Below are 57,671 nucleotides of genomic sequence, written 5' to 3'. Positions count from 1 at the left end.
GGACGACGAGGCGGCCCGCGTCGCGCTCCTCCGCGAGCCAGTCCAGGAGTGTGGAGAAGTCCTGTCTGGAGATGCTGTACTTGCCGCAGGCGTCACAGACATGGTGGAAGATGAGCTGTATCCATCCGCCGTCCTGCTGCGCGCTGCGGATGATAGCCTGGATCGTGGGGACGCCCTGGCTGCGGCTGAGGGAGCCGGGCGCGCGGGTGGCGGTGGGGTCGCGCGGAGGGATGGACTCCGCCCGTGGACACACGATGCACGAGGGGAACGCGAGCCCGCCCGCGCGCCTTCCGCTGTCGTAACCGCAGGAGCGCACCAGCTCGACGCTGACGCCGTCGTGAGCGCCCCAGGGGTAGGCGAAGTCGCTCACGGCGAAGCCCAGCGCGAGGAGGGCGCGGCGATCATCGCAGATCTGCCGGCGCTGCTCGCTGACCTTGAGCCCGGGCAGCCGCACGTGATTGATGGTGTGGCCGCCGATCTCATGGCCGTCGGACGCGAGCTCGCGGAGCTGCGCGACGGTCAGGTAGCCGGGGCGGTCGAGCGCACCGCTGTTCACGAAGAACGTGGCATGCATCCTGTGCTCGGCGAGGATGGAGCGCGCGGAGAGCTGATCCGCCAGCGTGTCGTCGAACTCGATGGACACGACAAGGGCGCCCGGGTGACGCCGCGTCAGGTGGACCGGGGAGAGGAGCACGGCGGCGAGGCACGCCACGATGAACGCCAGCACCGCCTGCTGTCGGCGCGTCGCGGGGCGCCGCGCACAGCCCCTGTCCGTGGGCATGATCTCCACGGAACACGTCGCCGTATCATCGACCGTGCCCGGGCCTCCGGCGCCCTTCCGGGAAGACCAGCGCGCTCTGCGCCTTCCAGGAACGCCTGGAGATGCTCCCGGGACGGCGAGCGGCTGCGACGGCGTCGGGGCATAGGCCGGTATGCCCATGCCGCAAGCCAACGGCCTCGGATATGACTGCCACGTGCATCGGGTCATGTGACGACGGACGGCGAGCCGGGACGACGAGGGCGGCGCTGTCCCGCGCTTCCGAGGACGTGACCCGAGCACCGGATGGCGGTCTTGAACCCACCGGACAGAGGTGCTGACAAATGACTTACGGACGAACGAGTTTACCGAAGCTGATTCTGGTACTGGGAGCGCTCGGCATCTCCCTCTGGGGCTGCGGCGGCGATGTCGACGGGACCACCAGCGCCGGCGGCGACGGCGGCGGCCCCACCGCGGGCGCCAGCACGAGCAGCACCTCGGGCAGCGGGAGCGTGTCGGGAAGCACGACGGGCCCGGCCAGCGGCAGCACCAGCACCGGCAGCGATGGCGCCGGTGGGAGCGGCGCCGGCGGCGACGCCAGCACGAGCAGCGCTGGTGGGGGCGCCAGCACGAGCGGCGCAGGTGAGGGCGCGAGCACGAGCGGCGCGGGTGGCGGCGCGAGCACGAGCGGCGCGGGTGGCGGCGAGGCCATCACCTGCCCGTCGCCCGCGCTGAGGGCCGGCGACACGAACAAGACGATCACGATCGGCTCCTCGAACCGCAGCTATGTCTTGCATGTCCCTGCCGCGTACGACGGCAGCAAGCCGGTGCCTCTCGTGGTGGACCTCCACCCCCTCGGCGGCTCTGGCCCGTCGGAGCGATCGGGCTCGCCGTATCCGGCGCAGACCGACCCGGAGGGGGTGATCATGGCCTTCCCGTCAGGGCTGTCCGGCCCGTCGGGCGGCGCCTGGAACGTGGGGCCCTGCTGCGTGAAGAACACCGACGACGTGGCCTTCGTCAAGGCGATGGTGGCCGAGATCCAGGAGACCGCCTGCATCGACCCCAAGCGCATCTACGCGGTCGGCTTCTCGATGGGAGGCGGGATGTCCCACTACCTCGCTTGCCACGCGGCCGACACGTTCGCCGCCGTGGCGCCCGCCGCCTTCGATCTCCTGCAGGAGAACGTCGGCGACTGCAAGCCGTCGCGCCCCATCACCGTGATCTCGTTCCGCAGCACCGGGGATCCGATCGTGCCTTACGCCGGTGGATACTCCGCGGTGGTGAGCGGCATGCCCATCACGTTCCTCGGGGCGAAATCGACCCTCGAGAAGTGGGGCCAGATCAACAAGTGCACGGGCTCGCCATCGGCCGAAGACAGCAAGGGCTGCTCGACCTTCTCGAACTGCGAGGGCGGCGTCGAAGTGGCCCTCTGCACGAAGCAGGGAGGGGGTCACGACTACGGCAACGCCTCGGTCGGCTGGCCCGTCCTGAAGCGGCACACCCTGCCGTAACCGCCTCCTGGCGCGCGCTCTGCGTGCTCGACGCGGCGCGTCCCCTCCATTCCGCTGCACGGCGTCCCCCGATCATCGCCGTCCCGCTCACACCCGCCTCCACGTTCGAGCGACTCCGCTGACATCGAGATACGCCCCGCTGTGGGATGCAATGACGCTGCGCATCCACAGCGCGGTCTGTCGGCCTGCAGCGCCATCAGAAGAATCTGCTGCTGGTGTGCAAATACCGCTTGATCGTAGCTGCGGCGTGACACGCGAACTCGCGCGTTGGCGGCCGACGCCTTGATCGTTCGACGTGACGAGTGATACTTTGGGAGCCTGCCTCCCGAGCGGCTTCGTCGTCCAGCGGGAGGCGCCAACGAGCTTCCCATGAAGGTCAGCGGAACCACAATCCTGACGCGGAAAACCTTGGTGAGCCGGAGATTCGGCTCGGAAGCGTGGCGCGGCCTCTTTCGTGACATGGCGCTGAGCCATCCGTGGTTCAGGCAGCCGATCACGGCGAGCAGCCTGGTTCCGCTGCCCGAGTTCCTCACGTTCCACGACGAGCTCGTTCGGAGATTCTATCCGGACCGCAAGGACGCCCTCTTCGAGCTCGGCGCCGAGTCGGCGCGCTGGGCGCTCGTCGATGGCCCGCTGAAGCGCTTCGTCCGAGATCCGGAGATGTCCTCGCTGGTCACGGCCATTCCGACCCTCTGGCATCGTTATTTTTCCGAGACCGACAGCCGCTCCGAAGCGGCGCTGCGGGACGCCGGCGTCGAATTTCGAGTTCGCGACCTCCCGGCCTGGCACCCGTATTTCGAGCATTTCGTGATCGGGTACACGAAGGAGATGCTGGAGCTCTATTGCGCCAACCCGATCTGGACCCATCGCCTCGCCGGGGGACGCGGGACGACGTACAACTATCTGCTCGCCACCGATCCCGTTCCGAGCGCTCCTCCGAGCGGCGAGTGCGCTCGGCCCGTCCGGTCACGAAGGGCGCTCACGGAGCGCGAGCTGGAGGTGCTGCGGCTCGTCGGGGTCGGCAAGACCAACCGCGAGATCGCCGTCGTCCTTCACATCTCCCAGAAGACCGTGCAGCATCACATCGCCCACGCCTACGACAAGCTCGGCATCTACAGCCGCGCCGGCGCGACGCTGTGGCTGGGCGAGCGGGGGCTCCTGGGCTGAGGGGCGACGCGAGCGCGCGCCGCTGGCCGGCCCGCAGAGCGACGAGCGCTCGCCGGGAGACCGCGAGCCTCACGGTCGCCTGGCATACGGCGGCGCGACGGTCCCATCGGCGATGGACGCGCTCTCCGTCAGCACTGGATTGGCTCGTGGCTCACCTCGCCGTCGGTGATCGTGAGAGGGCCGCGCAGGCCACGCTGCGGGGGCAGGTTGCGCAAGCCCTCGCTCACGTTGCGCAGCTTTCGCCCGATCCGGGCGGCCCCTGACGCCGCAGCCGGACGTGCACGCGGTGGAGACCGCGCCGCCCGACGTGTGGCCTGACTCCTGCCAAGGAGACTGTCCAAGGAGGCTGTGCCCCCGCAGCGCTGCGACCGTCGGATCGAGGTCTCATCGCACGTAGGTCGCGTCGAGTTGCCTCTCATGCTCGCCGACCGATCGGCAGGGGGATGACAGGGATCACGCGCCGCGCTCGCGCCCGGCGCAAGGCGCCCTTTCTCTCCAGGGGAGGGGCTCGCGCACGAACATCGCTTTGCCGGGAGCGGCGAGGCGACATTGGAGGAAACATCATGAACGTTCAGGCTTGGTTCAAGGGCAGTCGTATTGCATCCGTCGTCTGGCTCGCGCTCGCCGTGGCCCCGCTCGCCGCGGGCTGTCAGGTGGAGGTGGCCGACGATGCGCCCGAATCGATCGTCTCCGAGTCCAGTGAGGTGAGGGGAGGCGGCGGGGAACAGGGCGGCGTCTGCGGCGGCCTCGCCGGGATCGCGTGCGAGCGCGGCTTCTTCTGTGACTACGACATCAAGGCGCAGTGCGGCGCGGGCGATCAGACCGGCGTCTGCGCGCCCATCCCGAAGGCGTGCACCCAGCAGTACAATCCCGTTTGCGGCTGCGACGGCAAGACCTACAGCAATGCATGCTTCGCGAACGCGGCAGGCGTCTCGGTCGCGTCGCCCGGCAAGTGCGGCGCGCTCCCGTGAGCGCGCGCCGCGGGGGGCCTGATGTGCCTCGTCCCCCCGCGGTGTCGACTCGATAGCTCGCTGTCCTCCCGCGTCGATGTCGACCTACCTGGCTCTCCTCGGGGAGCGGAGGGGCCCGCACGATCGCCGCGGGAGGGCGCGCGGCGCGCCTGCGCCGCCCTCCTTTCATGTGGAAATCTTCACTGCATCATCAATGGAAAACTTTGTTTCTATTGATATGGAAAATTGCACCGCACCCCGGCCCTGCACTTCGGGCCGATCTGGCTGATCACGGCATGCCGCACGCTTCTGGCGTGAGGTTTCGTCACGCAATCGATGCATAATTGACATAAGATTGCCCCGAAACGCGAACTGAGGAGCGATCGATGACCTTAAAAATTCTTCGTTGTCTGTTGCCTTTCGCTGCGCTGGCGGCCGCGCCTCTCGTGGGCTGTGGCTCGTCCGACGACCCCGGCGCGACCGGGGCGGGCGCCGGCGCGAGCAGCAGCACCGGAGGGCAGGGCGCGGGCGGCGACGGCGCGGGCGGCGACGGCGCAGGCGGCGAGGCGGGCGGCGTCTCCGCGGAGCCGCCGGATTACGCCGCCGCGTTCCCGCAGGACCGGGTTCCCCGCATCGACATCACCATCACGCCCGAGCAGTGGCAGCAGATGGTCGACGACATGACGGACATGGCCGGCGAGTTCGGCTCGCAGGGCGGTCCATTCGTGCCGCCTCCGGAGTGGGTCACGGCCTGCGATGGTCTCGTGGCCGGCGACGCCTGCACGATCTCGCTCTTCGGATCCGACACCGCGGGGACGTGCACGGAGCTCCCCGGCGGCCTGACCTGCCAGCCGAACCCGCAGGACCCCGACGAATTCACGCCGCCGCAGGACTGGATCGACGCCTGCGAGGGGCTCGCGGCGGACGCCGGCTGCACGATCGACATCTTCGGGACCGAGACCGAGGGGACGTGCACCGACGTCAAGGGCGAGCTGGCCTGCATGCCGCCCGGCCCTGGGGGCGGCGATCCGGGGCTCATCAGCAGCGTCGAGCTGCTCCCGCGCACGCCTGTCTACGTCGAGTGCGACGTCGCCACCGAGGATCGGCAGTGGAAGCACGTCGGCATTCGCTTCAAGGGCAACTCGAGCCTGCTCCTGCCCTGGAACGCGGGCAACTGGAAGCTGCCGCTGCGTCTCAACTTCGACCGATTCGAGGATGCGTATCCCGAGACCAAGAATCAGCGCTTTTACGGGTTCGACTCGATGTCGTTCGCGAGCGGGTACCTGGATCCCTCGCTCCTGCGCGAGAAGATCGGCACCGACATCTTCGCCAAGGCGGGGATCCCCGCGCCCGCGACCGCGTTCTACCGGGTCTTCATCGATCACGGGGAAGGGCCCGTCTATTTCGGGCTGTACACCGGCATCGAGCTCCCGTCGGACGAGTCGTTCCTCGACACCCATTTCGGCGGCCACAAGGGCAACCTCTACAAGCCCGACGGCACCGGCGCGCGGTGGGAGACGTGGGACCCCGACACCATCGTCAAGGAGAACAACGAGGGCGACACCGACCTCTCGGACGCGCGGGCGCTGTTCGACGCGCTGCACGCCGACCGGACCGACGCCGCCGCCTGGCGCGCGGGGCTCGAGGCGCGCCTCGACGTCGACGGTTTTCTGCACTGGTTCGCGCTGAACGCGGTGGTCGAGGACTGGGACGTGTACGGCCGCCTGCCGCACAACTACTATCTCTACGCGGACCCGAACAAGGGCGGGCAGTTCACGTGGATCCCCTGGGATCACACCTTCGCGTTCTCGGACGCCGATGCGGGCGTGAACATCGGACTGACGGCGCTGCCCCTCTCGATGGCCGACGTGACCGAGCAATGGCCGCTCGTCCGCTACCTGCTCGACGATCCGGTCTATCTGGAGGTCTACCGCGGCTACGTGGCGCAGGCCGCCACCGAGGAGTACGAGGCGGCCGCTTCAGAGGCGTGGTTCAAGGCGGCGCACGACCTGATCGCGCCGTACGTCGTCGGGCCGGAGGGCGAGATCGAGGGGCACACGCACCTCATGACGCCCGAGGATTTCGACAACGGACTCGCCACGCTGATCGCCCACGCCAAGGGACGGACAGCGGAGGTGGCCCTCTACCTCGAGCAGTGAGGGTCGAGGCGCCACCTCGTAGTTCCTGGCGGGTGTGGCATCTCTGGTGGCGGGTGGCGACCGCGCGAAGCGCGGCTGCACGAACCGTCAGCAGGATTGGCTCGTTTGGAGCCTGGTCGGGAAGAACGAATCTCGTCTCGGCCGTCGCCGATTTCGGCTTCGAGGCGTCATCTCGAAGGGCTGCGCGGCTTTCGCCGGCGCGCCGGCCGTCTCTGCGAGGCCCCCCCGAGGCGCTTTTGAATCGCCGCCTGGGTCTCGCGAGGCAGCGTCGCGATGTACTCCACGGACAACGCGCGGAGCATCGCGTCCGGCAGGGCGAGAACCGCCTGCGCCTCGGTGAGCCCGGCGAGCCGCTGCTCGGGGGCGAGACCCGCGAGCCGCTGCTCGGGGGCGAGCCCGGCGAGCCGCTGCTCGGGGGCGAGACCCGCGAGCCGCTGCTCGGGGGCGAGCCCGGCGAGCCGCTGCTTGGGCGGCACCCGCGCGACGAGGCGCGCGAGCACCTTCTCGAAGCTCTCGACCACCCGCTTTTCGTCCTTCATGTGCCGCTTCCTCTGCCCCGGGAGTGGACGTCGAAGCTGCTCGACATGCTCCAGGAGCGCCCAGAACACCGCGATCTCCGCCGGGGAGAGCGCCGGGATCCCGCCGGGGTCGGCGACCATCCCAGGCGTCACAGTGTACAGCAGATGGTCGCCCTCGCGAGCGTTCGCCGGCACCGTCTCCACCACCCGCAGGGGGAAGATGCAGAGCCGACCCTCGTGTGTGCCCGGTCCCGTCGGCGTGAGCGCACAGTCGAGCGATCTCAGCGCCTCGACGAAGCGGGGGGTCAGCCGGGGCGCGAGCACGCGGAGGGCGATGGCGGCGGGGTCCTCAATCTCTGCAACGACGAGGTACTGCAGCGCGTAAGCGAGGAGCATGCGGGCGTCGTCGCGTTCGAGCTCGTCGGTCGGCCCCTTGAAGTGCACGAGGGTGTGCTCTGCCAGCTCGCCCACGACGCTGGTGAGCAGGCTCGGCCTGGGCGGGGCGCCGCGCCGCCGGCGCCGAAGGATGACGAGGTCGACGCGGAGCGGCTCGCGCGCGAGCTGAAACTCCGAGATGCACTGATACCAGCCCGCGGGCAGCACGTGCTCGAGGAGCGCGACGAGCACCGGGTGCCATGCCGTGTAGACGCGAACGCGACGGCGCCCCTGCGGGGAGCGCGTCCCGCGCTTCGTCGTCGTGCGTGCGGCCTTCGCCATGAGGAGCAGCGCTACCACGACCGCTGAAGACAGGCGAGTTCGTGGCATGAAGCGGTGACACCGGCGTCGCAGCGCGGTGCCCTGCGTCGTTCCCGTCCCAGATCAGGTGTCCGGGTGACGATGACGGCCCGATCGACGCTGGCGTGCACGAGCAAAACATTGGCTTGCGGGAGGAAGCGCGCCAGCGCGGATCTCCGCATCTTCTTCCCATCTCCGGGGCAGGACGCCCCGCGATGCCATCGAGAGAGGAATCCCCCATGTCGAAGCTCATCCGCGCCGCCGCCGTCGCCTCGTTCACCGCCCTCGCCGCCTGCGCCTCGGAGGCCGCGGGCCCGAGCGTGCCCGCAGAGGGCCCCGCCGGCGCGCCGGCCGCGAAGCTCGCCGCGTTCACGTCGGACGCCGCCGGCTTTGATACGCGCTCGTATTACTACGACACCGGGCGCGAGGTCGTCGTGTTCGATGCCCAGTTCACGGGAGCGTACGCCAGAAGCGCCATCGCGCAGATCCGCAGCGAGACGCAGAGCCCGATCACGTACGTCGTGGTGACGCACCCGAATCCGGACAAGTTCAACGGCGCGTCCGAGTTCCAGAAGATCGGCGCGAAGGTCGTCGCGAGCCGCGCCACCGCGGGCGCGATCGACGAGGTCCACGCCTACAAGAAGGCGTACATGGTCGGCGCGGGCATGTTCACCGAGGAGACGTACCCACCGAAGGCCGTCGTCGACGTGACGTTCGAGGGGGCGTACTCGCTCCCGCTGCAGGCCGGCGCGGTCGAGCTGCGCGAGCTCGAGCACGCCGGCGTCTCGACGACGCAGACCGTCGCGATCGTCCCCTCGGCGAGGGCGCTCGTCGTCGGCGATCTCGTGCACCACAAGGCGCACGCGTGGCTCGAGGGCGGCATCCGCAACGGCAAGCCGTCGCCGGACCTCGCCTCGTGGCGCGCGGCGCTCGACGAGCTGCTGGAGTTCGACGGGCTCACCGTCTACGGCGGTCGGGGGCAGACCGCCCCGGTGCGCGCCGCGGTGGACGAGCAGAAGGCGTACCTCACCGCGATGGAGTCCCTCGTCGAGCGCTACGTCGCCTCGCTCGGCGAGAAGAAGAGCGAGCTCTCGGGGGCCGAGGCTTCGAGCCACCACAAGAAGATTGCGGCTCTCGCGAGCGCCGAGTTCCCTGACTACGATCTCGCCTACATGATCGAGTACGGCGTCTACGGGCTCGCGAACGCGATCGCGAGCAAGTGAAGGCCTCGGCGCGGCCGCCTGAGCGCGCTGTTCGCCCGGGCGCGCCGCGCCGGTTCACCCCGTGCTCGCCTCGTTCGCCTGCGCGCGGGCCCGGTAGTCCTTCGGCCGCTCGCCCGTGAAGGCGGCGAACGCGCGGGTGAACGCCCCCAGGCTGTCGAACCCGACAGCGACCGCGGCGTCGGTGACGCGGGCGCCGCCTCCGGCCAGCAGCTCCATCGCGCGCAGCATCCGGGCGGTGCTCAGGTACTCGGTCCACGTCGTCCGCGCCTCCTCGACGAAGCGCCGCGACAGCGTGCGCGTCGAGGTGCGCGCCGCGCGAGCGGCGTCGTCGAGGGTCGGGTGCTCGCCGAGGTGCTCGCGCGCGAACCACATCGCGCGAGCGAGCTCGGGCGAGCGCGCGACAGGCAGCTTGAAGGGGAGCGGCTCGGCGACCCACTCCCGGCACAGCGCCCCGAGCGTCTTGAAGAAGAGCGACGCGGTCGCGTCGCGCCCGCCGTGGTCTGGCCCCCAGCGCATCGCGTGGAGGACCATCTCTCGCGCGAGCGGCGTCACCGCGAAGACACGGCAGTCGACGCGCTCCTCGCCTTGCGGGTCGCCGGAAGGCAGCGGCACCTGGGTGAGCCGCGGCGACAGGTACACCGTCCGCAGCGCGACGGGCCCCGCGGCGTGCGCGCGGTGCATGACGTGGGCCGCGATGAACGCCGCGCGCTGCGGCGGCAGGATCCAGTGGGCGCTGCCGACCTCGAGGTGCAGGACGCCCGCGCTAGCGTAGAGCAGCTGGTGCTTGCGGTGCGCGTGCACGTCGCCGCTGAACGGCAGCACATCGTCGGCGAGGCCGAACGCGGGCAGGTCGACCGCATCGACGTCGACCGGCGCGCGCGGCGCGGAGCGCGATGCCCCCGGCGCGGGCGAGCCGGCGAGGAGCGGGGTGGATGCCTTCGAGACGCTCCCGGGCGGAGGGGGCGTCGCGCTCACCCCGCGCGCGGGCCGCCCCTGGGCACGGCGGGTTGCACTCCTCGATCCCATGCTCGTCGAGAGGATAGGGCGAAATTCGCCGCGAGGACGCTCGGCCAGGCGGTCGCGTCCCAGCGCGGGATGCTTCGGTGGGCAGGCGCTGCGCCGGGAGGGCCAGGCGGGGGTGTGTTCATCCTGATGTTCCCGCCCCACGCGCTTCGAAGGTAGGATGGCGGAATGACGCGTGTGATCGTCGCCGGCGCCGTGGCGTGGACCGACGTGGGCGCGATCCGGCGCGAGCTGGCGAAGCTTCCGGCGGGGGCGACCGTGATCCACGGCGACTCGCCGGGCGCGGACGCCCTCGCCGGGCGCGTCGCAGCCGAGCTAGGGCTCGCCGTGGAGCCCATGGCGAAGAACAAGGCGGACTATGCGAAGTACAAGCGTGGTGCCTGGAAGGGGCTCAACAAGCGGATGCTGGCGAGCGGGGTAGTGCAGGTGCTTGTGTTTCATCCCGCGATCGAAAAGAGCCGCGGGTCGGGACACCTCGCCGAGCTGGCGAAGGCGGCTGGTGTCGAGGTGAGCGTGTTCGCGGAGTGAGGGGCACGGAGGGCGCGCCTGGCAGGAGCGCAGCTGTTGAGAGGTTATGGGACATGACGGCAGCTTGGCGACAGCACCCGAGGCTTGAGGGCCGCTTCCACGTCGACCACCCGGACGACGTGCAAGTCCTGGTTCACGATGGTGGGCCGCGGCTCACCGATCGCCGTCCGGAGCTTGTCTGGGTGCGCGTTACCGCATGCCACGGCGATGTCTTTACCGCCCGGGTCCTGAACCAACCGCACCAGTTGAAGACCGTCAACGAAGGCGCAGAGGTTCGGTTCATTGCGCCGACAGGCGGCGAGAACCTGCTGCAGGTCCGCGAGCAGTACCTGCGAGAGCGCGCAGACTGGACCATCGGCCCGTGCAGCAAGTGCGGCCTGGACGAGCTGTTCGACGCGCCTTCCGAGCTGATCGCGAGAGTCTTCCCGAATATTCCTGCTGGCGCAACGATGGACGCGTTCAGCGCCTTCTGCGGTGCATGTGGCGGTGTCCAGATGGTCCAGCACAAGGACTTCAGAGAGGACGACGGCGAGGGGCCGGACGAGCAAGCGGAACAGCAGCTTCCGGGCAAAAAGTGGTGGCAATTCTGGAAGTGAACCATCGGATGAATGGCCATCACGGGACGTCATCCAGACGTGCGAAGGGCAGGGCGTTTCATGTTTCCCGCCTCCCGCGATGACGCCAGGTCGCTGCTCGCGACCCTGGGCGCTCCGCCTCACTTGTTGCGGCACGTCGAGCTCGTCGGGGAAGCGGCCGATCTGCTTATCATCCTCTTCCGCGAGCAGGGCATTCCGATCGACGAGGACTTTGTTCGGGTTGGCGTGGTGCTCCATGACGCCGGCAAGATCGAGCACCCTCGAGAGCTCACGGGGCCGGGCAGCGAGCACGAACCCGCAGGCGAGCGGATGCTCCTCGCAGCCTCGGTCACGCCGGCGCTCGCGAGAGTGTGCTTGTCGCACGCACGCTGGCAGCAGATGGCATCTACACTGGAGGAGCTCATCATCGCCCTGGCCGACAAGCTCTGGAAGGGAGTGCGCGCGCCGGACCTGGAGGAACGAGCGCTTCTGGAGGCCACGGCGCGCGGCGGCCGTGATCGCTGGGGCCTGTTCATCCCCTTCGACTCTTGCTTCGAGAGGATCGCTGAACGAGGGCATGTGCGATTGGAATGTAGCCGACACGAGCGCTAACTCCCGGGTGGAACCGCCGGCGCATCGGGCCGGGGCTCATCGGAGCGATGGGCAGACTCGAGCAGACTCATGGGCATCTACCTGTTCCGCGTAACCTGCACAGCTTGCGCGTTCGAGGGAATGCTGCGCGAGGGCCCTTCTGGAGCCTACTACCAGCTTCCTGATGGCGACAGCGCCGTCGCGAAGACCGCGCCCGCGTGGTGCACGGAATGCGCCACGGTCGTGGACGCGGAGGTTTTGCCGTCGCTCGACGATGCCAGGCGCGAGCTGGCTGAATTTGAACGCCAAGGTCCCGCCATGCACGCGTTTCTCAACGATGCCGCCGGCTTCCGTCATCCCATGATGCTGCTGGAACACCACATCGCAGGTCTGCAGTCGACGTTGAAATGGCGAGCGCTCCGTCAGTCGCCGCCGCGCTGCCTCACGTGTACATCGCATCATGTTGATTATCTCCCATGGAGGATTGGGAGTGAGAATCAAGCCATGCAGCATCCGTCGTGCCCCGGAATGCTGAAATTTGCGACGCACGCTCATGCCGTCCCGCGCGCTCGCGGGTACTCGGTGGAGGGGTACCCGCTTGCGTTGTGACGTGGGCAGAGGAGCTTGCGATGAGGCCCGGAGGCGATCGGCGGGATGGCGCGGAGCACGCCGCTGGCCATGCACAGTCAGCGGGTCCGGTGCGTCGGAGACGCGCGCGGGTCAGCGCGCAGCCATGCCGGGAAAACCCGCCGAGTGCACGGTCCGGGTCCCTTCGATCCCCTTCAGGTCGACGTGCGAGGCGCGCGGCGGCGTCCAGCCCTCGGCGGTGAGCAGGCCGACGAGCCCGGCGTCGGCGGCGAGCGGCGCAGAGACGGTGAGCTCGCCGCCTGTTGAGACGCCGAGCAGGCGCGCCGCCGTGTTCACGGTGCGGCCGAAGTAGTCGAGGCGCTGGTTCAGGTTGACGAGCAGCGCCGGGCCGCGGTGCATGCCCGCCCGGAGCACGAGGCGCTCGCCCTCGGGCCGGCCGACGTTGTGGCCGAGCATGCCGCGCATGGCTGCGCTCAGCGCCGTCACCGCGGACCGCTCGTCCAGGAAAGTGGCCATGACCGCGTCGCCGATGGTCTTGACCACCGCGCCGCCCTGAGCTTCGACCGCGCCAATCACGATGTCGAAGTGATCGCGCACAAGGTTGTACGCGGGGGCGTCGCCGATCCGCTCGTACAGCCGCGTGGAGCCGCACAGATCGGTGAAGACGACGAGGACCGATCGGACCGTCAGCCGCTCCCGCGCCGACAGCACCATGCCGCCGAAGTAGCGCCGGTACTCCGGCACGTGGAGCAGCTCGAGCCCGCTGAGCCGCCGCGGCAGGCTGGCCGGATCGAGCTCGTCCTTCAGGACATCGTGATGAACGACGAAGCCGCACTGCGGCCAACCCACGTTGGTGAGCGCGATCGTGAGCGGGCCGGGCCGCACCGCGAGCTCCGTCACGTCATAGTGGGGCCCCGCGAGCTGCGAGATCGCGACGGCCTGCACCTCGTCCGTGGGCTCACCCTCGACGCGGAGGATGCCCTTGGCGCGGGTCAAGGGGCAGAAGTAGCGGTAGCGGCCCGGGGTGAGCACCTCGGTCGCCGCCGCGGTCTCGCCGAGCGCGGCGGTCATGCCATAGCGGGGATCGAGCGCCGACGGCGGCGGGCAAACGGGGGGGAAGCCGAGGTCCTCGATGGACCGGCCGAGCGAGAACGTCACCTCGACGCGCGCCGACATGTCGACGTCGAAGGAGTACTCGCACATCGGGCAGAACGAGACGGCGGCGGCCGTGGCGAGGTCGTCGATCGCCTGGGCCAGCATGTTGCAATGGCTGCAGTGGACGTCCCAGTGCATGTCGAAGAGGCCAGTCTGGGTGCCGTGCAGCAGGACGCGGATGACCGCGTGCGCGTCGAGCGCGGTGTCCGCCGCGACCACGTGGGGGTTGATACGGTAGCGACGGACGAGCGGCGCGTCGTGGAGCCATCGCTCGACCGCATCGATCTCGCCTGCGTTCACGGGGTGCTGCTGCCTGAGCCGCTCGAACAGGCTCTTCAGACGGTGGGTGTCCATGGCTGCTCCCCCAGCATGCGCATGTCTCGCAGGCGGCGGGAAGTGTCGCGTGCGTGCCCGGCCGCGTCGCCCGATCGCCGCGAGCCGCTGTGCTGCGGCACATCGAGCTCGTCGGGGAAGCAGCGTACCCGCTGCGCGAGGCGGCAGAGCGGCCGCCGACGATCGGACGCGGTAGCGGGCCGGGCTGGGTCGCCCGAGAGCCGCGCATAGACGGTCGGCAGCGCAGCAGCTTGCGCCATCCTTGCGCAAATCGGGCAGACTCGGCCCCAGCTGGGTGGGCGGCGCATCCGCGATGGCATAGAAAACAGGTCATGAGGCGTGGCACGCACCCTGCTTGGAGCGGTGCATCGGCTCGCAGCAAAACCGTGTGCTGCCCGCGCCCGAGGGTCAACCACCTTTGGAGAGCTGCCATGGGAATTCATCCTGCCTCGTTCCTGCGCTTCGTCGTCTCCGCGGCCAGCGCGTGCGCGCTTTCCCTCTTGGTCGCGGCCTGCATGGTCGACGCTGGCACCGAGCCCGACGAGGAGAGCGCTCCGTCGATCAGCGAACCGACGCTCTCGCCTCAGCTGGCGCCGAACTGCGACACCCAGTACACCCACTCCTGCTGCCTGGACACCTGCACCGAAGACCGTTACTACTGCCAGTCATCCTGCGCCGGTATTCCGCAGCCCGACCGCGGCCAGTGTCTCAACGACTGCCAGGGGGGGTACCAGCCCTGCTTGCACCTGTGTGATGTGATCTTCCGCATCACTCCTCTCCAGTGATGGGAGCGGCGCCACTGCGCGGGAGCAAGCGCAGCGCGAGGCGCGCTCCTGTCACGCCACCAGCGCCGCGCTCTTACCACCGGACCCAGCGGGATATCCTCTCTCGTCCCCCAGTCCTCGCGACGTCACCCGCTGTCTGGCCGCGCGTCGCTCATCGCTCGAGGGACAGGCGGGCGAGCTACCGAGTCGCCGCGCCCGGGCGCTCTCAGGGACAGGAATTGTTACACGAGTAGAATGTGGTGCTGCACGGGCCACCCCATCCACTCGGGAGGCCGGGACAGGTGTGGTACCAGTAAGAGTACTTCGCGCAGCGGCCCGGGCCGGTCACCTCGCAGTAGCGATACTGGCACACCGAGCAATCCGACGCCGCCCCTTCCGCCTCGCCGACCTCCTCCTCCGGAACGGTCTCCAGCTCGCCGTTCCGCGCTGCCGTCTCCTCATCGGGCTCGGCGGCTGCGACGCAGCCGAGACCCCAGGACGCGAACAGACCAGCCGTGATCGCAGCGAAACCAAGATACCGGTGGATGCAAGAAGACATGGTTCCTCCCGAGCTCAACCGCGCTATTGCGGCGGCCGGACGCTACACCAGCGCAAGCGCGGGTCGCGAGGGGTCCTGTGCAGGTCACCTGTTCGACGAGCGTTCTTGCGGCGCGCGACACAGGGCGTGCCTCCGCGCCTCGGGACCTCTGCTCCCTCCGGAGGCACACGCAGGACATCGGCGGGGTGAGCGCTTCGTCGCGCGCCGACCCGTCCGGCAGCCGGATCCGGCAGCGCTCACCGGGGATAGGCCGATCGTCCTCGCCCACCAGCTCGACGGCGATCCAGTCGAGCTCCGCCGCCGGTTGTTCCGCGCTCGCCAGCGCCTGCGCGCCTTCGGCTCGGATCCGCGGTCGAGTCGAGGAGGGGGAGCGGCAAGATCAGTTGTCCAATCCGAGACGGGCACGCGTACGAGCTTGACGCCGACGCTCATCCAGGTGCAGCCAGGACGTGAGGTGCGGGCATGGATGTGATCTCGGATTGTGCCCTCCTTGTGTCGAAGATCGGATGGCAGCCGCGGCATGGCAGCTTTGCGCTCACCGTGGTGTGCAAGGCGACGTTCGAGCTGCGGCCCGAGCTGTCGCCGCTCGCCGCCACGCAGGAGCCCGTGGTCGAGGCCGACGTGTACACCGGCGAGGGCGGCGCCCTCGCGCTCGCGTCGGAGCTCGTGCCATTCAAGCAGCGGCCCGAGGTGCTCGTCTCCGGGCATGCGTATGCGCCCGAGGGGCGGCCCGTACCGTCGCTCGTCGCGCGCCTCGCGGTCGGTGGTATCGACAAGGCGATCCAGGTGGTCGGCGATCGGCGCTGCGGCCCCGATGGGCGGCTCGGCGAGCCGGCGCATTTCATCCGCATGCCGCTCGCATGGGAGCGCGCGGTCGGCGGCCCGGACACGAGCAATCCAGCCGGCAGGCCATTCGGCGCTGCGGCGGGAGCTGACCGCTCGGGCCGCGAGCCGGCGCCCAACCTGTGGCCTGTCGGGCGCCGGCTCGCGTCGCAGGGCGACATCGTCCCGCCGGTGGGCTTCGGCCCGATCGCGCCGGCGTGGCCATCGCGCGCGGCCTGCCTGCACCGGCATGCCGCCTTCTGGCACCCGAGGCGGTGGCATGAATGGCCGCTTCCTGAGGACATCGACGGCGGGTACTTCAACGCTGCACCGCCCGATCAGCAATGCACCGAGCCGTTCGGCGCGGAGGTGATCTACCTCGAGAACCTGCACCCGCGCTTCGCGCACCTGTCGACGCGGCTCGCGCCTGTCACGCCGGCCGCGATCGTCGATCATGGATCCGGGCGGCAACGTCTTCAGCTGCGCTGCGACACGCTGCAACTCGACACGGATCGCGGGCTCGCGATGCTCGTGTGGCGAGCGCATGTGCTGCTCGAGCGCGCAGACTGCCCTGGCCGCGTGGTCGTGACAGGACCCGGCGCGCCGGAGGCGGTGCCCTCGAGGCTGGCCCGCGACGCGCTCCGCGTGGATGGCACGCTCGCGGTGGGCGCCGCGCTGCCCTCGTCGACCGCGCCGCCGTTCTCAGGCGTCGCGGCGCGGGCCCCGAGCTCCGTGCCGCCGCTGTCGTCGGTCCGCGCCGTATCGGCGTCTCTGACGCCCACCAGAGAGCACACGACCCAGCCGAGCTCGGGCTCAACCACGCCGTCGCTCATCGAGCACCCGCTCACGAGGACCGAGACGCCGGGGCTCGCCGAGCACCCGCTTACGAGGACCGAGACGCCGGGGCTCGTCGCGTCGTCGGCGGCGCTGCCCTTCGTCGCTGCGCAAGGGCACAGCGCGCCTCGGAGCGACGCCCCGCCCCGAGCGAGCACGTCGGGGCTCCCGTTTGTGCCGGCGTCGGAGCCGCCTCGCCCCTCCGCGCCGCCGCCGCTGTTTGTGCCGGCGTCGGAGCCGCCTCGCCCCTCCGCGCCGCCGCCGCTGCCCGGCGCGATCGCGGCGCTCTCCGCAGGACCCTCCGAGGCGCCCGCGCCCGTCACCGAGCGGCCTCCGGCCGTGGAAACCGACGCGACGGACGCGCCGGCGCCGATCGTCGAGCCCGCGTTGGAGGTCGCCTTCGAATCGTATCCGCCGGAGCGATGCGGTGCGATCGCGGCGCGCCTCGCGTGCGACACGGGCTCGACCGGCGACGTGCTCCACGCCGAGGAGCTCGACGAGGCGCGATGGCAGCGCGTCCACGCGCACTGGCTCGACCGGATCCGCGGTGAGGCCGCGCGCAGCAGGAAGGCGCTGCTCTCGATCTATGACAACGCCTACGTGAGCGCGCTCGAAGCGGAGCGCGGCCCCATTGCGCCGGACGACTACGCGCGCCTCGCCGAGGCCGCCGAGCGCAGCGAGATCGCGGGAGCGCTCGCCGAACGTGGCCTCCCGGCCGAGGCGTGGCCGCATATTCACCGCGTATGGATCCAGCGCCTGGTGAAGGACGTGCGGCTTGGAAAGCAGGTGCGGAGGGTCATCGATGCGCTGCGCGAGGCGAGCTGAGCCCCGCCTCTCGTGATCTCGACCGGGCCGCCCTGGATCCGGTGCGCACCGAACCACAATCGTCGTCGTGTTTGATCGTGCATGGAACCGGGCACGGAGCGTCGAGAGCTCGTGCCAAGTGCGTGACGCCGCTCGACAGCGACCCGCGCCGCGCCAACAATGCCGCGCGCGTCGCGCGATGGGCGCGACCGGCAGCCGAGCGCGCGGGCGATGAACAGGGTCCTGGTTCCGATCGTCGAGAGGCACGCCGATGAGGCCTCCTTCCTGTGGGAGCGACGGGAGCAGGCGTGCCGCTCGCCGCTGTTCGATCTGGACGCGCTCGCGGAGATCGACCGGAGGCTCCAGGCGAACCTGGAGGGCCTCGTCATCGCCGGCGATGTCGGCCTCGAGAAGAGCCTGGATGCAGCGTCGCGCGGCGGCGTCCCCGAGCTCTTCGTCGCCGTGCACGTCGCCGCAGAGCGGGGCAACGCGATGGCGCTGGCCCGGCTCCTCGTCGGCGCAGAGAGGCGATCGGGAGCTGAGCGCGCCTTGGTGTCGGCGCTCGCGTGGCTGTCGGACCTGCGCGCGAGCAACGTCCTTGACGAGCTGCTCGCCAACGAGTGTCCGCCGGCGTTCCAGGGCTTCGCCATCGCGGCGCACGCTGCCCGCCGACAGGATCCCGGCGCGGCGCTTCGCAGGAGCATGGGCGCTCCGGATGCCGGGCTCCGCGCGCGAGCCTTTCGCGCTGCCGGTCGGCTCGGGCGGCGCGACCTGCTCGCGGAGCTGTGCGCGGCGGCGCAGCCCGGCGAGGACGAGGCGTGGCCGTGGGCCGCGTGGGCCGCGGTGCTCCTCGGCGATACCGGCGCTTTGCCTTCGCTGTGGGAAGCCGCTGCTGCCCGGCGCGAGCCCGCGGCCTCGGCCGCGTGTGAGCTCGCCGTGCGTTGTGTCGGCGCGGCGGAAGCGGCCGCCCGCCTCGCCGAGCTCGCCGCGGCCCCGGAGAGCCTGTCCACGGCGCTCGCGGGGGCGGCCGCTCGGGGCGATGCGGCGTGCGTTCCCTGGATACTCGAGGTGATCGAGCGCGAGCCTGCGCTGTCGCGCCGCGCCTCCTGGGTGTACGCGACCATCACCGGCGCCAGGCTGGAGCCGCCGCTCGTGGTGCGTGCGCCCGACATCGAGCCTGCCGATGACGTGGTGGCCCGAGCCGTCGCGAGCCCCTGGGAGGACCTGCCCGAGCCCGATGGCGCCGCGATCCGCGCGCACTGGGAGCAGACGCGGCCCGGACATGCGCCGGGAGAGCGGCGCCTCGGCGGGCGCGCGCTCACCGCCGCGTGGGTCGAGGCGTGTCTCCGCACAGGCGCTCAGCCGTGGCGGGCCTCCGCCGCGGTGGAGCTCCTGCGGGCGTCGAGGACAGGCGGGCTGTTCCCGGTGCACGCGCCCGGATACGCGCAGGCCGCCCTGCTGAAATGAGACAGCGGCCCTGGCGTGGATGCCGAAGCGCGCCACACCGCTCGCTGTGATCGATAGGGGGGCCGGCTCCGCGCCTCAGGCAAACTCGTGGGAGCTGAAGAGGAGCTCCCAGCGGGCTCCATCGAACAGCGCGGCGCCGTGCGCGCCGGCAGTGAGCAGATGGCCGCCGTCAGGGGAGACGTCGATACGGCCCGACGCCAGGAAGACCTCCGCGGGGAGTTCCGCCGTCGTGAGCTCGTCGCCCTCGACCGTCCACAGACCGTAATCCGAGCCGCACCACAGCTTGCCTCCGAACCAGGCGCTGTCCCGGAACGGCACGCTCCGCTCGACGTCGACCAGGAGCTTCCAGGCGTCGCCGCGGCCGACCCAGATGCTGCCCGTCTGGGTGGTCACATAGACCTTGCCATCGGCGCCGCAGGCGACGGTGCACAGCCGCTGGTTCGTGGGGAACGCGCACCGGCCCCACCGCGCGCCGTCGAAGCGCCACACCTCACCGGCGTCGCCCACCACGTACATGTCCGTCTCCGAGAAGCCGGCCAGATCGTTGAACGTGTAGTTGGTCTGCGCCTCGATCCGATCGTCCTCGTGGCTGCTGCTCAGCTTCTTCGGCAGAGGCATCCCGCTGTCCAGCGGCGCCCAGGACGAGAGGCCCGCGCGAAGGTACACGCGGCGCGGCCAGCCCACCGCGTACATGGATTGCCCGACACGCGCGATCTTGCTCGTGGCGGCCAGGAGCGTCGTGGAAGGAAGCTCGCCCGGGATGTCGGCCTCCTGACCTGCGCGGGATCGATCGTAGGAAAAGACCTGCCTGCCCGTGTCGACGGCCACGAACTCGATCGCCGACGGGCCATACGCGATCTCGGTGAAGCCGAAGTCGCCTAGCTCGCTGCGGACGAACCGTTTCTGATCCAGGGGTCTGTCGGCGCGCGCGAACAGGAAGCGCGTCCGCGGCAGAGGATCCCTGTGGGGGCTGTCCGTGCTCTCGACCATCACGTAGAAGGTGCGCGCAGCGTCCATGATCGCGCAGTCATACACGGTATAACCTGCGCAGTGCCTCTCCCAGTGCTCTCGGTCCAGGATCATCCGCCTCTCCACTACATTCCGTCGTGCTCGACGCTGGGCCCGCCGCCGGCCATCCCGGAGTGAGGCACGACCTTCGCGCCCGCCAGCGGGCCGCAGTTATGGGCGCCCTGGTAATAGGCGTCAAGCTGCGCCTTGAGGCAGTCGGCGTCGCACCCATAGAGGCGGGCGACCTCGTTCACCATCAGATCGCGCGCTTCCTTGTAGCTCATCGTGCGGCTGTTCAGGTGCGGCTTCATTTTCAATTCTGTATATTTGTGGAACAGCCCGTGGCTCCCCTGCGTGTTGTTGGTGCCCTCCATGCAGATCGTCGGGGCGCCCTTCTCCGTGTAGCCCTGCCAGCACTCTTCCTTCGGCAGGTTGTCGCGCTGGATGGTCTTCCCCTTCGTCGCGGGGTCCTTGTTCCAGGCGTCGCGGTACGCCGCCGTCTTCTCGGGGTTGCGGAACATCGCGTCCGGCAGCAGGTGGTGCCCTGTCTGACCGGGGCAACATCCCTTTCCGGCCCAGGTGTCCGCCTGGCTGTCGGTCTCCTTGTAGGGGACCAGGAGACACTTGCGCGCCCGGAGGCACGGGCTCGCCGCCGCGTAGGCGCTCTGCACGTCGGCCATGACCTCGCTGGCGACCTTCTTCTGCTCCTCCGGTGACAGCTTGTCGAAGTTCTTTATCTTGTCCTTGAACCTGTCGAAGGTGCTGGTGATCTTCCGGGCACCCTCGTCCAGCGACGATGCCATCTTCTTCAGCTCGTCGAGCTCTTCCCTCATCTGAGGGATCTTCTCCGCCAGCTCGATGCCCGTGCTGACCACGTCCACCGCGGTGATGACCCACCCGACGACGGGGATCCAGCCGGTGAGGCCGCGGCGCGCGGCGAACGCGACCGCCTTCTTCACGGCGAACTCGGCGATCTCTTTCTCCAGCTTGGCGATGACCTCGCTCTGCAGGGTGGCGGTCGCCTGGCTGATGACCGAGTTGATGTCGCCGAAGTCCTTCAGCCAGCTGTCGAGGTCGACGCCGGGCTTGACGAAGAGCGGCCCACAGTGGTCGAGCACCCACGAGCCGTGGTTGCCGCCTTGTTTGTCCGCCGGGATGCCCTTGCGCTTCTTCCGCTTGTCCTCGTCGGGCTTGCAGCGCTTCTCCATGCGCTCGACGTCCTTCTTGCAGGCGCCGGGCGGCGCAGCGCGGGAGATATAATAGACCGGCGGCGTGTTGGCGGGGTTGGAATGGTTGTGCGTCACCATGTCCATGTGTCGGGTCACGGCGAGCCCCTCGACGAACACGTTGGGGGACCAGGAGACGAAGTAGCACTTGCCCTGCACGGCGCCGGAGACCGTGCCTCTCTTCATGGCCTGCGTGGCCGGCTCATCGCCGTAGCTCGTCGCGAAGTAGCTCTTGTCCTCGAGGCAGATCTCTTCCCCCTTGATGAACACCGTCTTCGAGCCGTTGGTGATATCCGGCGCCTTGCACATGTTCATGTAAGGCACCGGCACGCCGGGGAAAGGCGCGCCGGGCGAGAAGCAGACGTCGGTGGCCATCACCGACGTGCCGTCGGCGCTCCTGGAGCAGATCTCGTTGCCGTTCGCGTAGACGTGGTGGGCCATCGGATTCACCCGTTCTCATGAAGCGACGACCAGCAGCGCTCCGCGCGGCGCGGCGCTGCTGGAGAGGTGCACGAGCGTGTTCGGGCCGGCCGCCCGGCCCTTGCGAGCGTCATCGAGCGCGATCGCGAGGAGGAGCGGCGCCATGGCCGCGCCGACGTGCCCGACCCGCGTGACGGGCGTGAAGAGCCTGTGGCCAGGCGGCGATGGGCCGCGCAGCACGCGCGTCCACGCGTGGCTGGCCTCCTCGAAGAAATAGGGTTCCCCGGAGATGTCGGCGTAGCGGGCGTGAACCGCGTCCGCGGGGATGCCGGCTTCCTCCAGGGCCTGCCGGATCGCCCTGGACAGGCCGACGCCGCGGCTGCGCTGCCTGGCTTGCAGCGTCTGCGGCTCGTGCGCCATGCCGAGGCCTGCGATCGAGAGCGCCGGCGCGCGTTGGACGTCCCGCGCGTCCCGCTCGGCGCGGCGCGTGACGAGCACGCAGGCCGCGGCTTCCCCGGGAATGAAGCCCCCGGCGCTCCCGCCGGTGAGCAGCCGTTCGTCGCTCAGCGCCTCGCTGATCTCCTCGGGGTCGAGCAAGCTGTCCGCGCCTGCGACGAGGACGCCGTGGATCGACGGCGAGGCCAGCAGCTCTCGAGCGTGGGTGAGCGCCTCGATCAGGCCGGGGCTGCCGCCCTGGATCGCGCGAGCGTCGCCGTGGAGCTTCCTGCCGCAGACGCTCTCGAAGGCGGCGAGGCGACGTCGCAGCGCCTCCTCCGGAAGGGCGGGACGGCCTTCCTCGGGGCCCAGCATCACGAGGCACGTCCGCGCGACGTCGAGGCCGTCGATCTGCTGGAGACACTCGGTGGCGGCCAGCGCGAACATGTGCGCGAGCCTCCGGTCCCCGCCCAGCGTGGCGCCGTCGGCCTCGTCGGACAGCTCCAGCGCTCCGGCGGGTATGGCCGCGCCGAGGACCGGCTCGCCGAGGCGGTCGATGAACTGCGTCTCCGCGAAGCTGTCGATCGAGGCGCGGATCGCGGCGCAGGCCGCGGCCGTCGAGAGGCCGACGCTGCATACGACGCCCGAGGAGACGACGGAGATGGGCGGCTTTGCGGTCATGTCAGTCCAGCGCCTTCGTGACCGGGGCCAGGTCTTCGTCGCTGGTCTCGACCCCGCCGCAGCCGCAATCCTCCGTGCCGTAGACCCGGCTCTTCCACCAGCGCTTGCAGACGCTGCCGGCCGCGACCGTGTGGATCTCGTCGATGCTCCGAGCGAGGGGCAGGCGGGCGCGCCAGACGAGGTCGAACGTGGCGGTGTCCGCGTCGATGGCGAGCGTGTCGACGACCGGCGCGAGCACGGCGTGGCCACGGCGCCTCGACAGCGCGACCATGGGCAGATCGAGATCCGGGAGCCGGAAGCTCGCGATACCGCTGGTGGAGAGCAGGTTCAGCAGGGTGACCTCCTCACCGCCCTTCGGATAAGGCATCTGCTGATCGGCGGGCGCGCTCTGGTAATAACGCTCGTCGAAATCAGGCGGGAGCAGGGGGAAGATCTCGTCGCGCCACGCCTGATCGTACGTGCCGGCCAGCGTCAGCCTGGGCGCCCAGTTGCGCGCGATCGGACCGAGCGACATGGGCGCGTAGAGCTTCTCGGGATCCGAGATGGGGATGCCGGGGGCCTCGAGGTTGGGGGCGGGCCGACCCTCGAGCAGCTTCAGGAACTTGCCGCGCGCGTAGCCGCACCCGATCAGGTTCGCTGGATGTGCGAGGAAATCGGCGGGGTCGTCGGAGCCGATCGCCCGGTTGTCGAACGCGCCGCCGAAGGCGCGGCCGTAGGTGATCGGCATCGAGGTGAAGGGCGCTGGGTTGCTCGGCTCGTACCCGCTCAAGCGCTTGACCCAGGTCCTGTTCCCGAGCACGCGGATGGCCTTCTGGATGGGGCCGACCTTGACGCCAACGGTCGTCTCGGTGACCGGTCTGCCTTGCGGCGCGTGCGCGGAGCCCTTGACGATGACGTCGCACGCGGGCTTGAACGGGACCAGGTCGTTCTCGAGCAGGGGTGTGGACAGGCCCTCTTCTCCCTCGAACACGTCCTTGTACAGGAGGCCACGAGGGCTGTCGGAGAGCTCGGGCGTCGCTGCGGGGTGGGTGGGGATGCGGTAGGTGGCCTTCGCGACGACCACGAGCCACGGCCGCCCGCTCTTGTCGAGCGACTCCGTGGCGTTCATGTCGAGGTTGGTGGCGTTGATGACTTCCATCGGTCAAGCACCCGGGCGGGTCAGTTCATGTGGATCTTCGATCCCTTGACGTTCACGTTCGCGGCGCTCTCGACGTTCACGTCGCCCCTGGCGTTCACGTTCACGACGCCCGTCGCGCTGACCGTGATGTCTTTGCCGGAGATATTGATCATCCCTTCCTTGTCCATCGTGATGACGCTGGCGCCGCAGGTGATCGTGATCTTGTCGCCCACCGTCACCGTCTTGCTCAGCCCGACGCTCTCGCTCTGGACGAGCGCCACGTTCGTCGCCATCGCCCCGCCGACCGTGATCGCGTAGGCAGCGCCCACGGTCAGCGCCTTCGCTGCGCCCACGGTCTCGGCCGAGGCGAGCGCCACGGTCTCCGCCTTCGCCATGCCGACGCTCACGCTCATGTTCGCGCCGATCGTCTCGCGGTGGTTCGCCCCGACGGCCACTGTGCGGTTCGCGCCGATCTGCTCGCTCTGGTTGACGCCGACGAACAGCGACTCGTTGACGCCCACCGATTTCGTGCGGCTGTTGCCGATCGTGACGCTCTCGTTGTTCCCGACCAACCGGGTTCGGTCGTTTCCGATGCTCACCGATTCGTCGTGCGCGACCGTCCGCGCGCGATCGTGACCCACGACGAGCATGTCGTCGTGCCCCACCTGCTTCGTGCGGTCGTGGCCGATGCGCACGGCCTCGTCGTGCTTCACGAGCTTGTCGAGGTCCTTCTCCGCCTGCATGCGCAGGAGCTCCTGGCCCTTCTTGTCCTCGAACATGATCTCGTTGTAATTGTCGCCGCCGCCGCCCGGGGACGATCGGCTCTGCCACCCGCTCTGGGTCTTGTTGTCGGGGAGCTTGTACGGCGTCGTCTGGAGTCCGGTGTACACGCGGCCGACGATGATGGGCCGATCGGGATCACCTCCGAGGAAGTCGACGATCACCTCCTGGCCGATGCGCGGGAGGTTCGTGCCGCCGAAGCCCGCGCCGGACCACGGCTGGCTCACGTGGATCCAGCAGGAGGAGGTCTCGTCCATCCTCGACTCGCGGTCCCAGTGGAAGTGGACGCGCACGCGGCCGAACTCGTCGGTGTGGATCTCCTCGCCGGGAGGGCCGACCACCGTCGCGCTCTCCACGCCGGCCGTCTTCGGCTTCGGGGTGACGAGCGGCGGCCGGTAGGTCAGGCTGGCGCTCACGGCCTCGCAGGTGCAGGTCCATTCGCCGTGACGCTCGCCGCTGAGCGTGGCGTGCGTCACGAGGAAGGCGCTGCTCGGGGACAGCTCGCTCTTCGGATGATCGAGGAAGGAGACGACGGCGCCTGGCGCGAGATCGAGCGTGTTCGTGTCGAAGGCGACGGTCCGCGCCCCCACGCGCTGCGCGTCGAGCCTGCGCTGCGCCAGAGCGCCGGCCTCTTTCTCGTCGGTCCGGTAACGCCCCCTGTCGTCGGCGACGGGCGTGGGCTGTCCCTTGTCGCTCTCGTACAGGAAGGCGCCGGGCACGTAATGGAACCGCTCGAGCGGCTCTTCCAGCGGCTCCGTGGCCTTCGCCGTGCTGAGGAGAGCGTAGCCCGGCGGCCGGCGGTGGTCGTGATCGCGCACCGAATATTTGCCAGGCCGGATCTGGCGGCCGACGCGCACCTTGGTGACGTGCTCGAGGTCGGCGTCCGTCGGGTTGTCGCGGAATGCGATCGACGGCTCTCTCGGGGCGTTCCGGTGCGGGGCCTCGTCAAGGACCAGCTTCGTCTCGCCGTCCTCTGTCGTCTGGAAGTAGAAGCTGATCCCGGCGTCTTCGAGCATCCGGCAGATGAACGCGAAGTCCGTCTCACCGTACTGGACGCGATATTTGCGTTTCCCGTATGTGGCGGAGATGCGCTCCGACGTCGGGATGTTCCACTCCGCGAGGAGCGTCCGTACGATGTCGAGCTCCGATTGGAGCTGGAACATGCGGTGATTCCGGCGCTGCGCCAGCAGCCACAGCGCTGGTACGAGGAGGAGCTTGTACGTGGAGACGCCGATGTCCTCGGCCGCCGACTGTTCGATGTGGCTGCAGATGCCCGTCCACGTGCGCGCGCCCCGCCCGACGGCGTTCTGGCGCAGCGTGAATCTCATCGGCTGGCCAGCGATGGCCTCGAAGTCGATGTCTGCGTTGTCCGACACGACGACCAGCGAGATCTCGAACAGCGCGCTCATTCGCTCCGTGACGTGGAAGTGCCGCACATCCAGCCGATCCCCGGAAGCGACGGTGACGTCGATATAGCGGAGCACGTCGGACGGAGAGAAGGTAGCCATGCAAACATGATTCAGGAAGCCGCCCCGCCGCGCCAGAGGAAATCGCGCGGGACGGCGCGCTGATCCGACGCGCGGATCGCTGCCATTTGCCTTGCTGCCATAATCGTAACCAACAGGTCACCAGGAAGACACGAAAGGCACGAGTGCGAGGCGTATCGGTTTCAACGACGTTGGCGGCGGACAGGATGCCTGGACGTGGGCCAGACGGGACCGCCGCGACGGCGATCCCGTGCCGACAGGTCATTGGGCGGGCACGAGACCTGGTGGACGCGCCTACAGCGTCAGCTCCGCCCTCGCGGTCGAGTCCCCGATCTCGCGCGTCACCTGGAAGCCGAGCTTCTGCGCCACGCGCTGCATCTCCACGTTCTCGGTCAGGATGTCGGCGCTGATGCGGGAGAGCCCCTCGTCGCGGCCGATCTGGACGAGGAGGCCGAGCAGCCGGGAACCGAGCCCCTGCCGCTGGTGCTCATCGCTGATCAGCAGGGCGAACTCCGCGTCGCGCGTGCCTGGCAGCTTGCTCAGCCGGCCGACGCCGATGATCTGCCGCTGCGCGCCGCCCGCGGGCGGCTTCTCGACGACGAGCGCCATCTCGCGGTCGTAGTCCGCGAAGCAGACGCGCGTCAGCCGCTCGTGCGCGGTGCGCAGGTCGAGCTGCATCGGATAGAAATACCGGAGCCGCACGGTCCGCTCGGACAGCTTCTGGTGGAACCCGACCATCAGCGGCTCGTCCTCGGGGCGGATGGGCCGGATCGTGAACGCCTGCCCGTCCTTGCTCCTGAGCTCCGTCACATACTGCGTGGGATACTCGCGGATCGCCGACCTGGGGAGCGCGGACTCCGGCGTGTCCGGCGGGTGCAGGACGACGCGGGCGTCGAGGGCGATGGCCCCCTCCGCGCTCACGGAGAGCGGGTTGATGTCGATCTCGCTTATCCATCGCTGCTCGATCACGAGCTGCGAGAACCTCACGAGCAGGTGCTCGAGCGCCGTGAGATCCACCGGCTTGCGGCCGCGCACGCCCTTGAGCGCGCGGTAGATCCTCGTCTGCTCCATCATGCGCCGGGCCAGCGTCGCGTTGAGCGGCGGCAGGCCCAGCGAGCGGTCCTTGAAGATCTCGACGAGCTGCCCGCCGGCCCCGAACAGGAGCACCGGGCCGAACTGCGGATCGATCGAGCTGCCGAGGATGATCTCGTAGGCGTCCTTCAGCGAGATCATCGGCTGGACCGTCACGCCCTGGAAGTGCTGCGCGCCGGCCCGCCGCGAGACGCTCTCGTGGATCTCCTCGAACGCCCTGCGCACGGCGTCGTCGTCGCGCAGATCGAGCTTCACGCCGCCCACGTCGGTCTTATGGGTGATCGTCGCGCTGTACAGCTTGAGGACGGCCGGATACCCGATCTCCCTGGCCGTGGCCACGGCCTCGTCCGCGCTCCTCGCGACGGCCGTCGGCACCGTCGGGAGGCCGTACGCCGCCATGAGCTGCTTCGACTCCACCTCATCCAGGAGCGTCCGGCCCGACGCGCGGACGCCGGCGATGAGCTCCCTGGCCGCCTCGCGATCGACGTTCAGCGCCCGCTCGTCCGTGCTCGGGGTCTCGTACAGCGCCCGGAGGGCGTACGCGTAGCGGAACATGGAGCAGAACGCGCGAGCGGCGGTGTCGGGGTACTCGAACGTCGGGACCCCGGCGCGGTTCAAGATCGCTTTGCCCGCCTCCACCTCCACGCCGCCCATCCAGCTGGCGAGGACCGGCTTGCCCTCGACGTGCGCGTGCTTGCGCAGCGCCTCGGCGGTCTGGGTCGGCTCGGTCATGTCCTGCGGCGTGAGGATGACGAGCACGCCGTCGTTGTTCGGGCCCTTGGCGCAGATCTCCAGGGCCTTCGCGTAGCGGTCGGCGCCGGCGTCGCCGAGCACGTCGACCGGGTTGTTGCGGCTCCACGCGGCGGGGAGGAAGCTGCTCAGCTCGCCCAGGATCTCCGGCGAGAGCGGCGCCAGCTCGCCGCCGTTCGCGACGAGCGCGTCCGTCGCCAGCACGCCCGGGCCGCCGGCGTTGGTGACGATGCACAGCCGGTTGCCGCGCGGCCGGGGCTGCTTGGCCAGCGTCTCGGCCATGGAGAACAGGTCCGCGATGTCGTTCACGCGCAGCACGCCCACGCGCCGGAACGCCGCGTCGAGCACCTCGTCCGAGCCGGTGAGCGAGCCGGTGTGCGAGGCGGCCGCCTTCGCCGCCGCCTCGCTGCGGCCTGGCTTGATCACGATGATCGGCTTGGTGAGCGCCACCTCGCGGGCGGCCGACAGGAACGCTCGCGCGTCGCGCGGGTCGCCGATCGACTCCATGTAGATGAGGATGCTGCTCGTCTTGGGGTCGTTGCCGAGGTGGTCGATCAGGTCGCCCCAGCCGACGTCGAGCATCGAGCCGACGCTGACGAACGCGCTGAAGCCGACCTGTTCCTTGAGGCTCCAGTCGAGCACCGCCGTGCAGAGCGCGCCGGACTGGCTGACGAACGCGACCTTGCCCGGCCGCGCCTGCCCCTTCGCGAACGTCGCGTTGAGCCCGCCGATCGGGTTCATGACGCCAAGGCAGTTCGGGCCGATGATGCGCATCTTCCCGCGGGCGCGCTCCATGATCTGCTGCTCGAGCTGGATGCCCGGGGGGCCCATCTCCTTGAATCCGGCCGAGATGATGATCGCGCCGGGGACGCCGGCGTCCACGCACTCGCCGATGAGGCCCGGCACGCTCGCGGCGGGCGTGACGAGGACGGCGAGATCCACCTTCGCCGGCACGGCGGCGATGCTCGGATAGGCCTTGATGCCGAGGACGCTCTGCCGCTTCGGGTTCACCGGAAAGACGGTGCCGCCGAACGGGTTGCTGATCAGGTTCCAGAGGAGCGTGCGGCCGACGGCGCCGCTGTTCTCGGTCGCGCCGATGACCGCGACGTTCCGCGGCCTGAAGATGGGGTCGAGGCTCTGAGGCTCCTGACGGAGGACATCGTGGGCACGGTCGGTCATGGGTACGGAGTCAGCCATGAAGCTCCTCGAGGGGTGATGGGGCGAACGCCACGGGGACCATTGCGCGGAACGACGATGGCCGTCGTGCCACGCGGTCGGGGTGGGTGCATGGGGAGTCTCTGCGAACAGAGCAGGAGCACGTTCCGTGCCCTGTGCGAAGATTGCCAGGCTGCGCGGCGCCTTGATACCCTGCGCCGGCGCCATGATCCGCTCTCGACTTTTTCTCTTCGGGCTCCTCGGTCTGTGTGCCATCGCCTGCGAGGACGCTGGGACAGCGGACGACGCGAGCACCGCGGCGTCCAGCGGCGCCTCGACCGCCGGCGCTTCGACGAGCGGCGGATCGACCGGAGGCAGCTCGACCAGCAGCGCGGCATCGGGCGGCGGCGGGTCGACCAGCAGCGCGGCATCGGGTGGCGCGGGAGCGGGCGGCGCCGGCGCGGGAGCAGGCGGTGCCGGCGCGGCCGGCGGCGGCGAGGGCACCGGCGCGAGCCAAGGCGACGGCGGCGCGGGCCCGGTCGACCTCCCGGCCGGCGTGAGCGCGCTGTTTCCCTCGCCAGGCGCCCGGGGGCTGTGCCCGGATCCGCCGCTCCGCATCACGTTCCCCGGCGCTCCGAAGCTGGGCAGCGCGGGCGCCGTTCGCGTGTTCAACGCCGCCCGGCCAGGCGCGGCGGTCGCGACGGTCGACATGTCCTCGATGACCGTGAGCGCCACGATCGGCGGCCGGACGTTCAACGTACCTCGCCCGGTGTACGTGGACGGCAACGATGCCGTCGTGTCCTTGCCGGCGCGCGCGCTCGACTACGGCGAGTCCTATTACGTCACGGTCGACCCCGGCGCCATCGTCCCTCCGGGGGGCGGCTCCTTCGCGATCGCGGACGCGACGGCGTGGCGCTTCGATACGGCGGACGCAGGCCCATCGAACGTCTCGTCGCTCGAGGTGGCGCTCGACGGCTCCGGCGACTTCTGCTCCGTGCAAGGCGCGCTCGACGCTATCCCGGCGAACAACCGGGACAGCGTGGTCATCACCGTTCAGCGCGGCGTCCACCACGGGGTCGTCTACTTCGAGAACAAACAGAACATCACGCTGCGCGGGGCCGACCGCAAAGGCACGGTCCTGTCGGGCACGAACAACAACAACCTGAACCCGAGCACCAGGGGGCGCGCGCTCGTCGGCGCCGACAAGGTGAGCGGCCTCGTCATCGAGAACCTCACCATCCACAACCTCACGCCGCAGGGCGGCTCCCAGGCGGAGGCGCTGCGCATCCAGGACTGCGACAAGTGCGTCGTACGCGACGCCGATATCCTGAGCCTCCAGGACACGCTTCTCTGGTCCGGGCGCATCTACGCGGACAGTTGCACGATCGCCGGCAACGTCGACTTCGTGTGGGGCACGGGCGCGGCGTATTTCAACCGGTGCGAGATCAAGACCGTCGGTCGATCCGGCTACGTCGTGCAGGCGCGCAACGGCGACGCTGGCTACGGCTATGTCTTCGTCGACTCGCGCATCACCAGCGACGCGGGCATCACGGGGAGCACGCTGGCGAGGATCGACGTGAGCCAGTATCCGGCGAGCCACGTCGCGTACATCAACTGCACGCTCGGCAGCCACATCTCGCGGGCGGGGTGGACGATCACGGGCGGGGCCGCGCCGCGCTCCCTCCGCTTCTGGGAGTACCAGAGCCGGGACACCGAAGGGCGCCTCATCGACACCAGCGGGCGTATCGCCGGATCGACGCAGATCTCCGCGGCGCAAGCGGCGATGATGCGCGATCCGGCGATCGTGCTCGGCGGATGGGCCCCGCCGCGCTGAGCCGGCCGCGCGGCCCCTCGAACCCCGAGATCTGCACGGGACGACCCGTGACGCTGGAAGGACCGAAACGATGAAGATGACCTTTCGCTGGTACGGCGAGAATGACCCCGTGAAGCTCGAGTACATCCGTCAGATCCCGGGCATCTACGGCATCGTCTCGGCTATTTACGATGTGCCGGTGGGCGAGGTGTGGCCGGTCGAGCGGCTGCAGGCGCTCAGGGCGCGCATCGAGGGCGCCGGCCTCCGGTTCGAGGTCGTGGAGAGCGTGCCGGTGCACGAGGACATCAAGCTCGGCAAGCCGACCCGCGAGCGGCTGATCGACAATTTCTGCCAGAACATCCGCAACTGCGCGGCCGCCGGTGTGAAGGTGATCTGCTACAACTTCATGCCGGTCTTCGACTGGACCCGCACCGAGATGGCCAGAGAGCTGCCCGACGGCTCGCTGACCCTGGCCTTCGACGCCGCGGCGGTGGCCGAGATCGACCCGGAACAAGGCATCTCGCTGCCCGGCTGGGACTCGAGCTACAAGCCGGCGCAGCTCCGCGCCGTCCTCGACGAGTACAAGAACGTCGGCGAAGAGGCCCTGTGGGCGCACCTCGAACACTTCCTCCGGCGCATCATCCCTGTCGCCGAGGAGGTCGGCGTCCGCATGGCCATGCACCCGGACGACCCGCCCCGGCCGATCTTCGGCCTGCCGCGCATCGTCAAGAACCGGGACGACCTGATGCGCCTCGTGAAGACCGTCGACTCTCCGGCCAACGGCATCACGCTGTGCTCAGGCTCGCTCGGGGCCGACCTGTGCAACAACATCGTATCGCTGGTGCGCGAGTTCGGCGGCATGGGCCGCATTCCCTTCGGGCACCTGCGCAACGTGGCGGTCCAGGAGGACGGCACCTTCTTCGAATCTGCCCACCTGTCCTGCGAGGGCTCGCTCGACATGGCCGCCATCGTGAAGGCGTACCATGACGTCGGCTTCGACGGCTATGTGCGCCCGGACCACGGCCGCATGATCTGGGGCGAGACCGGCAAGCCGGGGTATGGGCTGTACGACCGCGCGCTGGGCCTCGTGTACCTCAATGGGCTGTGGGAGGCCACGTGCAAGCTATCGCCCGGACCCGCCGCCAAGGCGCCCACCGCTGGATGAGCGGATGAGCGGGTGAGCGGGTGAGCGGGCAGGGGAGCAGGGCGCCGCGACATCAGGGGGAATGCGCCTGCTCACCCGGCCTCCGGCGCCCCGTACCCGCCGCCCCCCGGCGTCTCGATCACGAACACATCGCCGCTCCCCATCTCGACCGATCCGATGTGCCCCAGCACCTCGACCGAGCCGTCCGCGCGCACCACCAGGTTGCGCCCGGGCGCGCCCGCGCGCCCGCCGGCCAGGCCGAACGCGGCCGTCGAGCGCCCGTTCGACAGGATCGACGCCGTCATCGGCTCCAGGAAGCGCACGGCGCGCGTGCCGCCGTTCCCGCCAGGAAAGCGCCCGGCCCCGCCGGAGCCCTCGCGGATCTCGTAGCGATCCAGCCGCACCGGGAAGCGGTGCTCCAGCACCTCCGGATCCGTCAGCCGCGAGTTCGTCATGTGCGTCTGCACGACGCTCGTCCCCGCGAAGCCGCGCTCGGCGCGCGTGCCACCGCCGCCGCTCCCGCCCATCTCGATGCCCGCCCCCGAGCCGCCCGAGATCGTCTCGTAGTACTGGAGCCGCTCGTTGCCGAACGTGAAGTTGTTCATCGTCGGCTGGCTGCTCGCGAGCACGCCGAGCGCCCCGTACAGCGCGTTCGTGACGCAGGTCGACACCTCGACGTTGCCGGCCACCACCGCGGCCGGCGGGCGCGGGCTCAGCATCGAGCCCTCGGGGATGACGACCTCGATCGGCTTCAGGCAGCCCGCGTTGAGCGGGATGTCGTCGTCGACGAGCGTGCGGAAGACGTAGAGCACCGCGGCCATCGTCACAGCGCGGGGCGCGTTGAAGTTGTTCTCCATCTGCCCGGACGTGCCGGTGAAGTCCACGACCGCCGCGCGGCGCTCCCGGTCGATCCGGATGGCCACCTCGATCGTCGCGCCGTTGTCGAGCGGCAGCGAGAAGCGCCCGTCGTGGAGGAGCGCCGGGTCGAGCCGCGCGATCGCGAGGCGCACGCTCTCCTCGGCGTTGTCCTGCACGTGCTTCATGTACGCCTGCACCGTCGGGAGGCCGAACTGCGCCACCATCGCGGCGAGCTCCTGCGCGCCCTTCTCGTTCGCCGCGATCTGCGCGCGCAGATCGGCCAGGTTCTGCTGCGGGTTACGCGCCGGGTACGGCCCTCCGCCGAGCAGCGCCAGGATCTCCGCCTCGCGGAGCCGCCCGGCCTCGACCAGCTTCACGTTGTCGAGGAGCACGCCCTCCTCCTCGATCGTCCTGGAGAACGGCGGCATCGAGCCCGGCGTGACGCCCCCGATGTCCGCGTGATGGCCGCGCGACGCCACGTAGAACAGCACGCGCTCGCCCGCGTCGTCCCACACCGGCGTGACCACCGTCACGTCCGGCAGGTGCGTGCCGCCGCGGTACGGATCGTTGAGCGCGAACACGTCCCCCGGCTTCATCCCTGGGTTCCGCGCGATCACGGTCTTGATCGACTCGCCCATCGAGCCGAGGTGCACCGGCATGTGCGGCGCGTTCGCGATCAGGCTGCCCTCCGCGTCGAACAGCGCGCACGAGAAGTCGAGCCGCTCCTTGATGTTGACCGAGTGGGCGGTGTTCTGTAGGCGCAGGCCCATCTGCTCGGCGATGTTCATGAACAGGTTGTTGAACACCTCCAGCATCACCGGGTCGACCTCGGTGCCCACCGCGCGTCGCTCGGGACGCGGCGCCACCCGGGTGAGCACCATGTGGCCGAGCGCGGTGATCTCCGCCCGCCAGCCCGGCTCGACGACGGTCGTCGCGTTGGCCTCGGCGACGATGGCCGGCCCGTCGATCACCGCGCCGCGCCCGAGCCGCTCGCGCCGGTACAGCGCCGCGTCGTGGAACGCCCCCTCGGCGTACATCCGCGCCCGGGCGTCGGCCTCGGGGCGGTGCGGGCGCGCCTCCGCGGGCCGCTCCTCGGCGGCCTCGCCCGGCCCGATCGCCTCGACGGAGACGCTCTCCAGGACGAGCGCCTTGTCCGGCATCAGGAACGCGAACCGCCTGCGGTAGGCCGCGTCGAAGGCGGCGCGGATCGCCTCCGCGCCGCCGTCGGGCACGACGAGCGCGGTGTCGGTGCCCTCGTAGCGCACGTGGACGCGCCGGACGAGCCGCACCCGCTCCGGCGAGAACCCTTGCCCCACGAGCTCGGCCTCTGCGTCGCGGCCGATGCGCGCGAGCGCCTCGCGCGCCGCGGAGAGCCCCGCCTCGTCGAGGCGCCGCTCCACGGCCGCCTCGCGGATCGCGCTCTGGTCCGAGAGGCCCATGCCGTAGGCGGACAGGACCCCCGCGAGCGGGTGGACGAAGACGCGGCGCATGCCGAGCGCGTCGGCCACCGCGCACGCGTGCTGGCCGCCTGCGCCGCCGAAGCACTGCAGGGTGTACTGGGTGACGTCGTGCCCGCGCGCCACCGAGATCTTCTTCACCGCGTTGGCCATGTTCGCGACCGCGATCTGCAGGAAGCCCTCGGCCAGCTGCTCGGGCGTGATCGGGCGCGACGTGTCGCGCTGCACGTCGGCCGCCATGGCCCGGAAGCGCTGCTCGACCACCTCGCGGTCGAGCGGCGCGTCGGCGCCTGGGCCGAACACGTGCGGGAAGAACTCCGGCTGGATCTTGCCGAGCATCACGTTCGCGTCGGTGACGGCCAGCCGCCCGCCGCGGCGGTAGCACGCCGGCCCCGGGTTCGCGCCGGCCGACTCCGGCCCCACGCGCAGCCGCGCGCCGTCGAAGCCGAGCAGCGAGCCGCCCCCCGCGGCCACGGTGTGGATGCTCATCATCGGCGCGCGCATCCGGACGCCGGCCACCTGCGTCTCGAAGGCGCGCTCGAGCTCGCCGGCGTAGTGCGACACGTCGGTCGAGGTGCCGCCCATGTCGAAGCCGATCACCTTCTCGTGCCCGCCCGAGAGCGCGGTGCGCACCATGCCCACGATGCCGCCCGCCGGGCCGCTCAGGATCGCGTCCTTGCCCTGGAAGCGGCCGGCCAGCGTCAGACCGCCGCTCGACTGCATGAAGTAGAGCGGCACGCCGGGCATCTGGCTGGCCACCTGCTCGACGTAGCGCCGCAGGATGGGCGACAGGTACGCGTCGACCACCGTTGTGTCGCCGCGCGAGACGAGCTTCATCAGCGGGCTCACCTCGTGCGACGCGGAGACCTGGGTGAAGCCGACCTCGCGCGCGATCTCGGCCGCCCGCCGCTCGTGCGCGGCGAACCTGTAGCCGTGCAGGAAGACGATCGCGCAGGCGCGGATGCCGGCCTCGAACGCCTCCGAGAGCGGGCCGCGCAGCGCCTCGCCGTCGAGCGGCTCGATCACCTCGCCGCGCGCGCCGACGCGCTCGCGGGCCTCGATCACGCGCTCATAGAGCAGGTCGTGCAGCGCGATGTGGCGATCGAACAGGCGAGGGCGGTTCTGGTACCCGATGCGCAGCGCGTCGCGGAAGCCGCGCGTCGTGACCAGCACGGTGCGGTCCCCTTTGCGCTCGAGCAGCGCGTTCGTGGCGACCGTGGTGCCCATCTTCACGCACTCGACGTCGGCGGGAGAGATGACCTGACCGGGCGCGAGGCCGAGCAGGCGGCGGATCCCCTCGACCGCCGCGTCGGCGTACTGCTCGGGGTTCTCCGACAGGAGCTTGGCCGTGGTGAGCGAGCCGTCCGGCCGCCGGGCCACGACGTCCGTGAACGTGCCTCCGCGATCGATCCAGAACTGCCACTTGTGCGAGGTCGAGGTCATGGAACCCACGCGTTGCCGGACGCCTCCTCCGCCGCGCTCCCGCGCTGTTCTGCCAGCCGAAGGACGGCAAGACTAAGTTTTCATTGAACAATCTTCAACCGTCGAGGACCGTCGAGAGAGGGCGCCTGCCCACGCCGCTGGACGCTCGCAGCGTCCCGCCGCGCGCAAGGGGGGCGCCGCGCCATGACCCCGTGACCTCGCGCGGCGTGCCGCCTTGCCACGACCCCATGGCCGCGTACGCCCGCCCGGGAACCGACGTTCAGCGCTGTACAACCGTTCGTGCGGCGTGATAAGCGCTCCAGCAGCCCTCGAACGAGAGGATCTGCTCGAATGTCCAGCAAGCAACCACCTCCGCACGTCACCGCCACCCACGCGGCGGGGCTGGCCGCGCTGCTCGGCGCGACGGGCGCTGCCGCGGAGAACGAGCGCGCGGGGAGGGCGGAGCGGCACTTCGAGCGGGCACGGGGCGGGCGGTCGGCGCAGCCCGGGCCGCGCGCGAAGGCCGCCGCCGGCCCGCGCCCGCCGGGCGGCCCGTCGAACGCGGGCGGTGCCCGGGAGTACGTGCGCGCCGCGCCGACGCGCTCGCCGGTGCTGAACGCGTTCCTGAGCGAGCTCGGCACGGAAGGCGGAGCGCTCGTGCCGGTGAACGTCCACGTCTTCGACGAGCACGCCCTCGCGCCGAGGCTCGTCGAGCTCGCACGCCAGCGGGTGGTCTCCATGCTGCTCGCCGTGGGCAGGACCGAGGTGGCCATGACCCTGGCGCAGATGCCGTCGATCACCAACGAACGCGCCGCGCGGCTCTTCATGAGGCAGGCGGTCCACGTCGGCGGCGATCTCGGGGCGATCACGGGCGACTACGCGCGGCACTACCGGCGCTCGGGCGCGCCGGAGCGCGACGACCAGCGCGCGGGCTGCATCATGGCCGCGTTCGCAGGACGCCTGAGCGCCATGGCGGAGAAGCTCCTCGGCCCGCACGTGCGCGCCGAGCTGCGCGCCGCCCTGGAGGCGCTGACGTCGCACGGCAGCCCTCCCGCGCGGCGGGCGCGCGCGAGCGATCTCCGCGCGCCGCAGGGCGCCGGGCGAGGCGCCCTCGCGACGGCGCCGCGCGACGCCGCGAGCTCGGCGACACGGCCGAGGCGCAAATAGGCCGCGCGCGACGCCGCGCGCTCGGCGACACGGCCGAGGCGCAAATAGGCCGCGAGCTCGGCGATCCGGTCGAGGCGCAAGGACGCGGCGCGCGGTCCGGGTCGGATCCTGTTGCGGTGGGCCCGTTCGTTTGCTTCGTTGGGCGCGAGGCGCCCCGGCTGCTCGATTCCTGAGCCCCGGGCGCGCGTTCCCAGCGAGAGGCCGAGGCTCATGAATTCGCTCGCAGAAGGCAGCGTCGTCGCCGGTAGATACCGCCTCGAGCGCACGCTCGCGCGGGGCGGGATGGGGTCGATCTGGGTGGCCCGGCACCTCCAGCTCGACGCCACGGTCGCGGTCAAGCTCATGGCGCCCGAGTACGCTGCCTCGTCCACCGCGCGGGCGCGCTTCGAGCGCGAGGCGAGGGCCGCGGCGCAGCTCAAGATACCGAACGTCGTCCACGTGCACGATTATGGGGTCGAGGGCGACACGCCTTTCCTCGTGATGGAGCTCCTCGACGGCGAGGATCTCGAGACGCGGCTCTCGCGGGAGGGGCGAATCTCCATGGCGGCCACGCTCGGCATCGTCACGCAGGTGTGCAAGGCCCTGCGTCGCGCGCACGAGATGGGGATCGTCCACCGCGACCTCAAGCCGGCGAACCTCTTTCTCTCGCGGCAGGACGAGGACGAGCTCGTGAAGGTCCTCGACTTCGGGATCGCCAAGGCCCAGAGCACGCTGCTGGCTGGCAACGAGACGAAGACAGGCACGCTCGTCGGCTCGCCCTACTACATGAGCCCCGAGCAGGTGCGCCGCAGCAAGACCCTCGACTGGCGCAGCGATCTCTGGTCCGTCGGCGTGATCGCCTATCGCTGCCTCACCGGCGGTCTTCCGTTCCCGGGCGAGGAGATCGGCGAGGTGTTCGTGGCGATCTGCACGGAGGACGCCCCCCTCGCATCCAGCGTCGTGCCGGAGCTCGGGCCCGATGTGGATGGGTTCTTTTCGCGGGCGCTCGCGCGCGACCCGGCGCATCGGTTTCAGGGCGCGAGCGAGCTCGCCGAGGCGTTCGGCGCGGCGGTCGGCGCGGCGCGGTCGGAGACCCGACGTCTCCAGCCGTCGGTTCCTGCGGAGGGCCCGTCTCCGCTGCTCGCCGTCCGTGGCGGCACGATGGCCGCGAGCCCAGATGCGATAGGGTCGCGTCCAGATGCGACAGGGGCGCGTCCAGATGCGACAGGGTCGCGTCCAGATGCGATAGGGTCGCGTCCAGATGCGATAGGGTCGCGTCCAGATGCGATAGGGTCGCGTCCAGATGCGATAGGGCCGCGTCCAGATGCGACAGGGCCGCGTCCCGATGCGGCGAGCCCTGGAATGATGGGACCGAGCCCCGGCACGATGGGCGCCGCCTCCAGCGCGTCCGTGCCCACGCTGCCGAACGAAGCAGTGCCCCCCTTCCACGGCTCTCCACGCGGTGGCGCGTCGGAGGGGGCTGCGCCGGCGTTCCAGGGGGCCGTCAGCACGTTGACGTCGGCTGGAAATACGCTCGCCCCGAGTAAAGCCGACAGCCGCCGCGCCTGGATCTCGCTGGCCCTGGGCGCGAGCGCGCTCGCCCTGGGGCTCGTCACCTATGCGGTCCTTCGCGCTCCCGCGCCGGGCGGCGAACCGACGTCGCCGCCCGACCCGGCCGCCTCGCCTGCCTCCGCGTCCGCGCTGCCCGCCGCCGCGCCGTCAACCGCAACACCGGAGCCTGCGCCGCCGCCCTCCCACAGCGCGACGGCCGCGCCGGGCGCGCCTTCGGCCTCCGAGGCGCCGACCAGCGCGCCCGCGCCGCCGGCGCCGTCATCGTCCGCCAGGAAACGGGCGCCGTTGCCCCCGAGGCCCCGGATCCCTCGGGACGATCCCACCGACCACATGTGACCGGCCGCCGCGCAGCGAGGAGCCCGTGCGCTCGCGCCCGGCGCCGCGAGCGAGCTCACCCGCCCGGGTGGGTGTTCTTGTAGAGCCGCAGGCTGTTTCGGATCGCCATCGTCACCGTCATGGGGCCGACGCGGGGCACGAACACGCTCGCCTTGCTCTGGATATCGTCGCTGAAGTTCTTGAAGGTGGAGAAGTTGATGCAGAGGGCGCCCTCGCGGATCTCGGCGCCTTGCACGACCGGGAAGCTCCGCGAGGGCACGCCGGTCACCACGATGTCCGCCTGCCGCAGCGCGGTCGCCCGGTCCACCGTCGTCTCGCGCACCTCGTGCGAGTCGCCCGAGGCGCTGGGCACGAAGAGCAACGGACCGTCGATGTCGAACGACGTCACGTGGGCTCCGTCGTGCGCCATCATGCTCGCGAGCGGCCTCCCGACGACCTCGCTCCGGTTGAAGATGCACACGCGCCGGCCCTCGAGCGGCCGCTCCCCCTCGCCGAAGAAGCCGGCCGCCTCGACCAGCTTGAGGATCGCCAGCGGCGTGCACGGCAGGATCGCCTTCCTGGTCTTCGCCTCGTCCAGGAAGCGCTGGTTCTGGTACAGGCAGCGCGCCCAGAACGTGTGGAGCCCCTCGATGTCCTTCGCGGGATCGACGCTGTCCCGCAAGTACACGTCCTGCTCCGTGCCGAAGATCGGGTAATACACCATCATCCCGTGCACGCGCGCGTCCTCGTTCGCCGCGCGGATGGCCTCCTCGGCGTCGAGCCGCGTCGCGTGGCGGATCTCGAAGCGGACCCCCACGTCCTCGCACGCCTTGCGCGTGTACTCCGCGTACGTGTACGACGGCCCGTGATCCGCCGCGAGCACACCGACCAGGACCAGCGGCTCGGGCAGCGCCGCGAGCTCCGCCCGGATCCCGCTGCGGAACGTCTCCGCCACCGCGGTCGGATCGAGGACGCTGGCCGTGCGAGCGCCCGGGCTCGGCGGAATGTGGTGAGGGTCCATCCTGGGGCGGAGACGAGCACGCGCGAGCATCGGTGTCAAGTTTCCGGCGGGGCGACACTCTCGACTCTGCCTGCGCTGCCAGCTCTGCCGACTCTTACGTTCCTTCTCGCTGGTTCCGTCGATTCCCATCGATTCCCGTCGATTCCCATCGATTCCCATCGATTCCCATCGATTCCCATCGATTCCCATCGGTTCCCGCCAGCGCGATGCGCGGTCGTTGACTCGGGCGCTTCGTGGGATGGAGTTGCCCGCAGGGCGGTATCGCGCCGCGCTGGACGCGCGACGTGCCCCAGCCCAGCCATGGCTCCTGCAGGGGCGGAGGAGGGGAGCGCGCCGGGGGCGGAGACTCCAGCCCTCCGGAGCGCCGCCGCGCCCGGCTCACGAGCTCATCGCGAGGAGGACCGCTGCTCCGGGCCCGTGTCCACCGCGGGCGCCGCCACGCGGTTGCCCTCCGCCTCGGTGGGGCTGCCGGCGCCGGGCACGCGGAGGACCATACCGCTCTTGCCGCGCAGCTCATCGACGAAATTCGCTCCGAACACCTCCTCGGGCGTGTCGCCGTCGCGTCCGCCCATGCCCGAGAGCCCCTCGAGGCTCGCGACGTTTCCGTCCCGGCGTCTGGGCGCCGGACGAGAGCGCAAGACATCGTCCCGGGTCACCTTCAGCGCCACCACGTCCTCGCGCATCACGTCGATCCAGGAGGCGGGGAAGTCGGCCTCGGCGCCCGCGGGGCCGCGCACGCGGATCCGCGAGATGTCGTTGCCAGGATCGTTCGCGCCGATGCCCACGAGCTGCGCCTCGGCCTCGTCGGCGGTCATCACCCGCGTGTCGGGGCCGAGCTCGACCGTATCGTCCGTGACCCCGAGCGCCTCCTCCAGCTCCTGCCTCCGCTCGGGCGGCTGCGGCACGAGCGAGGTATCGACGCGCCCCGGCGGCTGCGCGGTCGTCCGCCCTTCGTAGTACCGAGGCAGCGCCAGCAGATCGTCACGGCCGGACCGCAAGCGGAGGTGCCCGTCCGCCGTGCCCTGCACGAGATCCATCGAGATCAGCAGCTCCTCGCTCGCCAGCGGAGAACGGAGCACCACGTGGGTCAGCACGCCCCGCTCCCGGTCGACCAGGACGCGGTCGAGCACGCCCGCATCGAGGCCTCCGTCGGCCAACACGGGCATCTCGAAGTCGAACTGCATGGTCCCTCCTCGGCGGCGAAGCGCCTCGCGCTCGGGCGAGAACCTGAGACGGTCGGATCCCGATGTCCAGGGGAGCACGGCGCGGACCCTCGTGACCGGTCGACCCCATCCCATGGGCCGGGCGCGCCGCGCGGCCTCGCCATCGCACGCAGGTGGTCGCCGACCCTCGGCTCATCGAGTCGTCGAGTCGCAGCGGCGTCGTCGACGCGCACGAGAGCGCTGACGGCCGCGCGACGCCGTATTGCCGTGACCTCGTGATGCCGTGACAGCGCGATACCATGACCTCGAAATGCCGTGACGCTGTGAGAAACCGTGTTGCCGCGATCCTGCGCGGATGTATCGCCGGGGCGCGGTCGTTTGCGATCTCGCGCGCCGGCGAGGCGCCATAGGCTTTGCGTTGAGCCGTGACTGAAGTGGTGTTATCGCTCGAGATCATGGGGATGATGCGAGCTCGATACGCAATGCTGATGGGGCCAGCCGTTCTGTGGTTGGCTGCGGCGCAGGGCTGTTCGACGACAGTACGAGACTTCGGAGGTGGCAGCGGCGACGGCGGCAGCGGCGGCGACGGCAGCGGCAGCGGTCATGGCGCCGGGGCGAGCGGCGGTGAAGGCGGGAGCAACGGCGAAAGCGGTAGCGTCGGCGAAGGCGGCAGCAGCGGCGAAGGCGGCAGCAGCGGCGAAGGCGGCAGCAGCGGCGAAGGCAGTAGCGTCGGCCAGGGCGGCGGCAGCGGCGAAGGCGGCAGCGGCAGCGGCAGCGGCGGCGGCGGCGGCGGCGAAGGCGGGGGTGGGCCGGTGTGTACGCCGGAGACCGACGGCGAGCTCTGCACCGCGCGCGGCCAGGAGTGCGGCGGCTTCGAGGCCGTCGATCGGTGCGGCAAGGCCAGGCAGGTCGTCTGCAGCGGGTGCGCGCTCCCGGCGCGCTGCGGGGGCGGCGGCGAGGTGAACCGCTGCGCGGCGCACCCGTCGCTGATCGGCATCGACGGCTACATCCTGCAGGAGGGCTCGCTCGGAGGGCGATTCCACGTCAACTTCGCCAACGATGGCGTGGCCACCGCCGGCGGCTTTTGCTGCGCCGATACCATCGCGGAGGCGCGGAGCGCGTACCCGGGCAAGAACATGATCGTGCTGCCGGGTCAGTCCCGGGTGACCGCCGGAGAGGTGCCCGCCCTCCGGCGCGTCGACGGGTACATCGTCCCTTCCCGCCCCGGAGACGCGGGGCCGCTCCGGGTCGAGTTCGCCATCGACGGCGCCCTCACCGGCGAGGGGACCTGCTGCGCCGAGAGCATCGACGCCGCACGCGCGGCGCACCCCGACAAGAACCTCGGCTATCTCCCCGAGTTCCCCATGTGAACGGACACCGGCGCGCCGGGAGGCGCCGGTGAGCCAGAACCTTGGCACAACGTGGCGCATCTCCCGCGCGCGGTCTGCGTCTATTCCCGCGGATTTGCTGCTCGTGGGCCGTAAAACATCTTGGTACGTCGTATGCAATCAACGCGCCGGCCGCTGGGGATGTGCCAGCGCCGCTCGGGAGGATTTGGACTTATGCGCGTACGCTTCGATGCTCTCCGCCGACGCTGGAGCTCTCCCCACCTGCTCGCCGCGCTGGCGCTGGCGAGCGCGTTCGCGGCGGGGTGCTCCTCCGATGAGGCCCCGCCAACGACGCTCGGTCGCCCCGATCAACCCCGGAACGGCACGCTCGAGATCGACGAAGCGAGGCTGCTGGGCGTGATCGACGGGAGCGATCTGCGCCTCCAGATCCCGGTGCGCAACCTGACCGCCGGCGCGACGAGCGGCCACCTGCGCGTCACGCTCGTCGATCTCGGCGCGGACAAGGAACAAGGCACGACCGACGTCGACCTGGAGATCGCGGGCGGGACGGCGACGACCGCGGAGGCGCGCCTTCCGGCGCCGGCCGTGAGCGCGCAGCCGGGCCTCGCGCGGTACCTCGTCCGCGTCGACGACGGGTCGGAGGAGGGGCTGCTCGTCACGCGCAGCCTCCTCCGCGTCATCCCGCCCTACGACGTGCAGCTCGAGGGGCCGGCGCGCGTGGTTCGCGGCCGCACCGCGAGCTACCGCGTGCGCGCGACCGACGCCTTCACCCACCAGCCGGTGCCCAAGGTGGATGTCGAGCTCGCGGTGGGCGAGGGGGCGCGGCCGCTCCGCGGGACGACGGACGCGCTCGGCGCCGCGGTGTTCGAGGTGGAGCCCGGCGCGCTCGGGGCGCACCCCGTCTCCGCGCAGGCGCTCGGCTTCGGCGTCAACGCGGCCCTCACCGCGAGCGTCACCGTCGAGGGCCCCGGCCCGAAGCTGCTCCTCACCACCGACAAGCCGCTCTACAAGCCCGGCCAGACGATCCACCTGCGCGCGCTCGCGCTCGAGCGGGGGAACAACGCGCCGCTCGTCCGCGAGCCGATCACGTTCGAGGTGGAGGACGGCAAGGGCAACAAGATCTTCAAGAAGCCCATCGTGACCGACGCTTATGGCGTCGCCGCGACGACGTTCCGGATCGGCTCCATCGTGAACACCGGCGAGTTCAAGGTGCGCCTCGTGAGCGGGGAGACCACGACGGAGAAGGTCGTGACCGTGGGGCAGTACGCGCTGCCCAAGTTCGAGGTCGCCGTGAGGACCGACAGGCCGTGGTACACGGCGGGCGACACGCTGACAGGCACGATCGACGCGCGCTATTTCTTCGGCAAGAACGTCGCCGGCGGCGGCGTGACCATCGAGGCGGCGTCGCTGGACGTCGGTCAGACGACGTTCCAGCGCATCGTGGGCGAGCTCGACGCCGAGGGCCATTACGGCTTCAGCTTGACGCTTCCGCGGAGCCTCGCGGGCCTGCCGCTGGAGCAGGGCGACGCGGCCGTGACGCTCACCGTCACCGTCGCGGACACGGCAGGGCAGGAGGTCACGAAGGCGATCCCGGTCAAGGTCGCCGCCGACGCGGCCTCGATCGTGCTCGTGCCCGAGGCGCGCGAGCTCGTCCCGGGGATCCCCAACACCCTTCTTCTCTTCGTCACCGACCCGCTCGGGGCGCCGCTCCCCGACACGGAGGCGGTCATCACGGCGCCCGACGGCACGCAGCTCACCGCGCGCACCGACGCCTTCGGCCAGGCCGTGGTGAGCTTCACCCCGCCGGTCGCCACGGCGGACGGCGCGTTCGAGGTGCGGGCGACGGTGGGCGAGCGGGCGGTCACGCGGAAGTTCTCGTTCGTCACACAGACGGGCGGCGAGCACCTCCTCGTGCGCACCGACCGGGCCGTCTACGAGACCGGCGAGACGGTCGAGGTCACCATCGAGTCCAGCGAGGAGGCCGGCAGCGTCTACGTCGACTGGCTGAACGACGGCCAGGCCGTCGATATGCGCTCTCTCGAGCTCGAGGGCGGGCGCGCCCATTTCAGCATGCCTGTCGACGCCGGCCTGCTCGGCAGCAACCGGGTCGAGGCGTACCTGGTCGACGACGATGGCAATCTGGTCCGCTCCGGCCGCACCGTGTTTGCGCGCGGCGACTCCGCGCTGAGCGTCGAGGTCGAGGCCGACAAGCCCCTGTACGCGCCGGGGGAGACGGCGACGCTGCGGCTGTCGGTCAAGGACGACGCGGGGAACCCGAAGGTCGCCGCGCTCGGCGTCCAGGTGGTCGATCAGGCGGTCTTCGCGCTCGTCGACGCCCAGCCCGGGCTGCTCCGCACCTACTTCGAGCTGGAGGACGAGTTCGCGAAGCCGAGCTACGAGATCCACGGCCCGGCCGCGAACCTCCAGGACCTCCTGTTCAACGCGACCGCGAGCGAGGACCCCGAGAAGGCCGAGGCCGCGCAGGTGAAGACCCAGGCCTCGCTCGCCGCGCTCGCCGGCACGTCGCTCACTGGCCTCCAGGCGCGCACGTGGCCCGCCGTGCTGGCGAAGGTGCCGGAGGAGCTCGCGCCGTTCTACGAGCGCCAGAAGGGCGTGATGAAGCCCTGGCTCGCGGAGGCCACCGCGGCCGCCGCGCAGGAGCTGAAGGCGCTCGGCTGCGACGGCGCCCAGTTCCAGTGCAGCGGGGGCGCGTACGTCGAGCTGCTGGGGAGCCGGGTCGCCGAGCGCCTGCGCGCCTTCGACGTGTGGGGCAACGCGTACCGGGTGGCCTCCAGCTGGAGCGGGTTCACGCTGCAATCGTCGGGGCCCGACGAGGTGGAGCAGAGCCAGGACGACGCGACGTTCGCGTTCGCGTTCAGCGATCTCGGGGTCCAGGTGCCCACGCAGGACTGGGCAGAAGGGGGCATCCCCGGCGGCGCGGACGGCGGCTGGGCGAATGGCGCCGCGACCGGAGGAACCGGAGCGGGCGGCGGCTCGGCCGGGAATCCCACCCCGGATCCCGGTGGCAACGGCAACGCTGGCGGGCCGCGCGTCCGGCGCGAGTTCCCGGAGACCCTCTACGTCAACCCGAGCGTGATCACGAGCCCCGACGGCACGGCCACCCTGAGCATCCCGCTCGCGGACAGCATCACCGAGTGGCGGCTCTCGGCGCTGGCGAACTCCACGGACGGCAAGCTCGGCGGCATCCAGAGCGGCTTCAAGGTGTTCCAGGACTTCTTCGTCGACGTGAGCTTCCCGGCGACGCTCACGCGCGGCGATGAGGTCGAGTTCCCGATCGCGGTCTACAACTACCTGGAGACGCCGCAGACGGTCGATCTCAGCCTCGAGCCGGGGAGCTGGTACACGCCGCTCGGCGCGACGTCGACGACGGTGTCCCTCGCGGCGGGCGAGGTGCGCGGCGTCCGGTTCCCGGTGAAGGTGAACACGGTGGGCGTCAACTCGCTCACGGTCACCGCGCGGGGCAGCGCGGGCGCCGACGCCGTGGCCCGCACCGTGCGCGTGGTCCCGGACGGGAAGCCGTTCGCAGAGAGCCAGTCTGGCACGCTCGCGCCGGGCAGCGCCGAACACGCGCTGTCGTTCCCTGCGGACGCGGTCCCCGGCTCGAACCAGCTCTATCTCGAGATCTACCCCGCGTTCCTGTCGCAGGTCGTGAGCGGCATGGACAGCATGCTCCAGGTCCCGAATGGCTGCTTCGAGCAGACCACCTCGACGACCTGGCCCAACGTGCTCGTCACGCAGTACATGAAGCAGACAGGCCAGATCACCCCGGAGATCCAGATGAAGGCCGAGTCGCTGATCTCGGCCGGGTACCAGCGATTGCTCACGTTCGAGCACTCCGGCGGCGGCTTCTCGTGGTTCGGCGAGCAGGACGGGCATCCGTACCTGTCGGTCACCGCGTTCGGCGTCATGGAGTTCGCCGACATGATCAAGGTCCACACCGTGGACGAGGCGATGCTCGCCCGGACCGTCAACTGGCTCGCCGGGCAGCAGAAGGCGGACGGCACGTGGGAAGGCGACCAGACCGAGTTCTTCAGCTTCCACACCGGCACGCTCCGCAACAGCGCCTTCGTGCTCTGGGCGCTCGCGAGCGCGGGGTACACGGGGCCCGAGATCGGGAAGGGGCTCGCCTACCTGGGCCGCTCGCTGAAGCCGGCGACCGACGACCTGTACACGCTGGCGATCGCGGCCAACGCGCTCGCCGTGGCCGACCCCTCCGCGGCGCTGACGGACCAGGTGCTCGACGCCCTGGATGCGCGCAAGACCGCGGAAGGAGACGCATTTTACTGGGATGACGGCGGCACGCAGACCTCCTTCTACGAGTCCGGGAACGACGCCAAGGTCACGACCACCGCGCTCGCGACCCACGCGCTGCTCTCCGCGGGCGCCCACCGGCCGAGCGCCGACGGCGGCGTGAAGTTCCTGACCCAGTCGAAGGACCCGAACGGCAACTTCGGCTCCACCCAGGCGACGATCTGGAGCCTGCGCACCCTGCTCCTCGCCGCGAGCAAGGGGACGGAGGGCGCCACGGGGACGGTGACCGTCGCGGTCGACGGCGCGGCGGCGGGCACGGTCTCCCTGCGCGAGGACCAGGCCGACGTCATGACGACGGTCGACCTCACGCACCTCGCGACCGCGGGCGCGCACGACGTCGCGCTCTCGTTCTCGGGGGAGGGGAAGCTCAGCTACAACCTGGTGAGCCGCCACAACCTGCCGTGGGCCGCGGTCCCGAACGACGCGGGAGGCCCGCTCGCTGTCAGCGTGGCGTACGACAAGACCCAGCTGTACGTGGACGACATCGTGACGGCGTCGCTAAGCGTCCAGAACAAGACGGACTCGGTGCAGAGCATGGTCCTCGTGACCGTCGGGCTGCCGCCCGGCTTCCAGCTCCTGACCGCGGATCTCCAGGAGTACATCGCCGCGGGCCAGCTCTCGAAGTTCGAGATCACGGGCAAGCAGCTGATCCTCTATGTGAAGGAGATCCCTGCGGGCCGCGCGGTCGCCTTCGCTTACCGGTTGCAGGCGACCATGCCTGTTAGGGCGGAGGACGGCGGCGCCGAGGTGCACCCGTACTACCAGCCGGAACAGCAGAGCTACTCCGGAGCGCAGCTCCTCGAGGTGGCGGGGGAATGAAGGGCTGACCGGGCGAGGGCGCTGACCGCGGGTGCGCGGCAGCGCCCCTGCGCCGGCGCGTGGATCAGGGGCAGGCGACGCGCCAGGCGTCGAGGTCGAGCTTCTTGATCAAGGTCGAGAGCCCGAGCGGCTTCGTGGCGGAGCAGACGGCGTTTGCCTTCGAGGCGTCGACGTACTCGGCGTGGAACACCGCCTTGCCGGCGCGGATGAACGGGGTGAGCATCTCGCACTCGCCGTATTCGTGGCACTCCTCGTTCAGGGCCCAGTCGAAGCTCCCCACCAGATCTTTCACCTGATCGAGATCGTTCTTCAGCCCGATGGACAGCCCCCGCGCGTGCGCCTCGGCGGCCAGGAAGCGGTTGTAATCGAGCTGCGTCGCCGCCGTCAGCGGGAAGCCGGGGCTGTTGGTGTAGCCGTCGACGTTGTCGGGCTCCACGCCGTCGCAGCGCTTCTGCACCGCCAGATCCAGCCGAGCCTTCATGACGTTGCGCACGCCGGCGTTGCGGGTGTCGAGCCACCGCTCGCCCGGCCAGCCGTCGAGCGGATTGCCGAGCCCTGCGGCGGGGAAGCTCGACGCGTCGTCGCGCCAGTCCTCGCTGCTCCCCGCGCTGAAGTAGCAGATCACCTTCTTTCCGGCCGCGCGCAGCGTGTCGATCTTCGCCTGCGGGGCGTCGAAGAGGTCGATATCGTACATGGCGACATCGAGGCTGGTGTCGATGGTGCCCGTGAGCTGCCATTGCCACGTCGTCCCCGGCGCGGGGACCCAGATGCCGCCGGTGGAGCCACCGGTGCCGGTGGAGCCGCCGGCGCCGGAGCCGCCGGTGCCGGAGCCGCCGGTGCCGGTGGAGCCGCCGGCGCCGGAGCCACCGGTGCCGGTAGAGCCGCCTGAGCCGCCAGCACCGGAGCCGCCAGCGCCAGAGCCGCCGGTGCCGGTGGAGCCGCCGGCGCCGGAGCCGCCGGTGCCGGTGGAGCCGCCGGCGCCGGAGCCGCCGGTGCCGGTGGAGCCGCCGGCGCCGGAGCCACCGGTGCCGGTGGAGCCGCCGCTGGTCGTGCCCGTCAGGACGAGCTTGTCGAGCATCGAGCTGTCGGCGGAGCTGCTCGTCGCGTACCGGATCTTGAGGGTACCGCCCGCCACGAACCGCCCGAGCGGCCCCGGCAGGGTCAGGCTCGCGCTCGTCCAGGACCAGTCGCGCGCGAACGCGTTGTCGCCGACCGGGACCCAGGCGCGGGCGGCCGCGTCCCACGCCTCGAAGGTCCAGCGCATGTCCGTCCTCGCGGGGCCGCGATAATTCACGCCCAGCGCGAGGGACGCGAGCTGCGCCGCCGAGGTGCCCGACGGGAGCGCGTACTCGCACGTCGCGCTCGTGCCGGGCGCGAACTCGACGTACTTGCTCCACACGTCCTGCTGGCCCGTGAGATCCGCCGTCGCGAGCGCGGCGGCCGTCTGCCCGGCGCCGATGCTGCCCCGGCTCACCGTCAGCTTGGAGCAGGTCATCGTGAGGGCGCCGGTGACCGCGTCGCCGCTCGCCGCCGAGGCGATCTCCGCGTCGGAGCCCGAATCCGCGCCGCACCCTGCGGCGGCGAGCGTCGCGACCAGGCTCACGAGGGCATGGCGCAGGGCGCCGCAGATCGCGAGAGAGGACGCCGGTCGGATGGGATAAGTCATGCTCGTCTCCTGTCGTGTTGGTCGTAGGTGAAGCCAGGCGCACGTCTGGAGACGCGTCGTCGGCGCGACGCGTCTCCAGACGCTCCGGTCCCCGCGATGGCCCGGGCGATGGCGGCTCCCGCAGCATCTCCGCGCGCCGCAGCGGCGCTGGTCCGTGCGCGCCGCAGACGCATTGCAAGGCGGGGACCAGCGCGCGCTCCGCGTCTTCCGCGCGGCGGTGCGCGCTGCCGTTGCCGCGGGCTGCGCAAGCGTCGTACACTTGCGCAACCTTCGAACGGCATGGCGGAGCGAGACCCTCGTCGACAGGCAGCTTCTCCGCCGAGCGCGGAGCCGCCGCGCGCCGCGGCCGAGGTCGCGACAGAGCTCGACGCCGCGGAGAGCGCGCCCGACGAGCGGACGCCGCAGGGTCAGGCCTCCCTGATCATCCGCGCCGGTGATGGCGCGGCGCGGGTGATTGACCTGACCGAAGGCGACGTGGTCGCGATCGGCCGCGCGCCGGAGTCCGCGGTCCACGTCGACGATCCCCGCGTGTCGCGCAACCACGCGATCGTCGCGCGGCACGGCGACGCCCTCGAGGTCATCGACTGCGGGAGCCGCAACGGCACCTCGGTGAACGGCGCCGTCTTGCGCGACGCCGTGCGGCCCCTCGCCGGCGGCGACGTGATCCGCATCGGCCCGGCCGAGATCGTCGTCGCGATCGCGGCGCCGGCGCCCGTCGAGGCGGCGCCGCCGGGGGCCGCGCCGGAGGCGCTGGAGGGCCCGCCCTCCGGCCCCGGCGCCGGCTTCGTCGTCGCGGACGAGGCGATGGTGAAGGTCTTCCAGGTGGTGCAGCGCCTCGCGCGCGCGCAGACGACGGTGCTCGTGCTCGGCGAGACGGGCGCGGGGAAAGAGGTCGTCTCCGAGCAGCTCCACCGCGCCAGCCCGCGCGCAGGCGGCCCGTTCGTGCGGCTGAGCTGCGCGGCGCTGCCCGAGGCGCTGCTCGAGAGCGAGCTCTTCGGGCACGAGAAGGCCGCCTTCACCGGGGCGGATCGCCGCAAGATCGGCTACTTCGAGGCGGCGCAGGGCGGCACGCTGCTGCTCGACGAGATCGGCGAGATGCCCCTCGCCATGCAGGCCAAGCTGCTGCGCGTGCTCGAGAGCCGGCGCGTGGCCCGGATCGGCGGCACGCAGGAGATCGAGCTCGACGTGCGCGTCGTGTGCGCCACGCACCGGGACCTCCAGGCCGAGGTGGCGGCCGGGAGGTTCCGGCAGGATCTCTACTACCGCATCAGCACGTTCGTCCTCCGCGTCCCGCCGCTGCGCGAGCGGCGCGCCGAGATCGCGCTGCTCGTACACCGCTTCGCGCAGCAGGTCGCCGGGCGCATCGGGGAGCGGGCGCCGCGCTTCGCGCCCGCGGCGATGCAGGCGCTCGAGGCGCACGTGTGGCCCGGCAACCTGCGCGAGCTGCGCAACGCGGTGGAGCACGCCGTCGTGCTGGCCGAGGGCGGCGTCATCGACGTCGAGCACCTGCCGGCCTCCGTGGTGGAGGGCGCCGAGGGCGCCGCGCCCCACGCGAGCGCGGGCGCGCCCCCGGCGAGCACGGGGGCGCCGCCGCCGTCCGCCGACGGCGGGACGATGCCCGCGCGCCTCGCCGAGCTGGAGAAGAGGAGCATCGAGGACGCCCTCGCCGCCGAGGGGAACAACCAGACGCGCGCGGCGAAGCGGCTCGGCATCTCGCGGCGCGCGCTGCTCTACAAGCTGGACAAGTACGACATCAGGCGATGAGCCTCGGGGATCGCACGTGCGGGCCGCCTGATGGCCGGATTCAGTGGCCGGATTTCTTCGGCACGATCTGCGGCTTCGCCGCGGACTGGGGCGCGCGGTGGACCATCGTGTAGGCGTACTCCTTCGCCACCTTCGCGAGGAGCGTCACGTTGTTGATCAGCGTCGCGCGGTCGATGTTGGCGACGCCGAACATCATCTGCGGCTGATGATCGATGAAGACAACGGCGGTGTCCTGGGGTGTATACAGCTTTTGATACTGGTTCATATCCCTCATCGCTCCTGCCATTGACGGTCGAATGGACGACCTTGCCGATCACGAGCGGCGTCCGCGCCCCCCTCGGGCCGGTGCGGTCGTGACCCTACCCGGTCGGGATCGGACGTTCCTGGACGAAACTGCCGGGAGCCGGGGGCTCCTGTGGTCCTTGAGCGGCCCGAAGTCGAGCGACGAAGAGCGCAGCGTCGTCCTGGACCGCCGCCGGCCGGCCGCGTCCGGGGGTGCCCTTCGACGAGCTCGCGCGCTCCTCTCGGCGTCGAAGGGAGAGGGCGAGCGGCCGCCGGCGCCGTCGCGGCGTTACCCGCTGCAGCAGCGGAACCCGATCGTATGATCGGTGTCGGCGCGCTCGCGCTCGTCGCGCGCGTCGCACCGGAGCTCTTCGAGCGCTCCCCCGCTGTCGAACGCCCCGCCCCGGGTCCTGCAGAGGTCGCCTGGGCCGACGTCGTCGGAGCACGCGTCTTCCCACTCGCGGACGTTTCCGCTCATGTGCTGCAGGCCGAGATAGCCGCCCTCGCACGCCAGGCTGGCGTCGTCGCCGACAGGCACCGTCTCGGTGCTGTCGCCGTTGCACTGGAGAGCGTCGAACTCGCCGGTGGAGTGAGCGAGCGCGCCGTGCTTGCTGCATGCGTCGAACCACTCGCCCTGCGCCATGTCGCCGCGGAACGGCAGCGGGCCGCCGTGGCGCTCGCCGCAGAGGCGCTTGCCCTGGCTCCTGCAGAAGGCGCGCGCGTCGCACCAGTCGATGCAGGTGGCGGGGTGCTCGTCCTCCTTGCGGCGCGTCGTGCACACGAGGGGCGCCTCGGGCCCGGTGTCGTCGAAATCGAAGGTGCTGTTGAACGAGCAGAACGGCTCCTGCGCCGCGAGGTCCGGCTGCGTGGCCAGGAAGGTGCGGTAGGCGGCGTTCGACACCTCGGTCTGGTCGATGCAGAACGAGCTCTCGATCGTCACCATGCCGGCGGGGCACTGGCAGACGCCCTCGGTGCAGGCGGCCGTCGTGCAGTCGGCGCTGGCGTCGCAGGGCTGGCCGTACAGGCACGAGGCGTTGCCGGCCCCGGGCTCGCAGGTGAGGCCGTGCAGCGGGCGCACGAGCGAGCACGCCGAGAGGAAGGCTGCCGCCAGGGCGGCGGCGCCGCCGCGGGCGCGGGCCGACGCGCGCATCAGAAGGACCCCGCGACGCCCGCGGCGTTGCCGGCGACGAACGGCCAGAGCGCCGCCGCGCCGGCCTTCGAGGGCTGCGCCGCGGCCGGCCGGGTCATGTAGAGCCACGCCGCGGCGCCCAGCGCGACGACGCCCACGCCGAGGCCGATGTCGGCGACCGCGTGCTGGACCCGGATGGCGCGCACCTCAGCCTCCGTGCAGCGCGGGGCGCACGTGGCGCGCAGGTCGGCCTCGGCGCTCAGCGAGAGGGCGCCGGCGACGGCGAACACGGCGAGCCCCGCGACGCCGACGGCGCCGGAGGCCCACACGAGCCCCGGGACCGAGGGCTCCGCGGGCGGCGCGGCGCCCGGGGCGAGCGGGCGAGGCGAGGGGGGCGCGCCGGTCGAAGCCGCGCCCAGGATCACGGTGAGCGGGCGGTTCTTCTCGCCCTCGCGGATCAGCACGCGCTCCTCGACGGCGGGGCCGGTCGCGGGCTCGAAGCGGAAGGTGTGCGGGCCCGGGTCCACCGGCAGCGCCTTGCCGTCGAGCGCCGCGGCGAGGGGGCGCCCGTCCACGAGCACGCGCACGTCGAGGCGCTCTCGTCCGTGCGCGTCCCTCGCGGCGACCACCACGGAGGGCAGGCTCTGCTCGACCTCGGCGAGCCACGGCCCGCAGTCGGCCACGGCGGCCGCCGGGCACGTCGGCTGCGAGCAGGCGACGAGCGCGTCGCGCGCCTCGATCAGCCGGCCGTCGCGGCGGAGGCCCTGCGCGCGCTCGTAAGCGGCGGCGCACGCCTGCTTGTCCGGCGCGGCGTCGGTGCGGGCGCCGGCGAGCGAGAGCGCCGCCGCGGCGGCGAGGGAGAGCGCGAGCCGGGCGCGGTTGGGACACGGAGGGATCATCGGTTCACAGGCACTCAGGCTTGAGCCGGCGTATGCCGGCCTTGTCCACGGTATAGGGCGGGGAGCAGCGCTGGGTGTCGGCGCGGGTCGCGCGCGCCGCGGGTGCAGGCGCGCGCGTGGCGGCGGCAGGGCGCGCCGAGCGCTGTGCGGGCGCCGGCGTGACCGCGTTCGCCGAGTCAGCCGCGGCGGCGCTCGCCGGGTCAGCCGCGGCGGCGCTCGCCGGGTCAGCCGCGGCGGCGCTCGTCGGGTCAACCGCGGCGGCGCTCGCCGGGTCAGCCGCGGCGGCGCTCGCCGGGCTTGTAGCGACGGTGCTCGTCGGGCTTGCCGCGATGGTGCTCGCCGCGCTCGCCGCCGAGGCGCTGGCCGGCTGCGCCGCGGGCGCGTGGACCGCGCGCGCGGCGTCCTCCGGGCCGGGAGGGGCGCGGCGCCACGACTGCGCCGCGAGCACGGCCGCGCCGCCGAGGACCAGCGCGCCGAGCAGCGCGAGCCGCGGACGCGCGCGCTTCCTCGCCATGGGGGGCGGACCGTCGCGCCGCGTGCCGTCCGTCGCGGGGAGTCCCAGCGAGACCACGCTGGACGTCACCGATCCGGGCGGGTGCTCGGCTGCGAGCATTCCCTGATCGAGGGCCCTCGACGGGATCGCGGGCGCGGTCTCTACCAGTCCGCGCCCCGGATGGCTCTGCGAGATGGACTCACGTCCGCTCCCGCCGCTGGGCTCGCTCGGCCCGCCCAGCGCGGCCGCGCCCGCGCCCGCGCCCGCGCTCGGCGTCGCGGGGGCGCTCGGGATCGCCGCCGACGCGCTCTCGATCGCGGCGACGCGGGCCGCCCGCCGCGCGAGCGCGTCGCCGGCGAGCTCCTCCACCCACTCGCCCACGGCGCGCGGCGACGCGAGCGGCACGGCGTCCTCGATGGCGACCGCGAGCTCGCGGGCGGTCGGGTAGCGGCCCTCCGGGTTCCGCTCGAGCGCACGGAGGACGATGGCGTCGAGCGCAGGCGGCACGTGCGCCGCGAGCGAGCTCGGGGGCAGGATCGGCTTCTCGAGCACGGCCCGGATGAGGGCGCCCTCGTCGCCGCCGTCGAAGAGCCGGCAGCCCGCGAGCGCCTCCCAGAGGACCGCGCCCGCCGCGAACACGTCGGTCCGCCGGGTCACGTCGCCGCAGAGGAGCTGCTCGGGCGCCATGTACGCGAGCTTGCCCTTGATCTGCCCGCCGCGGGTGGTGCTGAGCCGCCCGCGCGCCTTGGCGATGCCGAAGTCGAGCAGCCGCGCCGTTCCGTCGACGCCGACGAGCACGTTCTCGGGCGAGACGTCCCGGTGCACGATGCCCAGCGGATCGCCCCACTCGCTGCACGCCTCGTGGGCCGCGTGCAGGCCGTGGAGCGCGCCGCACGCGATGCTCGCGACGATGGGGACCGGCGCCGGCGCGCCGCGCGCGCGCGCCGCCCGGAGCAGCCGCGCGAGCGACTCGCCCCGCACGTACTCCATGACCAGGAACGCCTCGTCCTCGGCGAGGAGGAGGTCGACCATGGCGACGACGTTGGGGTGCTGGATGCGCGCGACGATGCGGGCCTCGTCGCGCAGGCTCTCGGCGATCTCGGGCGCCTCGGCGAGCGCGGGGTGCAGCCGCTTGATGGCCACGGTGCGAGAGAAGCCCGCGTCGCCGACGAGCCGGCCGAGGTGCACGGACGCCATCCCGCCGGACGCGATCGGGCTGTACAGCAGATATCGCCCAATGGGCCTGGGCTGCGACGGCTCCGGCGACATGCCGATGGGATGATACACGAGCACGCCCGGCGCCGCCCCTGGGAGGCGCCGGCGCCGGGCCCACCCCTGTGAAGGAGATGGAGCGACGGGCGCGTGTCGATTGACGTCGTTCGTCTTCGTCTTCGTCTTCGTCTCTGGGCGCGGGCCGTCAGCCCTGCAGGGGCGTGCTCGGCTCGACGAAGCAGAGGCGGTAGCCGTCGGGGTCGGTGACGACGACCTCCCGCGTGTGCCACGGCTGGTCGCGTGGCCCATCGACGGCGGCGCCGGCCGCCGCGGCGCGCGCGGCGATGGTCTCGATGCCGCGATCGCCGGCGGCGCTGAAGCAGACGATGACGCCGAGGCCGCGCTGCCCGGCGAGCGAGACCCCCGGCGGCGTCGCGACGAGGAAGAGATCGGCGTGGCGCGCCCAGCGCAGGTGGACGAACACCAGATCCTGGTGGACGCGGGTGAAGCCGAGGAGCTCGTAGAACGAGGCGGAGCGCTCCGCGTCGGCGACGAGGAGCTTGACGTAGGAGGGCATCACGTAGGGATCGTCGCTGGGCATGGTCGCTGGGCGCGAAGGTGCGCTGCGCCGGGCCGGAAGGCAAGGCGCGAGCGCCGGACAGGGCAGCGGCCGCCCGCGAGCCCGGCGGTCCGCTGGGCTCGCGCGATGGATCAAGAGAGCGGAACGGGCTCTGGGGCGGCCAGGTAATGGTTGATCTGTCGATGGGTAATTCGATGGCATGATCGATAGATAAATGGGCTTGACCCGGTCTTGGTAATTACCGACAGCACCGCTCTCTGCGTGCGGATTCGATACCACCGGACTCCGGGGGAACGACGAGAGGCATGGGGTGTCAACAGATGTCCTTTCGCGCTCTGGTGTGGTATCGGCGGCCGTCATGCATTTCCGCCTCGATCAGCTCGGCAAGAACATCCTTCGGGACGTCTTCGTGCTCGTGGGGGCCGCTGAGACCGAGGTGGAAGTGCCGGCCGGGGATGCCCAGCGGATCGACGTCTGGCACGTGCCCGATCCGGACCTGCTGCGAGCGCACCCCGAGATCGAGCCCGGGCTGCTCCGCTCGATGGCGGCGGAGGCGGGGATGGTGGAGGTGTTCAGCGGCGCGCCGGGCGCGGCCGAGCTCCACGGCTGCATGCGCAAGCGTTATCAGTGGCATCATACGCTCGAGCTGCGAACGGAGCGCGAGCTGGAGCTGCCATCGGCGTGGCTCGTGTGCGCTGGGCGTCCGGATGGGGTGTTGCGCGACTTCGGGTTCGTGCGGGACGCTGCTGGTCCGGAGGGCCTCTACGTCGGCCCGGCGCCAGGGTGGCGGATTCATGCGGTGGTGATCGCGGAGCTGCCGCGCGTGAGGAGCACGGTGCTATTGCGCTTGCTCGGCTCGCCCCGCGTACGGCGAGCGGCGCTGCGCGACCTCGCGGCGCTCCCCGATGACGCGTGGGAGCGCCGGGTGGCGCTGCCGTGGCTCGTTCGGCTAAGCTTCGAGGTGCCAGGGCAGCTCCTGCTGGGGTTGCCTTCCGAGGAGAGGGATTTCATCATGGAAACCCGCGAATGGTATGAGCAGTTCACCGCGCGGAGGGAAGCGGCGCTGAGGGAGGCGGTGTCCAAAGAGAGCGAGGCGGCGCTCAAAGAGAGCGAGGCGGCGCTCAAAGAGAGCGAGGCGGCGCTCAAAGAGGCGCAGAGGCAGGCGGAAGAGGCGAAAGAGGCGGAAAAACGCGCACTGCTGCATGGCGAGCAGCGCGGGCAGCTCCAGATGACGGCCCGGATGTGCGAGCTCCGGCTCGGCAGGCCGCTCAGTGAGGCGGAGACTGCAGCGCTCGCCGAGCGGCTGGATCGGCTGCGAGAGACCCGGGTAGGGGAGGTGGTGCTCTCGTTCTCGGCGGAAGCGCTGGCGGCCTGGCTCTCCGAGCCGAACGCGACGTAGCGCGACGGCGCCGGACCGCTGCTCCTCCGAGCCAGCCGGGCGCCGTACGATGCGGTGCGACCTACTTGGTCGACGGGGCCGCCGGCTCGACGACGCAGCGGATGCCGAGGAACCCGCAGCGGTACGTCGCCTCGAAGCCTCCCGGCCGCGCGGTCCTGACGAGCGGCGCGATGCCGTCGCGCCAGCTGCCGCCGCGGGCGATGCGCATCTTGCCGTTGCCGTCGTTGGCGCTGGTGGTCCACTCGAAGACGTTGCCCGCCAGGTCCTGGATGCCCTGCGGGCTGGCGCCAGCGGGGAAGCTCCCCACGTCGCACGCGGTCTTGCGCACGGCGCCGCCGCCGGACCAGCAGAGCTGATCCTTCGGGGCCTCCTCGCCCCACGGATACGGCCGAGCCTCCTCGCCGCCGCGGGCCGCCCACTCCCACTCGTCGTCGCGCGGTAGCCGCTTGCCCCGCGCCGCGCAGTAGGCCTGGGCCTGCGAGAAGTCGACGCAGACCATCGGCTGCTTCTCCTTGCCGGCCACGCCGTAGGTCGACGCCTCCTTGGCGCAATTGGCCAATGTATCCGTGCACTTGCCATCCTTGACGCACGCCGCGAAGGCCTCGGCGGTGACCTCGGTCCT

The 57,671-nt window shown here is 71.0% G+C and carries 41 protein-coding genes and 1 pseudogene (2 of these 42 only partly in view); 20 read left to right on the top strand and 22 right to left on the bottom strand.

All coding sequences use genetic code 11. The features are described 5' to 3' along the window. Positions 1-781 carry the 5' portion of a polysaccharide deacetylase family protein gene (locus tag WMF19_RS23365; RefSeq protein WP_437901099.1) on the bottom strand. Its footprint begins 41 nt before the window's first position, so the window shows 781 of its 822 coding nt (coding positions 1-781); it begins with the start codon at positions 779-781; the stop codon falls past the left edge of the window. Positions 782-1,106: 325 nt separating this feature from the next. Continuing rightward, positions 1,107-1,520: a hypothetical protein gene (locus WMF19_RS23360; RefSeq protein ID WP_437901098.1), complete on the bottom strand. Its 414-nt coding sequence runs from the start codon at positions 1,518-1,520 to the stop codon at positions 1,107-1,109. Positions 1,521-1,548: 28 nt separating this feature from the next. Between WMF19_RS23360 and WMF19_RS23355 the strand changes: the two genes are divergently transcribed. The 4 genes from WMF19_RS23355 to WMF19_RS23340 all read left to right on the top strand — a co-directional run bounded on the left by WMF19_RS23355 (position 1,549) and on the right by WMF19_RS23340 (position 6,544). After that, entirely contained in the window at positions 1,549-2,268 is a 720-nt protein-coding gene (locus WMF19_RS23355; protein WP_437901097.1) for an alpha/beta hydrolase family esterase, read from the top strand. Between the two features lie 411 nt (positions 2,269-2,679). Beyond that, positions 2,680-3,435: a response regulator transcription factor gene (locus WMF19_RS23350; RefSeq protein ID WP_437901095.1), complete on the top strand. Its 756-nt coding sequence runs from the start codon at positions 2,680-2,682 to the stop codon at positions 3,433-3,435. Positions 3,436-3,998: 563 nt separating this feature from the next. Further along, positions 3,999-4,406: a Kazal-type serine protease inhibitor family protein gene (locus WMF19_RS23345; RefSeq protein ID WP_437901094.1), complete on the top strand. Its 408-nt coding sequence runs from the start codon at positions 3,999-4,001 to the stop codon at positions 4,404-4,406. A gap of 365 nt (positions 4,407-4,771) precedes the next feature. Further along, entirely contained in the window at positions 4,772-6,544 is a 1,773-nt protein-coding gene (locus tag WMF19_RS23340; RefSeq protein WP_437901093.1) for a CotH kinase family protein, read from the top strand. Positions 6,545-6,711: 167 nt separating this feature from the next. Here WMF19_RS23340 and WMF19_RS23335 read toward each other — a convergent pair whose 3' ends face one another. Then, complete coding sequence (locus WMF19_RS23335; protein ID WP_437901092.1) at positions 6,712-7,779, bottom strand: hypothetical protein; 1,068 nt, start codon at positions 7,777-7,779, stop codon at positions 6,712-6,714. Positions 7,780-8,036: 257 nt separating this feature from the next. Between WMF19_RS23335 and WMF19_RS23330 the strand changes: the two genes are divergently transcribed. Further along, complete coding sequence (locus tag WMF19_RS23330) at positions 8,037-9,020, top strand: MBL fold metallo-hydrolase (protein WP_437901091.1); 984 nt, start codon at positions 8,037-8,039, stop codon at positions 9,018-9,020. 54 nt (positions 9,021-9,074) lie between these two features. Here WMF19_RS23330 and WMF19_RS23325 read toward each other — a convergent pair whose 3' ends face one another. After that, the gene (locus WMF19_RS23325) at positions 9,075-9,995 is read right to left on the bottom strand and encodes an AraC family transcriptional regulator (RefSeq protein WP_437901090.1); all 921 of its coding nucleotides are present in this window, start codon (positions 9,993-9,995) and stop codon (positions 9,075-9,077) included. Positions 9,996-10,211: 216 nt separating this feature from the next. On the opposite strand from WMF19_RS23325, the gene WMF19_RS23320 reads away from it, so the two are divergent. The 4 genes from WMF19_RS23320 to WMF19_RS23305 all read left to right on the top strand — a co-directional run bounded on the left by WMF19_RS23320 (position 10,212) and on the right by WMF19_RS23305 (position 12,346). After that, positions 10,212-10,571: an SLOG family protein gene (locus WMF19_RS23320; RefSeq protein WP_437901089.1), complete on the top strand. Its 360-nt coding sequence runs from the start codon at positions 10,212-10,214 to the stop codon at positions 10,569-10,571. Between the two features lie 53 nt (positions 10,572-10,624). Further along, a complete protein-coding gene (locus WMF19_RS23315; protein ID WP_437901088.1) occupies positions 10,625-11,167 on the top strand; it encodes a hypothetical protein in 543 nt (180 codons plus the stop codon). A gap of 12 nt (positions 11,168-11,179) precedes the next feature. Next, on the top strand, positions 11,180-11,758 hold the full coding sequence (locus WMF19_RS23310; RefSeq protein WP_437803629.1) for an HD domain-containing protein: 579 nt from the start codon (positions 11,180-11,182) through the stop codon (positions 11,756-11,758). Between the two features lie 69 nt (positions 11,759-11,827). Further along, a complete protein-coding gene (locus WMF19_RS23305; protein ID WP_437901087.1) occupies positions 11,828-12,346 on the top strand; it encodes a hypothetical protein in 519 nt (172 codons plus the stop codon). Between the two features lie 111 nt (positions 12,347-12,457). Here the strand turns inward: WMF19_RS23305 and WMF19_RS23300 are convergent, their stop codons facing one another. Then, positions 12,458-13,834: a DUF5939 domain-containing protein gene (locus WMF19_RS23300; protein WP_437901085.1), complete on the bottom strand. Its 1,377-nt coding sequence runs from the start codon at positions 13,832-13,834 to the stop codon at positions 12,458-12,460. A 410-nt stretch (positions 13,835-14,244) separates the two neighbouring features. On the opposite strand from WMF19_RS23300, the gene WMF19_RS23295 reads away from it, so the two are divergent. Beyond that, positions 14,245-14,598, top strand: coding sequence for a hypothetical protein (locus tag WMF19_RS23295; RefSeq protein WP_437901084.1), 354 nt, complete (start codon positions 14,245-14,247; stop codon positions 14,596-14,598). Between the two features lie 205 nt (positions 14,599-14,803). Here the strand turns inward: WMF19_RS23295 and WMF19_RS23290 are convergent, their stop codons facing one another. Continuing rightward, positions 14,804-15,136, bottom strand: a complete 333-nt coding sequence (locus WMF19_RS23290) for a hypothetical protein (protein WP_437901083.1) — start codon at positions 15,134-15,136, stop codon at positions 14,804-14,806. 462 nt (positions 15,137-15,598) lie between these two features. Here WMF19_RS23290 and WMF19_RS23285 point away from each other — a divergent pair, with 462 nt between their 5' ends. Further along, entirely contained in the window at positions 15,599-17,617 is a 2,019-nt protein-coding gene (locus tag WMF19_RS23285) for a DUF2169 domain-containing protein (RefSeq protein ID WP_437901082.1), read from the top strand. A 210-nt stretch (positions 17,618-17,827) separates the two neighbouring features. Further along, positions 17,828-19,063: a TIGR02270 family protein gene (locus WMF19_RS23280; protein WP_437901081.1), complete on the top strand. Its 1,236-nt coding sequence runs from the start codon at positions 17,828-17,830 to the stop codon at positions 19,061-19,063. A gap of 75 nt (positions 19,064-19,138) precedes the next feature. On the opposite strand, the gene WMF19_RS23275 is transcribed toward WMF19_RS23280, so the two are convergent. From WMF19_RS23275 to WMF19_RS23250, 6 genes are all read right to left on the bottom strand, one after another. Next, positions 19,139-20,146: a hypothetical protein gene (locus WMF19_RS23275; RefSeq protein WP_437901080.1), complete on the bottom strand. Its 1,008-nt coding sequence runs from the start codon at positions 20,144-20,146 to the stop codon at positions 19,139-19,141. Between the two features lie 11 nt (positions 20,147-20,157). After that, positions 20,158-21,738, bottom strand: coding sequence for a PAAR-like domain-containing protein (locus WMF19_RS23270; protein ID WP_437901663.1), 1,581 nt, complete (start codon positions 21,736-21,738; stop codon positions 20,158-20,160). A gap of 15 nt (positions 21,739-21,753) precedes the next feature. Continuing rightward, on the bottom strand, positions 21,754-22,833 hold the full coding sequence (locus tag WMF19_RS23265) for a hypothetical protein (protein ID WP_437901079.1): 1,080 nt from the start codon (positions 22,831-22,833) through the stop codon (positions 21,754-21,756). Position 22,834: 1 nt separating this feature from the next. Beyond that, the gene (locus WMF19_RS23260) at positions 22,835-23,971 is read right to left on the bottom strand and encodes a DUF2169 family type VI secretion system accessory protein (protein WP_437901078.1); all 1,137 of its coding nucleotides are present in this window, start codon (positions 23,969-23,971) and stop codon (positions 22,835-22,837) included. A 20-nt stretch (positions 23,972-23,991) separates the two neighbouring features. Next, on the bottom strand, positions 23,992-26,238 hold the full coding sequence (locus WMF19_RS23255; protein ID WP_437901077.1) for a type VI secretion system Vgr family protein: 2,247 nt from the start codon (positions 26,236-26,238) through the stop codon (positions 23,992-23,994). A 273-nt stretch (positions 26,239-26,511) separates the two neighbouring features. Then, the gene (locus WMF19_RS23250) at positions 26,512-29,256 is read right to left on the bottom strand and encodes a bifunctional acetate--CoA ligase family protein/GNAT family N-acetyltransferase (RefSeq protein WP_437901076.1); all 2,745 of its coding nucleotides are present in this window, start codon (positions 29,254-29,256) and stop codon (positions 26,512-26,514) included. A 127-nt stretch (positions 29,257-29,383) separates the two neighbouring features. Here WMF19_RS23250 and WMF19_RS23245 point away from each other — a divergent pair, with 127 nt between their 5' ends. Then, complete coding sequence (locus WMF19_RS23245; RefSeq protein WP_437901075.1) at positions 29,384-31,048, top strand: pectinesterase family protein; 1,665 nt, start codon at positions 29,384-29,386, stop codon at positions 31,046-31,048. Positions 31,049-31,118: 70 nt separating this feature from the next. Next, positions 31,119-32,192: a mannonate dehydratase gene (uxuA, locus tag WMF19_RS23240; protein ID WP_437901074.1), complete on the top strand. Its 1,074-nt coding sequence runs from the start codon at positions 31,119-31,121 to the stop codon at positions 32,190-32,192. 71 nt (positions 32,193-32,263) lie between these two features. Here the strand turns inward: uxuA and WMF19_RS23235 are convergent, their stop codons facing one another. Then, complete coding sequence (locus WMF19_RS23235; RefSeq protein ID WP_437901072.1) at positions 32,264-35,929, bottom strand: hydantoinase B/oxoprolinase family protein; 3,666 nt, start codon at positions 35,927-35,929, stop codon at positions 32,264-32,266. A 330-nt stretch (positions 35,930-36,259) separates the two neighbouring features. Here WMF19_RS23235 and WMF19_RS23230 point away from each other — a divergent pair, with 330 nt between their 5' ends. Together WMF19_RS23230 and WMF19_RS23225 are read left to right on the top strand one after the other, a co-directional pair. Beyond that, positions 36,260-37,075, top strand: a complete 816-nt coding sequence (locus WMF19_RS23230; protein ID WP_437901071.1) for a hypothetical protein — start codon at positions 36,260-36,262, stop codon at positions 37,073-37,075. 210 nt (positions 37,076-37,285) lie between these two features. Further along, positions 37,286-38,962 carry a protein kinase domain-containing protein gene (locus WMF19_RS23225; RefSeq protein WP_437901070.1) on the top strand — a complete coding sequence of 559 codons (1,677 nt, stop codon included), beginning with the start codon at positions 37,286-37,288 and terminating at the stop codon, positions 38,960-38,962. A gap of 55 nt (positions 38,963-39,017) precedes the next feature. On the opposite strand, the gene WMF19_RS23220 is transcribed toward WMF19_RS23225, so the two are convergent. Both WMF19_RS23220 and WMF19_RS23215 read right to left on the bottom strand, forming a co-directional pair. Then, the gene (locus tag WMF19_RS23220) at positions 39,018-39,962 is read right to left on the bottom strand and encodes a bifunctional methylenetetrahydrofolate dehydrogenase/methenyltetrahydrofolate cyclohydrolase (RefSeq protein ID WP_437901069.1); all 945 of its coding nucleotides are present in this window, start codon (positions 39,960-39,962) and stop codon (positions 39,018-39,020) included. A gap of 386 nt (positions 39,963-40,348) precedes the next feature. Continuing rightward, positions 40,349-41,146, bottom strand: coding sequence for a hypothetical protein (locus tag WMF19_RS23215; RefSeq protein WP_437901068.1), 798 nt, complete (start codon positions 41,144-41,146; stop codon positions 40,349-40,351). Between the two features lie 467 nt (positions 41,147-41,613). Between WMF19_RS23215 and WMF19_RS23210 the strand changes: the two genes are divergently transcribed. Together WMF19_RS23210 and WMF19_RS23205 are read left to right on the top strand one after the other, a co-directional pair. Beyond that, a complete protein-coding gene (locus WMF19_RS23210) occupies positions 41,614-42,495 on the top strand; it encodes a hypothetical protein (protein WP_437901067.1) in 882 nt (293 codons plus the stop codon). Positions 42,496-42,687: 192 nt separating this feature from the next. After that, complete coding sequence (locus WMF19_RS23205) at positions 42,688-47,625, top strand: MG2 domain-containing protein (RefSeq protein ID WP_437901066.1); 4,938 nt, start codon at positions 42,688-42,690, stop codon at positions 47,623-47,625. 64 nt (positions 47,626-47,689) lie between these two features. Here the strand turns inward: WMF19_RS23205 and WMF19_RS23200 are convergent, their stop codons facing one another. Continuing rightward, the gene (locus WMF19_RS23200; RefSeq protein ID WP_437901065.1) at positions 47,690-49,291 is read right to left on the bottom strand and encodes an endo alpha-1,4 polygalactosaminidase; all 1,602 of its coding nucleotides are present in this window, start codon (positions 49,289-49,291) and stop codon (positions 47,690-47,692) included. Between the two features lie 279 nt (positions 49,292-49,570). On the opposite strand from WMF19_RS23200, the gene WMF19_RS23195 reads away from it, so the two are divergent. Beyond that, positions 49,571-51,055: a sigma 54-interacting transcriptional regulator gene (locus tag WMF19_RS23195; RefSeq protein WP_437901064.1), complete on the top strand. Its 1,485-nt coding sequence runs from the start codon at positions 49,571-49,573 to the stop codon at positions 51,053-51,055. A 115-nt stretch (positions 51,056-51,170) separates the two neighbouring features. Here WMF19_RS23195 and WMF19_RS23190 read toward each other — a convergent pair. From WMF19_RS23190 to WMF19_RS23170, 5 genes and pseudogenes are all read right to left on the bottom strand, one after another. Beyond that, positions 51,171-51,320, bottom strand: a pseudogene (locus WMF19_RS23190) (hydrolase); the annotation flags it as partial. Positions 51,321-51,626: 306 nt separating this feature from the next. Next, a complete protein-coding gene (locus WMF19_RS23185) occupies positions 51,627-52,487 on the bottom strand; it encodes a formylglycine-generating enzyme family protein (RefSeq protein ID WP_437901063.1) in 861 nt (286 codons plus the stop codon). Further along, positions 52,487-53,365: a hypothetical protein gene (locus WMF19_RS23180; RefSeq protein WP_437901062.1), complete on the bottom strand. Its 879-nt coding sequence runs from the start codon at positions 53,363-53,365 to the stop codon at positions 52,487-52,489. The genes WMF19_RS23185 and WMF19_RS23180 overlap by 1 nt, the downstream gene beginning before the upstream one ends. Positions 53,366-53,369: 4 nt before the next feature. After that, positions 53,370-55,151, bottom strand: coding sequence for a serine/threonine-protein kinase (locus tag WMF19_RS23175; protein WP_437901061.1), 1,782 nt, complete (start codon positions 55,149-55,151; stop codon positions 53,370-53,372). A 124-nt stretch (positions 55,152-55,275) separates the two neighbouring features. Further along, entirely contained in the window at positions 55,276-55,671 is a 396-nt protein-coding gene (locus tag WMF19_RS23170; RefSeq protein ID WP_437330725.1) for a VOC family protein, read from the bottom strand. A gap of 337 nt (positions 55,672-56,008) precedes the next feature. On the opposite strand from WMF19_RS23170, the gene WMF19_RS23165 reads away from it, so the two are divergent. Next, positions 56,009-57,049, top strand: coding sequence for a hypothetical protein (locus WMF19_RS23165; RefSeq protein WP_437901060.1), 1,041 nt, complete (start codon positions 56,009-56,011; stop codon positions 57,047-57,049). 61 nt (positions 57,050-57,110) lie between these two features. Here WMF19_RS23165 and WMF19_RS23160 read toward each other — a convergent pair whose 3' ends face one another. Further along, a protein-coding gene (locus WMF19_RS23160) for a formylglycine-generating enzyme family protein (RefSeq protein ID WP_437901059.1) crosses the window boundary here: on the bottom strand, positions 57,111-57,671 show its 3' portion. 384 nt of this gene lie beyond the right edge of the window; only the last 561 of its 945 coding nucleotides appear in the window; its start codon lies off the right edge, out of view; the stop codon is at positions 57,111-57,113.

The sequence above is a fragment of the Sorangium sp. So ce124 genome (genome assembly GCF_051525235.1).
Classification (GTDB): domain Bacteria; phylum Myxococcota_A; class Polyangia; order Polyangiales; family Polyangiaceae; genus Sorangium; species Sorangium atrum.
Note: the sequence above shows the minus strand (reverse complement) of the source record. Positions and strands in the feature narration are given on the sequence as shown.

Coding starts and splice junctions, on each gene's coding strand:
- WMF19_RS23345 (WP_437901094.1), top strand. CDS start 3,999: ATGAACGTTCAGGCTTGGTTCAAGGGCAGTCGTATTGCATCCGTCGTC.
- WMF19_RS23340 (WP_437901093.1), top strand. CDS start 4,772: ATGACCTTAAAAATTCTTCGTTGTCTGTTGCCTTTCGCTGCGCTGGCG.
- WMF19_RS23335 (WP_437901092.1), bottom strand. CDS start 7,779: ATGGCGAAGGCCGCACGCACGACGACGAAGCGCGGGACGCGCTCCCCG.
- WMF19_RS23330 (WP_437901091.1), top strand. CDS start 8,037: ATGTCGAAGCTCATCCGCGCCGCCGCCGTCGCCTCGTTCACCGCCCTC.
- WMF19_RS23320 (WP_437901089.1), top strand. CDS start 10,212: ATGACGCGTGTGATCGTCGCCGGCGCCGTGGCGTGGACCGACGTGGGC.
- WMF19_RS23315 (WP_437901088.1), top strand. CDS start 10,625: ATGACGGCAGCTTGGCGACAGCACCCGAGGCTTGAGGGCCGCTTCCAC.
- WMF19_RS23310 (WP_437803629.1), top strand. CDS start 11,180: ATGGCCATCACGGGACGTCATCCAGACGTGCGAAGGGCAGGGCGTTTC.
- WMF19_RS23305 (WP_437901087.1), top strand. CDS start 11,828: ATGGGCATCTACCTGTTCCGCGTAACCTGCACAGCTTGCGCGTTCGAG.
- WMF19_RS23300 (WP_437901085.1), bottom strand. CDS start 13,834: ATGGACACCCACCGTCTGAAGAGCCTGTTCGAGCGGCTCAGGCAGCAG.
- WMF19_RS23295 (WP_437901084.1), top strand. CDS start 14,245: ATGGGAATTCATCCTGCCTCGTTCCTGCGCTTCGTCGTCTCCGCGGCC.
- WMF19_RS23290 (WP_437901083.1), bottom strand. CDS start 15,136: ATGTCTTCTTGCATCCACCGGTATCTTGGTTTCGCTGCGATCACGGCT.
- WMF19_RS23285 (WP_437901082.1), top strand. CDS start 15,599: ATGGATGTGATCTCGGATTGTGCCCTCCTTGTGTCGAAGATCGGATGG.
- WMF19_RS23280 (WP_437901081.1), top strand. CDS start 17,828: ATGAACAGGGTCCTGGTTCCGATCGTCGAGAGGCACGCCGATGAGGCC.
- WMF19_RS23275 (WP_437901080.1), bottom strand. CDS start 20,146: ATGATCCTGGACCGAGAGCACTGGGAGAGGCACTGCGCAGGTTATACC.
- WMF19_RS23270 (WP_437901663.1), bottom strand. CDS start 21,738: ATGGCCCACCACGTCTACGCGAACGGCAACGAGATCTGCTCCAGGAGC.
- WMF19_RS23265 (WP_437901079.1), bottom strand. CDS start 22,833: ATGACCGCAAAGCCGCCCATCTCCGTCGTCTCCTCGGGCGTCGTATGC.
- WMF19_RS23260 (WP_437901078.1), bottom strand. CDS start 23,971: ATGGAAGTCATCAACGCCACCAACCTCGACATGAACGCCACGGAGTCG.
- WMF19_RS23255 (WP_437901077.1), bottom strand. CDS start 26,238: ATGGCTACCTTCTCTCCGTCCGACGTGCTCCGCTATATCGACGTCACC.
- WMF19_RS23250 (WP_437901076.1), bottom strand. CDS start 29,256: ATGGCTGACTCCGTACCCATGACCGACCGTGCCCACGATGTCCTCCGT.
- uxuA (WP_437901074.1), top strand. CDS start 31,119: ATGAAGATGACCTTTCGCTGGTACGGCGAGAATGACCCCGTGAAGCTC.
- WMF19_RS23235 (WP_437901072.1), bottom strand. CDS start 35,929: ATGACCTCGACCTCGCACAAGTGGCAGTTCTGGATCGATCGCGGAGGC.
- WMF19_RS23230 (WP_437901071.1), top strand. CDS start 36,260: ATGTCCAGCAAGCAACCACCTCCGCACGTCACCGCCACCCACGCGGCG.
- WMF19_RS23225 (WP_437901070.1), top strand. CDS start 37,286: ATGAATTCGCTCGCAGAAGGCAGCGTCGTCGCCGGTAGATACCGCCTC.
- WMF19_RS23220 (WP_437901069.1), bottom strand. CDS start 39,962: ATGGACCCTCACCACATTCCGCCGAGCCCGGGCGCTCGCACGGCCAGC.
- WMF19_RS23215 (WP_437901068.1), bottom strand. CDS start 41,146: ATGCAGTTCGACTTCGAGATGCCCGTGTTGGCCGACGGAGGCCTCGAT.
- WMF19_RS23210 (WP_437901067.1), top strand. CDS start 41,614: ATGGGGCCAGCCGTTCTGTGGTTGGCTGCGGCGCAGGGCTGTTCGACG.
- WMF19_RS23205 (WP_437901066.1), top strand. CDS start 42,688: ATGCGCGTACGCTTCGATGCTCTCCGCCGACGCTGGAGCTCTCCCCAC.
- WMF19_RS23200 (WP_437901065.1), bottom strand. CDS start 49,291: ATGACTTATCCCATCCGACCGGCGTCCTCTCTCGCGATCTGCGGCGCC.
- WMF19_RS23195 (WP_437901064.1), top strand. CDS start 49,571: ATGGCGGAGCGAGACCCTCGTCGACAGGCAGCTTCTCCGCCGAGCGCG.
- WMF19_RS23185 (WP_437901063.1), bottom strand. CDS start 52,487: ATGCGCGCGTCGGCCCGCGCCCGCGGCGGCGCCGCCGCCCTGGCGGCA.
- WMF19_RS23180 (WP_437901062.1), bottom strand. CDS start 53,365: ATGATCCCTCCGTGTCCCAACCGCGCCCGGCTCGCGCTCTCCCTCGCC.
- WMF19_RS23170 (WP_437330725.1), bottom strand. CDS start 55,671: ATGCCCAGCGACGATCCCTACGTGATGCCCTCCTACGTCAAGCTCCTC.
- WMF19_RS23165 (WP_437901060.1), top strand. CDS start 56,009: ATGCATTTCCGCCTCGATCAGCTCGGCAAGAACATCCTTCGGGACGTC.